Annotated in this window: 51 protein-coding genes and 2 pseudogenes (1 of these 53 running past the window's edge); 11 read left to right on the top strand and 42 right to left on the bottom strand. The window is 60.4% G+C overall.

Annotation, left to right across the window (positions count from 1 at the left end; genetic code table 11):
* The 4 genes and pseudogenes from ACTHUY_RS00265 to ACTHUY_RS00250 form a co-directional block, all read right to left on the bottom strand.
* Nucleotides 1-374, bottom strand: a pseudogene (locus tag ACTHUY_RS00265) (ribulokinase); its annotated part reaches 1,219 nt to the left of the window's first position; the annotation flags it as partial.
* A gap of 328 nt (nucleotides 375-702) precedes the next feature.
* On the bottom strand, nucleotides 703-1,347 hold the full coding sequence (gene deoC, locus ACTHUY_RS00260; protein WP_126703994.1) for a deoxyribose-phosphate aldolase: 645 nt from the start codon (nucleotides 1,345-1,347) through the stop codon (nucleotides 703-705).
* Between the two features lie 100 nt (nucleotides 1,348-1,447).
* Nucleotides 1,448-2,407, bottom strand: coding sequence for a sugar-binding transcriptional regulator (locus tag ACTHUY_RS00255; protein WP_441655230.1), 960 nt, complete (start codon nucleotides 2,405-2,407; stop codon nucleotides 1,448-1,450).
* Between the two features lie 14 nt (nucleotides 2,408-2,421).
* On the bottom strand, nucleotides 2,422-3,483 hold the full coding sequence (locus ACTHUY_RS00250) for a galactitol-1-phosphate 5-dehydrogenase (RefSeq protein WP_126703996.1): 1,062 nt from the start codon (nucleotides 3,481-3,483) through the stop codon (nucleotides 2,422-2,424).
* Nucleotides 3,484-3,653: 170 nt separating this feature from the next.
* Between ACTHUY_RS00250 and ACTHUY_RS00245 the strand changes: the two genes are divergently transcribed.
* Nucleotides 3,654-4,499, top strand: a complete 846-nt coding sequence (locus ACTHUY_RS00245) for an HAD family hydrolase (protein WP_126703997.1) — start codon at nucleotides 3,654-3,656, stop codon at nucleotides 4,497-4,499.
* 105 nt (nucleotides 4,500-4,604) lie between these two features.
* On the opposite strand, the gene ACTHUY_RS00240 is transcribed toward ACTHUY_RS00245, so the two are convergent.
* Nucleotides 4,605-5,189, bottom strand: a complete 585-nt coding sequence (locus tag ACTHUY_RS00240) for a GntR family transcriptional regulator (protein ID WP_441677338.1) — start codon at nucleotides 5,187-5,189, stop codon at nucleotides 4,605-4,607.
* A gap of 38 nt (nucleotides 5,190-5,227) precedes the next feature.
* Here ACTHUY_RS00240 and ACTHUY_RS00235 point away from each other — a divergent pair, with 38 nt between their 5' ends.
* The gene (locus ACTHUY_RS00235; RefSeq protein WP_441677185.1) at nucleotides 5,228-5,443 is read left to right on the top strand and encodes a dihydroxyacetone kinase subunit DhaK; all 216 of its coding nucleotides are present in this window, start codon (nucleotides 5,228-5,230) and stop codon (nucleotides 5,441-5,443) included.
* A 213-nt stretch (nucleotides 5,444-5,656) separates the two neighbouring features.
* On the opposite strand, the gene ACTHUY_RS00230 is transcribed toward ACTHUY_RS00235, so the two are convergent.
* The 19 genes from ACTHUY_RS00230 to ACTHUY_RS00140 form a co-directional block, all read right to left on the bottom strand.
* On the bottom strand, nucleotides 5,657-6,436 hold the full coding sequence (locus ACTHUY_RS00230; RefSeq protein ID WP_441677183.1) for a DeoR/GlpR family DNA-binding transcription regulator: 780 nt from the start codon (nucleotides 6,434-6,436) through the stop codon (nucleotides 5,657-5,659).
* 133 nt (nucleotides 6,437-6,569) lie between these two features.
* Nucleotides 6,570-7,604: a zinc-dependent alcohol dehydrogenase gene (locus tag ACTHUY_RS00225; RefSeq protein ID WP_441677181.1), complete on the bottom strand. Its 1,035-nt coding sequence runs from the start codon at nucleotides 7,602-7,604 to the stop codon at nucleotides 6,570-6,572.
* A 21-nt stretch (nucleotides 7,605-7,625) separates the two neighbouring features.
* The gene (locus ACTHUY_RS00220) at nucleotides 7,626-8,672 is read right to left on the bottom strand and encodes an NAD(P)H-dependent glycerol-3-phosphate dehydrogenase (RefSeq protein WP_441677179.1); all 1,047 of its coding nucleotides are present in this window, start codon (nucleotides 8,670-8,672) and stop codon (nucleotides 7,626-7,628) included.
* 17 nt (nucleotides 8,673-8,689) lie between these two features.
* Entirely contained in the window at nucleotides 8,690-10,255 is a 1,566-nt protein-coding gene (locus ACTHUY_RS00215) for a xylulokinase (protein ID WP_441677177.1), read from the bottom strand.
* 427 nt (nucleotides 10,256-10,682) lie between these two features.
* Entirely contained in the window at nucleotides 10,683-11,336 is a 654-nt protein-coding gene (locus ACTHUY_RS00210) for a class II aldolase/adducin family protein (RefSeq protein WP_441677175.1), read from the bottom strand.
* Nucleotides 11,337-11,342: 6 nt separating this feature from the next.
* Nucleotides 11,343-12,368, bottom strand: a complete 1,026-nt coding sequence (locus tag ACTHUY_RS00205) for a 2-hydroxyacid dehydrogenase (RefSeq protein WP_441677173.1) — start codon at nucleotides 12,366-12,368, stop codon at nucleotides 11,343-11,345.
* 40 nt (nucleotides 12,369-12,408) lie between these two features.
* Nucleotides 12,409-13,914: an FGGY family carbohydrate kinase gene (locus tag ACTHUY_RS00200; protein WP_441677171.1), complete on the bottom strand. Its 1,506-nt coding sequence runs from the start codon at nucleotides 13,912-13,914 to the stop codon at nucleotides 12,409-12,411.
* Nucleotides 13,915-14,006: 92 nt separating this feature from the next.
* Complete coding sequence (locus ACTHUY_RS00195) at nucleotides 14,007-15,047, bottom strand: zinc-binding dehydrogenase (protein WP_441677169.1); 1,041 nt, start codon at nucleotides 15,045-15,047, stop codon at nucleotides 14,007-14,009.
* Nucleotides 15,048-15,161: 114 nt separating this feature from the next.
* Entirely contained in the window at nucleotides 15,162-16,640 is a 1,479-nt protein-coding gene (locus tag ACTHUY_RS00190; RefSeq protein ID WP_441655462.1) for an FGGY-family carbohydrate kinase, read from the bottom strand.
* 659 nt (nucleotides 16,641-17,299) lie between these two features.
* A complete protein-coding gene (locus tag ACTHUY_RS00185) occupies nucleotides 17,300-17,566 on the bottom strand; it encodes a hypothetical protein (RefSeq protein ID WP_441655463.1) in 267 nt (88 codons plus the stop codon).
* A gap of 326 nt (nucleotides 17,567-17,892) precedes the next feature.
* Entirely contained in the window at nucleotides 17,893-18,957 is a 1,065-nt protein-coding gene (locus ACTHUY_RS00180; RefSeq protein ID WP_126704008.1) for an NAD(P)H-dependent glycerol-3-phosphate dehydrogenase, read from the bottom strand.
* A gap of 9 nt (nucleotides 18,958-18,966) precedes the next feature.
* Complete coding sequence (locus ACTHUY_RS00175; protein WP_441677167.1) at nucleotides 18,967-20,478, bottom strand: xylulokinase; 1,512 nt, start codon at nucleotides 20,476-20,478, stop codon at nucleotides 18,967-18,969.
* A 42-nt stretch (nucleotides 20,479-20,520) separates the two neighbouring features.
* Entirely contained in the window at nucleotides 20,521-21,222 is a 702-nt protein-coding gene (locus ACTHUY_RS00170; protein WP_441655466.1) for an L-ribulose-5-phosphate 4-epimerase, read from the bottom strand.
* Nucleotides 21,219-22,889 (bottom strand): ribulokinase, encoded by a 1,671-nt coding sequence (locus ACTHUY_RS00165; protein ID WP_441655467.1) that lies wholly within the window; start codon nucleotides 22,887-22,889, stop codon nucleotides 21,219-21,221. Before ACTHUY_RS00165 ends, ACTHUY_RS00170 begins: the two co-directional genes overlap by 4 nt.
* 33 nt (nucleotides 22,890-22,922) lie before the next feature.
* On the bottom strand, nucleotides 22,923-24,290 hold the full coding sequence (locus tag ACTHUY_RS00160) for an iron-containing alcohol dehydrogenase (protein ID WP_441655468.1): 1,368 nt from the start codon (nucleotides 24,288-24,290) through the stop codon (nucleotides 22,923-22,925).
* Nucleotides 24,291-24,381: 91 nt separating this feature from the next.
* Nucleotides 24,382-25,173 (bottom strand): DeoR/GlpR family DNA-binding transcription regulator, encoded by a 792-nt coding sequence (locus ACTHUY_RS00155; RefSeq protein ID WP_441655469.1) that lies wholly within the window; start codon nucleotides 25,171-25,173, stop codon nucleotides 24,382-24,384.
* A gap of 10 nt (nucleotides 25,174-25,183) precedes the next feature.
* A complete protein-coding gene (locus ACTHUY_RS00150) occupies nucleotides 25,184-26,731 on the bottom strand; it encodes an FGGY-family carbohydrate kinase (protein WP_441655477.1) in 1,548 nt (515 codons plus the stop codon).
* 80 nt (nucleotides 26,732-26,811) lie between these two features.
* Entirely contained in the window at nucleotides 26,812-27,657 is an 846-nt protein-coding gene (locus ACTHUY_RS00145) for an HAD-IIA family hydrolase (RefSeq protein WP_441655470.1), read from the bottom strand.
* Nucleotides 27,658-27,717: 60 nt separating this feature from the next.
* The gene (locus tag ACTHUY_RS00140; RefSeq protein WP_441655471.1) at nucleotides 27,718-28,737 is read right to left on the bottom strand and encodes a hypothetical protein; all 1,020 of its coding nucleotides are present in this window, start codon (nucleotides 28,735-28,737) and stop codon (nucleotides 27,718-27,720) included.
* A 585-nt stretch (nucleotides 28,738-29,322) separates the two neighbouring features.
* Here ACTHUY_RS00140 and ACTHUY_RS00135 point away from each other — a divergent pair.
* Genes ACTHUY_RS00135 through ACTHUY_RS00125 form a run of 3 tightly spaced genes read left to right on the top strand, consistent with a single transcriptional unit; the run spans nucleotide 29,323 to nucleotide 31,691 of the window.
* Nucleotides 29,323-30,183, top strand: a complete 861-nt coding sequence (locus ACTHUY_RS00135; RefSeq protein ID WP_441655478.1) for an HAD-IIB family hydrolase — start codon at nucleotides 29,323-29,325, stop codon at nucleotides 30,181-30,183.
* Nucleotides 30,180-31,019 carry an SMP-30/gluconolactonase/LRE family protein gene (locus ACTHUY_RS00130; protein ID WP_441677164.1) on the top strand — a complete coding sequence of 280 codons (840 nt, stop codon included), beginning with the start codon at nucleotides 30,180-30,182 and terminating at the stop codon, nucleotides 31,017-31,019. Before ACTHUY_RS00135 ends, ACTHUY_RS00130 begins: the two co-directional genes overlap by 4 nt.
* A gap of 18 nt (nucleotides 31,020-31,037) precedes the next feature.
* A complete protein-coding gene (locus ACTHUY_RS00125) occupies nucleotides 31,038-31,691 on the top strand; it encodes an ATP-binding protein (protein ID WP_441655473.1) in 654 nt (217 codons plus the stop codon).
* Nucleotides 31,692-32,116: 425 nt separating this feature from the next.
* On the opposite strand, the gene ACTHUY_RS00120 is transcribed toward ACTHUY_RS00125, so the two are convergent.
* Nucleotides 32,117-33,157: a zinc-binding dehydrogenase gene (locus ACTHUY_RS00120; protein ID WP_441655474.1), complete on the bottom strand. Its 1,041-nt coding sequence runs from the start codon at nucleotides 33,155-33,157 to the stop codon at nucleotides 32,117-32,119.
* A gap of 219 nt (nucleotides 33,158-33,376) precedes the next feature.
* On the opposite strand from ACTHUY_RS00120, the pseudogene ACTHUY_RS00115 reads away from it, so the two are divergent.
* Nucleotides 33,377-33,646, top strand: a pseudogene (locus ACTHUY_RS00115) (KUP/HAK/KT family potassium transporter); the annotation flags it as partial.
* A 29-nt stretch (nucleotides 33,647-33,675) separates the two neighbouring features.
* On the top strand, nucleotides 33,676-35,244 hold the full coding sequence (locus tag ACTHUY_RS00110; protein WP_441677336.1) for a KUP/HAK/KT family potassium transporter: 1,569 nt from the start codon (nucleotides 33,676-33,678) through the stop codon (nucleotides 35,242-35,244).
* A 305-nt stretch (nucleotides 35,245-35,549) separates the two neighbouring features.
* On the opposite strand, the gene lysS is transcribed toward ACTHUY_RS00110, so the two are convergent.
* Nucleotides 35,550-37,070, bottom strand: a complete 1,521-nt coding sequence (lysS, locus tag ACTHUY_RS00105) for a lysine--tRNA ligase (protein WP_441677162.1) — start codon at nucleotides 37,068-37,070, stop codon at nucleotides 35,550-35,552.
* An 833-nt stretch (nucleotides 37,071-37,903) separates the two neighbouring features.
* Here lysS and glpA point away from each other — a divergent pair.
* The 3 genes from glpA to ACTHUY_RS00090 are packed head-to-tail and all read left to right on the top strand — an operon-like array spanning nucleotide 37,904 to nucleotide 42,014.
* Nucleotides 37,904-39,478, top strand: a complete 1,575-nt coding sequence (glpA, locus tag ACTHUY_RS00100; RefSeq protein WP_441677160.1) for an anaerobic glycerol-3-phosphate dehydrogenase subunit GlpA — start codon at nucleotides 37,904-37,906, stop codon at nucleotides 39,476-39,478.
* Nucleotides 39,475-40,725, top strand: a complete 1,251-nt coding sequence (glpB, locus tag ACTHUY_RS00095; RefSeq protein ID WP_441677158.1) for a glycerol-3-phosphate dehydrogenase subunit GlpB — start codon at nucleotides 39,475-39,477, stop codon at nucleotides 40,723-40,725. The genes glpA and glpB overlap by 4 nt, the downstream gene beginning before the upstream one ends.
* Nucleotides 40,722-42,014, top strand: a complete 1,293-nt coding sequence (locus ACTHUY_RS00090) for an anaerobic glycerol-3-phosphate dehydrogenase subunit C (protein WP_441677156.1) — start codon at nucleotides 40,722-40,724, stop codon at nucleotides 42,012-42,014. The genes glpB and ACTHUY_RS00090 overlap by 4 nt, the downstream gene beginning before the upstream one ends.
* A 206-nt stretch (nucleotides 42,015-42,220) precedes the next feature.
* On the opposite strand, the gene ACTHUY_RS00085 is transcribed toward ACTHUY_RS00090, so the two are convergent.
* From ACTHUY_RS00085 to dacB, 16 genes are all read right to left on the bottom strand, one after another.
* Complete coding sequence (locus tag ACTHUY_RS00085; RefSeq protein WP_441677155.1) at nucleotides 42,221-42,448, bottom strand: hypothetical protein; 228 nt, start codon at nucleotides 42,446-42,448, stop codon at nucleotides 42,221-42,223.
* A gap of 158 nt (nucleotides 42,449-42,606) precedes the next feature.
* Complete coding sequence (locus ACTHUY_RS00080) at nucleotides 42,607-42,840, bottom strand: hypothetical protein (RefSeq protein WP_441677153.1); 234 nt, start codon at nucleotides 42,838-42,840, stop codon at nucleotides 42,607-42,609.
* Between the two features lie 626 nt (nucleotides 42,841-43,466).
* Complete coding sequence (gene panD / locus ACTHUY_RS00075) at nucleotides 43,467-43,940, bottom strand: aspartate 1-decarboxylase (protein WP_441655691.1); 474 nt, start codon at nucleotides 43,938-43,940, stop codon at nucleotides 43,467-43,469.
* The gene (gene panC / locus ACTHUY_RS00070; protein ID WP_441677151.1) at nucleotides 43,933-44,763 is read right to left on the bottom strand and encodes a pantoate--beta-alanine ligase; all 831 of its coding nucleotides are present in this window, start codon (nucleotides 44,761-44,763) and stop codon (nucleotides 43,933-43,935) included. The genes panD and panC overlap by 8 nt, the downstream gene beginning before the upstream one ends.
* Before the next feature lie 82 nt (nucleotides 44,764-44,845).
* A complete protein-coding gene (locus ACTHUY_RS00065) occupies nucleotides 44,846-45,703 on the bottom strand; it encodes a Rossmann-like and DUF2520 domain-containing protein (RefSeq protein ID WP_441677149.1) in 858 nt (285 codons plus the stop codon).
* The gene (locus ACTHUY_RS00060; protein WP_441677147.1) at nucleotides 45,700-47,253 is read right to left on the bottom strand and encodes a PH domain-containing protein; all 1,554 of its coding nucleotides are present in this window, start codon (nucleotides 47,251-47,253) and stop codon (nucleotides 45,700-45,702) included. The genes ACTHUY_RS00065 and ACTHUY_RS00060 overlap by 4 nt, the downstream gene beginning before the upstream one ends.
* Nucleotides 47,254-47,255: 2 nt before the next feature.
* Entirely contained in the window at nucleotides 47,256-47,741 is a 486-nt protein-coding gene (locus ACTHUY_RS00055) for a PH domain-containing protein (RefSeq protein WP_441655688.1), read from the bottom strand.
* A 186-nt stretch (nucleotides 47,742-47,927) separates the two neighbouring features.
* Nucleotides 47,928-48,389 (bottom strand): DUF3180 domain-containing protein, encoded by a 462-nt coding sequence (locus tag ACTHUY_RS00050; RefSeq protein ID WP_441655687.1) that lies wholly within the window; start codon nucleotides 48,387-48,389, stop codon nucleotides 47,928-47,930.
* Entirely contained in the window at nucleotides 48,386-49,243 is an 858-nt protein-coding gene (folK, locus tag ACTHUY_RS00045; RefSeq protein ID WP_164719879.1) for a 2-amino-4-hydroxy-6-hydroxymethyldihydropteridine diphosphokinase, read from the bottom strand. The genes ACTHUY_RS00050 and folK overlap by 4 nt, the downstream gene beginning before the upstream one ends.
* Entirely contained in the window at nucleotides 49,236-50,006 is a 771-nt protein-coding gene (gene folP, locus ACTHUY_RS00040; protein ID WP_441677145.1) for a dihydropteroate synthase, read from the bottom strand. The genes folK and folP overlap by 8 nt, the downstream gene beginning before the upstream one ends.
* 8 nt (nucleotides 50,007-50,014) lie before the next feature.
* On the bottom strand, nucleotides 50,015-50,581 hold the full coding sequence (gene folE, locus ACTHUY_RS00035; RefSeq protein WP_441677144.1) for a GTP cyclohydrolase I FolE: 567 nt from the start codon (nucleotides 50,579-50,581) through the stop codon (nucleotides 50,015-50,017).
* On the bottom strand, nucleotides 50,578-52,893 hold the full coding sequence (ftsH, locus tag ACTHUY_RS00030; protein WP_441677143.1) for an ATP-dependent zinc metalloprotease FtsH: 2,316 nt from the start codon (nucleotides 52,891-52,893) through the stop codon (nucleotides 50,578-50,580). The genes folE and ftsH overlap by 4 nt, the downstream gene beginning before the upstream one ends.
* Complete coding sequence (hpt, locus tag ACTHUY_RS00025; protein WP_228201426.1) at nucleotides 52,877-53,431, bottom strand: hypoxanthine phosphoribosyltransferase; 555 nt, start codon at nucleotides 53,429-53,431, stop codon at nucleotides 52,877-52,879. The genes ftsH and hpt overlap by 17 nt, the downstream gene beginning before the upstream one ends.
* Nucleotides 53,432-53,467: 36 nt before the next feature.
* Nucleotides 53,468-54,487 carry a tRNA lysidine(34) synthetase TilS gene (gene tilS / locus ACTHUY_RS00020; RefSeq protein ID WP_441677142.1) on the bottom strand — a complete coding sequence of 340 codons (1,020 nt, stop codon included), beginning with the start codon at nucleotides 54,485-54,487 and terminating at the stop codon, nucleotides 53,468-53,470.
* Entirely contained in the window at nucleotides 54,463-55,398 is a 936-nt protein-coding gene (locus ACTHUY_RS00015; protein ID WP_441655681.1) for a zinc-dependent metalloprotease, read from the bottom strand. The genes tilS and ACTHUY_RS00015 overlap by 25 nt, the downstream gene beginning before the upstream one ends.
* On the bottom strand, nucleotides 55,388-56,767 hold the full coding sequence (gene dacB, locus ACTHUY_RS00010; protein ID WP_441655680.1) for a D-alanyl-D-alanine carboxypeptidase/D-alanyl-D-alanine endopeptidase: 1,380 nt from the start codon (nucleotides 56,765-56,767) through the stop codon (nucleotides 55,388-55,390). The genes ACTHUY_RS00015 and dacB overlap by 11 nt, the downstream gene beginning before the upstream one ends.
* Nucleotides 56,768-56,835: 68 nt before the next feature.
* Here dacB and ACTHUY_RS00005 point away from each other — a divergent pair, with 68 nt between their 5' ends.
* A complete protein-coding gene (locus ACTHUY_RS00005) occupies nucleotides 56,836-57,336 on the top strand; it encodes an inorganic diphosphatase (protein ID WP_126705000.1) in 501 nt (166 codons plus the stop codon).
* Nucleotides 57,337-57,671: the final 335 nt, after the last annotated feature.

The following is a 57,671-nucleotide window of genomic DNA, read 5'->3' as shown; positions in this document are numbered from 1 at the left end:
CCGAGCCACATCTCGCCACGTGCCTCGGCGATCGCGATCGCGCGCTCAGCCTGCTCGGTGCCGCCGTGGTGCTTCCACATCTTCACGTAGGCATGCGGGTTGTTCTTGAATTCCTCCGACTCGCACAGCGGAACGCCGTTCTCGTCGGTGGGGAGAACCGAGGCCGACGTGAAGTCGGTTCCGATACCGATGATGTCGTCAGCATTCACCGCAGCATCGCGGATCGCTTCGGGAACAACCGCTTTAAGGACCTCGACGTAGTCGGCCGGAACTTGGAGTGCGTAGTCGGGAGGTAGTGTCTGACCATCACCTGCGGTGAGGGTACGGTCCATGACACCGTGCGGGTACTCCATGACGGACGAGCCAAGCTCGCGTCCGTCCGAAACTCACACGACCGTGGCGCGGCCGGACAGCGTGCCAAAATCGACACCAATAACGTATTTTTCGCTCATAAGATCACCTTTGATCGTTGGATAGTAATGCCGCGCGTTTACGCGGCAACGGATCGGTATTCCGCAAGAATCTACGGTTGTTCGGTTGGGATGTCGCACGTGGTCTGCGACAGTTCTTGGATGTTATGCCGAGGGAATTTCGGGGTCTAAAAGGGGTAGAAATTGCCGCGGCGCACCGCGGCAATGACTGGGTGTACTTGCTGAGGTATGCCGCGCCAAAGTTTGTTGACGCGGAATACCTCAGAACGGTTTAGAGGGTGTCAAGAACCTTCTGGGTACCCGACAGGCCAAGGCGGCTTGCGCCGGCTTCGATCAGTTCGGTCGCAAACTTGCCGTCACGAATACCGCCGGAGGCCTTGACGCCAATGTTCGGACCAACGGTCTCGCGCATGAGCTTGATGGCAGAGACGGATGCTCCGCCAGCCTTGTGGTAGCCGGTCGACGTCTTCACGTAGTCGGCCTTCGCATCAACGGAAGCCTGGCAGGCGGCAACAATCTCGTCGTCGGTCAGGGCGGCCGACTCGATGATGACCTTGAGGAGAACATTCGGGGCTGCCTCGCGGACTGCGGCGATCTCGTTCTTGATGTAGTCGAAGTCGCCCTCCTTGGCCTTGCCGACGTTGATGACCATGTCGATCTCGTCAACCCCAGCATCAGCCAGTTCCTTCGCTTCGGCGGCCTTAACGGTCGCGGAGTGGGCGCCCGAGGGGAAACCGCAGACCGCGGCAACCTTCACGCTTGTCTCCCGCGGGAGCGGGATCTGGGTGGGTGAGACGCAGACCGAGAAGGTGCCCAGCGCCTCGGCATCGTCAAGGAGCTTAAGAACGTCTTCCTTCGTGGCCTCCGGGGCCAGCAGCGTGTGGTCAACAATGGATACAACATCCTGAGGATTCATATTTTCTCCGGTTCTGGCGGCACGGTAGCCGCGGATCTTGTGGTGGTGTGGGCCGAAGCCATTACGTTAAAACTACAGTGGGTTAGCGTCGAGCACCTTCTCAGCGGTCCTCGACACCGAGGACATTCTCAGCAATCTTGGATTCGGTGACGAGAACCGAGCAGATCCCGGCATAGAGAACAGCGCGGGTAATTCCGCTCTTCTCCTCCCCCACCGCAACTGCGATCGACTTCGGGATCTTAGCGAGGGAATCGATATCCAAGCCAATCGTCCGCTGGTCGAGCTCGAAGTCAACAACCCGACCAAAGCGGTCAATGTAGTGCCCGAGAATATCCCCGATAGCACCGGCCTCTTGAAGACCCACGACCTCGTCGGCGGTGATGCAGTTGGTCTTCCGCAGCACCGAATGCGGTGAGAGGACACCAATCGAGAAGAGGCCAACTTCGGCCCTGGCGGCAAGCTCGAGTGCTTTCCCCACCTGAGGATCAGCCATGAGCCGCCGAGCAAGCTCCCGGTCCTGGACGATCGCGGATGCTGGAAGCAGCGCGGTCCGCGGATCGCGGGACTTTCTCGCAATCATCCGGATGATGCTTCCAGCATCCACCGTGTCCGTGAGGGAGTTGGCCCCACCATTCAGCTGCACAATCGTGGGTTCCCTGAGAATACCTTCGGGGAGCCGTTCCGCAATGGCGGCCACGGTGTGCCCCCAGGAAACCCCAACGATCCCCGGCTGCGGCCGGAGCTCGACCAGATAGTCAGCGGCGGCCTGCGCCGCCAACGCCATCGTCCCCGCGTTCGTCGGTTGAGATTCGACGACAACGGCTTCGCCGCAGTCGAAGCGCTCCATGAGCTTCCGCTCGAGGTCGCGCCTCCTCGACTGAGGGTGATGGATCTTAATTTCGACAAGGCCCGAGGACCGGGCCTCCTCAAGGAGCCTTCCCACCTTCCAGCGGGACAGGCGAAGCTTGTCCGCAACCTCGGACTGGAGCAGTCCGTCGTTGTAGTACAGCTCCGCCGCTCTCACCATGGCGTGCTCGTGCTCGGTACTTCCGCTTTTCATAGTTGCCTGCCGGGCTAGTTGGTCGGCAGGTCCGTTCCGTTCGGAAGGAAAAGAACCTTCGAGGAATGGATCGTGCGCTCAGACATGTTGCGAATCGTCTCCGCTACCTTCTCGAGCGGCTCCTCGTGGGTGATCATGAACTCCCACAGCAGGTTGCCGTTGGCCATGTGCTCGAGGGTGGTCGTCCACTCGGCACCCGGGAAGGGCGCACCGAAGGAGTTCCACGAACCGCAAATGTTGATCTCCAGGCGCATGAGGCGAGCCCAGTTCCCTGCCGAGATCTCCACCGGGGCGTTCGGAATGCCGATAAGGGTAACTTCGCCGTGGCGAGCAGCAATGCCAACCGACTGGTCAGCAACCGCCGGAACACCCGTCGTTTCAACAACAACATCGAAACCGGATCCAACAATCTTCTCGAGTTCTTCGGTCGAGGAAACCGCCGTGGTTGCCCCTGCCTCGAGTGCCAGCTTGGCCTTCTCCTCAGACACATCGACGGCAACGATGTCGGTGGCACCCATGATCCGCGCCCACTGAACGGCAAACAGGCCGATCGGGCCGCCGCCACCCATGACGGCAACGCGGGAACCGGCGGTCAGCTTCGTCCGCCAAATCGCGTGCAAAGCAATAGCGGCCGGGTCGACCATCGCGGCGGCGCGAGCATCAAGACCGGCGGGAACCTTGAGAAGAAGGTTGGCGGGGCCGGCAACATACTCGGCGTAGGCGCCGTTACGACGGGAACCGTAGTAGTCGTAGTTCTCGCACAGCGAGAACTCGCCCTGAACACAGGGAGCGCACTCGAAGCAGGGAAGCATTGGGGGGACAGTGACAAGGTCGCCGACCTCAAAGCCCTCAACGCCCTCACCGAGCTCCTCAATGTAGCCGGAGAACTCGTGGCCCGTGACGAGCGGAAGCTTGTGGGGGCCCTTCTTGTACATGCGGTCGAGGTCGGAACCGCACACGCCGCAGGCCGCAATCTTCATGACGACCTCACCCGGACCAGCAACCGGCTTATCGATTTCTTCGAGACGAATATCGCCGACCGCATGCATGACAACGGCCTTCATTTTCTCTGACATTTTTCCTCCTCCGGGCTGGCCCATTCCAGCCCACGACCTCCCCCAGAGTAGGCCCGAACGCACCACAAAATCAACGTAAATTGGTAACTCCGACATATGAGCGACCAAGTTCAACTTTTGTTGATTTTCCGCGCTTTGTCGAGCATTGGCTTGTCCTATAAGGTCTTGGTATGGCCGAACTCTTAGACGACTCCTTGCCCCCGAACATCGACGACATCGACGTCGCAGTCTTCGATGTTGACGGCACCCTGTCCCGCGATGATGCAAGCGTTTCTGACCGAACAATCGACGCACTTCGGGACCTTACCGACACCGGTGTTCATGTCGTCCTAGCCTCGGGACGCATGGCTCCCGCGCTACGCAAGCTCTTCACCCGCATGGAACGCTCCGGCTACGTGATCGCCTGCAATGGCGCGATCACTGTCCATACCGACCACGACGAGATCATTGGTCTCGGCCCGCTGAACGACAACTATTACCGGGAAGTTCTAGAGTTTGGTCGCGAGAACGATCTCGAGACCGTGATTTTTGGAACCGATTTCTTCTACACGGAAGTCGATGGCTCCGGTCGCCAACTCCTCAAGGCACCCAATGAGGGTCTTGCCCCCGAACTTGTCGACCTTGACGAGCTCGATCGCAACAACAGACTCAAGGTGATGTACTACATCGACCCTGAGCGGACGGACGAGATGGTGGAACGTCTCCGCGAGCGCTTCCCCGAAACCGTGAAGACTCTCCCGGAGTTCTACGAACTCACGGAGGAAAACGTCAGCAAGTGGAGTGGTCTCACTCCGGTTCTTAATGACCTTGGGGCCACTCCCGAGAGGACGCTCGGAATTGGGGACTCGGAGAATGACCTCTCCTGGCTACCAAACGTCGGGATCGCGGTCGCCATGGGCAATGCCTACCCTCACGTCAAGGAATCGTGCCACTACGAGATCGGATTAAACGAGGACGATGCGGTCGCAGATTTCCTCACCCGGTGGGCGGATCACCGGCGCAGTAGCGCCGCATAGCGGAGGATCCTCCCCGCCGGGAGAAAACTGTTCATGAATATAGTGGGGCCGGTCTTGATCGACCGGCCCCCTATTTGCGTCCACTTCGACCGCACACCAGCGGATTCAGGATTCGAAATGGAACTCGAGCTTCATGCGATCTGAGCGCATCAGAAGGTTGGTGTATTCGTATCGTCGCCCGCGTTCATCACGCAATTGGTCAACCAGTTTCAGAAGTGGAGCCCCCGGTTCGGCGCCAAGTAGCCCGGCTTCTTTTTCCGACGCGAGGATCACCTCGAGACTCTCGTCGGTGTTCTTGACGTTCAGTGCAAATTCGGTGCTGAGGACTTCACAAAGCTGCCGTTCAACAACATCAAACCGATCGAGGCTCGGCGCCAGGTCGGCACTCACCCAGGAACGGTGGATCGTCACTGGCTTTCCTTCGAGGAAGCGCCTGCGAGAGATCTGATAGACGGGCGATTTCTTCGGAATGCCGAAGAAATCCGCAAATGTATCGGGTGCCGCCACAAGATCAAAGGAAAGCAATTCGGTCTGGGTTGTGTAACCGCGATCCTCAAGTTGCTGCCTAATTCCCTGGTACGCAGGTGACTTTGTTGCAATCTTCGGTTCAGAAACGAACGTCCCCGTGCCGGGGATCCGGTGAAAGAGCCCTTCGTCGGCAAGTACGTTGAGTACTCCCCGCACAGTCATGCGGGACACGCCGAAACTGTCCTGAAGGACGGATTCCGATGGAATCCTCTGCCCCGATTTCCGAGCAGTACCTCCTCTACGGCATCGCGCACCGCAAGCTCGAAGAGCGTGGCATCAAGGTGTGGCGTAGCTACGTCGGCGAATACTGTACTTCGCTGGAGATGGCGGGCGTCTCCCTCACCCTCTGCAAGGTTGATGCCGAGCTTAAAGAGCTCTTCCTTGCACCGGCGGAGATCGCAATCCGTACCTTCTAACAAGTAGGTGCGGGGGCTGGCAGAACATGTTCTGCCAGCCCCCTCACCTCTCTCCCTACATCAAGCTAAAGCGCCCCATGTCGCACAATTTCTCTCGTCCACGACTAAATTTACGCGGTTACCTCAGCGTCGGAAGGCACCCGGCAATCGCGGAGGAAGCAACGTCGCACAGACAGATCCTTTTCCCTGCGCGTTGATCCCCTTCCCGAATTCCTAGGAAACAGGCGTGCCAATCTTAACGTTCGCACTTCGGTTGCGCAGGGTTTCGACAATCTCATTGCACGTGCCAGCGTCAACAACCACCGAGTCAAAGTCTGCCGTGTCAGCCACTCGGTAGAGTGCCTTACGCTCAAACTTCGAGTGCGTCACCGCGAGATGGGAATGGCTGGCTGCCTGGAGCATGAGCGCCTTGTAGTCGGCCACCGCAGCATATGGGTGGTACACGACCCCGTCGCTGATTGCGGCAGCCGAAATGATAGCATGGTCGGCCCGGATCTCCCGGAGCATCTTCACTCCGGCAGGGCCATAGTTCGCGTCTAGGTGGCGATCATAGAATCCGCCGAGCGTAATGAGCTCCCAGTCTGGCACCGAGCCAGCAAGCTGAATAATCGACCAGTTGTTCGTGATGATCGTGAGCCCACCAACGGACGTATATTCCTTGAGAATCGAGAATACGGTTGATGAGTCGTCGCAGATGATCGAGGATCCCCGGGTAAAGAGCGGGGCGAACACGGAAACCAGTGAGTTCTTGGCGTCTTCCTCCTGCGTGAGCCGATACTTCATCGACGTTTCGCTGAGCGATGTCGCAACGGCCGTGACCTCACCGCGGGAACGCACGATAACTCGATCGTTCTCAAGTTCTGACAGGTCCCGATAGATCGTCATCGGGGACGCGTCGACGAGCTTAAGCAGGTCCTCGACGCGCACCGTCCCAAGGTTTAGGACATGCTCGGCGAGCATTTGCTGCCGATCGTTCTTGCTGAGCTGAGCCACAGTGTTCACTTCCTCCCTACATCAAACTCTACTGCCACCCATCGAAGAAGAACGAAATGGGTGAAAGAAATAAGCAGCACAGATCGTCGAGATAGGTGTGTCGGGGCCAGAGCCCCGACACACCACTCACGTGCTAGGGGCGCAGGATGTACTTCGATCCGTTGCCCTGAGACATGTCCTCAAGAGACTCAACAAGAGCCTCCAAGGGCCTGACCTCGGTGCAGAGGCTCATGCCATCAAACTTGCCGGTTGAGAGCAGTTCGACAGCTACCTTCACGTACCTGGGCTGATGGTGGTACACGCCCTTAAGCGTGTACTCCTTGTAGTGCATGTCGGAGGAATTCACCGAGAACGGGGCGTTCTTCGGGGTTCCACCAAACAGCACCGCAGTTCCGCCGGGGCGGAGGCAGTGAACTGTCTGCTCCCATACCTGGGGCAGTCCCACAGCCTCCACGGCAACATCGGCGCCGCGTCCGCCCGGGGTGAGCTCGTTAATCTGTGCCGCACACTCCTCGGGGCCCTCGAGTCCCGTCAGGTCGACGGTACGTGCACCGGCTTCCGCGGCCTGCGCAAGGCGGGATGCGGAACGGTCGGCGGCGATGACACTGGCCCCGCGCAGTTGCGCAAGCTTGATGAACATCTGGCCAATCGGACCGGCACCGTTCACGGTCACCGTATCGCCAAGCTTGATGCCGGACTCGTAGATTCCGTGGACCACTGTCGACAGGGGCTCGAGCGGGGCTGCCGCTTCGAAGGAGAGCGTGTCTGGAATATGGTACGTATTCCTTTCCACGATTGCCTTCGGGATGACAATCTGCTCCGCGAATGCCCCGTTGAGGTACTCGAGGTTCTCGCACAGCGATTCGCGCCCGATGGTGCAGGCCCAGCAGTGCCCGCATGGTGCAGTGTTGGCAGCGACGACGCGGTCCCCGACCTTGAAGTCAGTTACCCCGTCACCCACCTCCGTAACAATGCCAGCGAACTCGTGACCAAACCTTGCTGGGAGGGTCGGAAACAGCGTGGGATGCCCGCGCCGATACGACTTGAGGTCGGTTCCGCAGGTTGCTGCGGCCTTGACCTCAACGGCTATCTCTCCGGGGCCGGGGACACCCGGCTCGACGTCTTCCAGGCGAAGATCGCCCGGACCATAGAACATATACGCGCGCATATGCGTCGCACCTACTTTCTGTTAGGGACGGGGCGGCAGAACCGCCTGCGCCAAAACATCTGCGTAGTTGGGATCGTCTTCGTGGACGATCTGCTGAGCCGCGAACAGCAGCGGCATGCGCTCCTTAAGGGAAGCGTCGGTCTGCTCAACGAGGTTGACGGCGAGCGGGATAGCCGGAACGCCCTCAACGGTCTGCTCAAGCTCCTTCATCGTTTCGAGAGCAGTCTTGGCTCCCTCACCGCGTCCGATCCTCGAGCCGTAGACCTTGTTGCGGCCGGACAGGCCGGTGACTTCGAGGTCACCAACGCCGGGCAGGCCGTAGGCCGTGGCTTCCTTGGCGCCGAGGGCAACCGAAAGGATCGACATCTCCCGCACAGCCTGGGCGAACGTGGCTGCCTTGAGGTTGTGGTGGGGATGTCCGGTCTTGTCCTGGAGGCCGTCGGCGATGCCGAGCATGATGGCGTAGACGTTCTTCATCGGGGCGCAGACTTCCACGCCTACCTCGTCATCCGAGGGTTCGATGGCGTAGTTATCGGAGCGTGCCTCGCGGGCGTACTTCACCGCTACGTCCTTGTCCTTGCATCCGAAGATCGTTGCGGTCGGCTCGTCGGCAGCGCACTCGTTCGCCTTGACCGGGCCCGCGATTGCGACGATCGGGGGAAGTTCGACGCCGGCCTCTTCTGCGATGGCGCGAACACCGGCGGGCAGGAGCTGAATGGTGCCGTCTTCCGCAGGAAGGAAGCCCTTCGTGGTCATCCACAGGGCCTGGGCCTTGGAGATACCGGGGAGTGCAAGTTCAACAACCTTTGGGACACCGGCGGAGGCAACCGAGAGTGCTACAACATCGACGCCGTCCATGGCCTTCGCCAGGTCATCGGAACGGAAGGTCGTGACCTTGCCGGAGATGACAACGTCGATGCGAGGGTGCGGTGAGCCTGCCTCGATGGCATCGATCAGGTGATCGTCCAGCCAGGTACCCCAAAGGTTCACCTCCCAGCCTGCGCGGACGAGAGCATTTGCGAGGCCAGAGCCCATGGCTCCGGCACCAAGAATGGCAATTGATGGCATTGTTCGGCCCTTTCGACCTAGTCGTCTTCGTTTGATACTTCGGCGTCCGGGTAGCGGCGCGCGAACTCGTGAAGCTGATCGTTGGTTTCCTTGAGATCAGAGTAGAGACGGCCCTGGATAGCACCGAGCTCCTGGTAGATCTTGTGGTTTTCCTCGTTGGGTTCGGTCGAGTCGGTGAACTGAGCCATGTTCTTGGCTGCGGTTGCGATCTCGGTGTCACCAAAGACGCCGGTCGAGGCCATGGCGACAACACCTGCACCCAGTGCGGAAATCTCGTCTTCCTTGCAGGCGGCGATCGGCAAGCCGATCGCATCGGTCATGATCTGACGCCAGAGCTTCGAGCGGACACCGCCACCCATGGCACGAACCGTCTGAAGCTTCACTCCCGTTGCTTCTTCCATGCCGCGTAGCGAACGAGCCATCTCCATCGAGATCGCTTCAAGAAGCGAGCGGTACATGGAGCCGGGTCCGTGCGTTCCGCGCCAGCCGACAATTCCGCCGCGGGCAATCGGCTCCCAGTAGGGGCTCTGTACGGCGTTCCAGTAGGGCAGGGTGACAAGGCCACCCGAGCCGGGGGTACGTGCTGCCGCGAGCGCCTCAAGCTCCGGATCCGGGCCACCCTGCAGTGCCGGGTTGCCGAAGACACGACGGAACCACGTGGTAAGGAATGCTCCCGAGGACTGAAGGATCTCGAGAACGTAGGTGTTGGGGACACCACCGGCGAGGGTGCGGAACACCTGGCCGTACTGGTAGTCGAGGGAGGTCACGCCCGCGTTAACGGCGGTTCCCATGTTGAGGTAGGCAACCTCGGGGTCAACGGCAGCGGCACCAATGCCGGCAGCCTGACCGTCGCCGAGGCCTGCGATAACCGGGATCTCCTTCGAGATGTTCCAGGCTTCGCGAACTTCCTTCTTGACGTAGCCAAGGACCTCACCGGGCTGGTACAGGTCAGCCATCTGACCGCGGTCAACACCCGCAATCTCCATGAGTGACTCGTCATAGTCGAGCTTCTCGATATCGAACAGTCCGAGCGAGTCAGCGGCTGCAACAGAGTCGCTCCACTTACCGGTCAGGCAGTAAACGAGATAGGCGTGGACATCGACGATCTTGTCGGCCTTGGACCAGATCTCCGGCTCGTGTTCCTTCACCCATGCCATCTTGTAAATGGCCGGGGTCACGTCAGCGGGCTTGCCCGACAGCTTGTGAATCTCGGGGGTGCCGTACTTCTTGATCTGATCCGCGGCGCGAATGTCGAGCCAGAGAATACCGTTGCGCAGCGGGGTGCCATCCTCCGTGAACGGAGCGAAGGTCTCGCGCTGGTGCGTCATACCGATAGCTTCGATGCGACCCCGGTCCTCCATCTTCAGCCGCGAGATTGCCTCAGCAATTGCGGCGTTCGTCGAGGTCCACCAGTGTGCGGGGTTGTGTTCGCCAAAGCCCTGCTGCGGGGTGCGGAGCGGGATCTCCCGCTTGCCGAGCGCAAGCACATTGCCCAGAGCATCGACAATGATCGCCTTCGACGAGGTCGTCGACGAGTCAACCGCAATAACGAGCGGACCATCAGCCGCATTGATCTTGTTCATTTGTGTCTCCTGAATTCTTCTTTGAATCAGACTGGCCGAGTGAGAGCCAGCGTTATTAACAGTATTAACAGTTAGAACTGATAAATCCACCAGAATTTCATGATGGGAATACGTTCAACTACATTGAGTCATTCTCTCAGTGTTGAGGTGGGTGACTTTCGACCGATACGAGAAAGCGTCGGGCGTGGAATGCGAATGTCGGTGACCCGGCTTCTCTCCCCCAACCCGGCGTTCCTGCTCGGGCGGGAAGCGCGGGACGGTATGGAAAAGCTCGGGCGCCGGACACGTGACCGGCCCATTGGAGGAGCCCGCGACGGGTGATGACGATTAGCCCAGTTTCAAACCGGACCAGACCAGTAAGTGCCGCGCGGGGCAGAGAAGCTTTCAACTCCCCCACCCCGCGCTCGTTGGACTCTTGCCGAAAGGCTTAGTCCTCGTCCCTTCCCGGCTGCTTGCCGTAAGTCGACATACCAACGACGGCACTGTCGATCTGTTCCTGACTGAGGAGGGAAATCGGGGCTCCGGTTGCCATGGCCCTGAGCTGGATCTCGCAAATGTATTCGAGGATGGGCAGGAGGTTCACGGCCTTCTTGAGGTTCGGGCCCAGGGTGATCGCGCCATGGTTCTTCATGAGTGCACCGCTACGACTTTCGAGTGCCTTGGCGACATTGATGGCGAGCTGATCCGTGCCGAACTCGGCATAGGGGGCCACGCGGATAATGCCACCAAGCATGCCCGAGTAGTAGTGCGAGGGCGGGATCTCATCAACAACGAGGCCAAGGGCCGTCGAAGCGTACGCGTGGTTGTGGGTCACTGCCTGGGCATCCGTCGATTTGTAGACGGCAATGTGGAGGGGCAGTTCGGAGGACGGCTTCAGCTTGCCCTCCACATGGTTCCCATCCATGTCGTATACGACAACGTCCTCGGCGACCATCGTGTCGTAGTCGACCCCCGACGGGGAGATAACAACGTGGTCGCCAATTCGGACGGATACGTTACCCGCAGTTCCGACAACGAGGTTTTCCTTCACCATGAACTGGCAGGTTTCAACAACCTCTTGGCGTTCCTTCTCGTACAGCATTGATATTCACTTTCTCTTGACATCGGGATTGGCGAGATGGGTGGGTAGTTCCCCTCGCGCATACGCAGCAATATCGGCGGAGCCGATACGAGCAGCCACGCGCGAGGCTTCCTGGGAGGCTCCCGCAAGGTGAGGGGTGAAGGTAATGCGCGGGGTGCGTAGCAGGCGGTGGTCCGCCGGTAGCGGCTCCTCGGGCAGGCAGTCGAACGCAGCGGCGTGGAGATGACCGGAGTCAATGGAATCACAAACAGCGTCGTAGTCGACAAGTGGGCCGCGAGCGCAGTTGACGAGGATCGAACCCTTCTTCATCTTCGCGAGGCTATCGGCGTTAATCATGTGCCGATTCTCGTCGGTGACGCGTGCGTGGAGCGTCACGAAGTCGGACTCTGCGAGCAGCTGGTCGAGTCCAACGAACTCGATACTGCCGTCGCTACCGGGCTCCTTGAACGGATCAAAGACGAGGACGCGTGCGCCGAATGCGGACATGATTGCCGCAACGCGGGCTCCGATAGCTCCGTAGCCGATGACGCCGACGGTGGAGGCTCCGACTTCCTGGCCGGTTTTCTCGAACAGGTAGTAATCGGTTGCCCACTCCCCGTTCACCACTTCCATGTGCCGCTGGGCGATCTGCCTGGCTGCGGCGAGCAGCATGGCGACGGAGTGTTCAGCCGTGGCCCGAGCATTGCGTCCGGGCGCATAGGAGACCATGACGCCGTGCTTGGTGGCAGCGTCGATATTGACGTTGACGGGTCCGCCGCGACAGATCGTGATGAGCTTCAGGTCGGGACTTGCCGCAATAACCTTCTCGGTGAACGGGAAGGTGTGGGAGATGACAACCTCGTTGCCCTGGAGGGCTTCGATCAGGGCGTCCTCGTCACCGAGTGCCTCCTGCACATCCCCAACATCACCAAATGCTGGTGTGGGCCACGTCGAGGCAATGCGGGAGAGCTCAGCATCCGGGAGCTCGTTTTGGATAGCGGTGGTGAGGACATCATCGGTGAGGAATCCGTCCGATGCGATGAGTATTTTCATTTCTCTTCCTAGTTCGTCCTAGTTCGTCTGCTTCTTCGTCCTAGTTCGTTTGCTTGCGGAGGTTCCTCATATCCGGCCACACCGGGCGCAGGGCCGCCCTGGTCTCCAGGAACAGGTCGTAGGCGGCGCGGTAGATGTCCCGGTTCTCGGCGTTCGGTTCAAACGTCTCGGTGGTGGCTCCGAGTGCCCTCGCTGCTTCTTCCACCGTGTCGTAGCGGCCCGCGGATACAAGGCCGAGCACGGCAGCACCGCGTGCGCCTGCCTCGGGAGCATCCTGACGCACAACGGTCAGGCCCGTCGCATCGGCAAGTATTTCGCAAAGCAGGTCGGAGCGGAAGCCGCCGCCGGATACCAGCAGGTCGTCCTGAACTTCCAGGGTTTCGATGCATTCGACCAGGGAGAAGGCCACACCTTCGTACACCGACCGGAGGATGTCTTCCCGCTCCGTCGTGAGCGACATGCCCTGCCAGGAAGCGGAGGCGTGCGGGTCGAGGAACGGTGCCCGTTCGCCGCCCGGGGACGCGTACGGCAGGTAGACAACGCCGTGGGATCCGGGGCCGGCCTTGCGGGCAACAGTTTCGATGTCACCCCAGTTGGCTACTTCAAGCCCGAGCATCTTCTTGATCCAGTCAAGGTTCGGGGTTCCCGTCATGGGAGCCATGAACTCAAGCACCTGCGCGTCGTTGCCGGTTGCAAGAACCATCGACAGGTCGGACTTGCGTTCGGACACGGACGGGAGAAGCGTTCCCACAAAACCGGTAGTGCCGAGGATGAGCCAGGTGTTGCCGTTCTCAACCATGCCCAGGCCCGCACCGGTGACGGCGACGTCGATCTGGCCCACACCAACGGGGGTACCTTCGGGGATACCGGTGATTTCGGAAGCCTCGGCGGACAACGGGCTGGCCTTACCGGCGGGGTGGCGCACCTCGGGAAGAAGTGCCAGCGCATCGGTCATATTAAGCGAAGCTGCGAGTTGCTCGGAGTATCCCGAAGCATCGCGAACATCAAGGAAGGTACGGGAGGCTTCCGAATAGTCGGTGGCGCGCTCACCGGTGAGCCTAAAGCGGAGCCAGTCCTTGCAGTACAGCTGGGTAGCCGCGCGCGCAATGACGTCAGGTTCGTTCTCCCTGAGCTCCTCAAGGAGGACCGGAAAGAGACCGGAGAACAGGGACGTTCCGGTGACCTCTAGGACCTTCGCGTCCTTACCGTCAGCGGTCCAGGCGGCCACGCGGTCACCCGCACGACCATCCATCCAGTTCGCGGCGGGACGGACCGGCTCACCGACCTCGTCGACGAGCCACACGCCATCACCTTGTCCGGTGAGGCCAATGCCAACAATGTCGTGACCATCGAGCTGCTTCACAACCGAGCTCAGGCAGTCCGCGACTGCCTGCCAGATCAGATTCATGTCCTGCTCGGCCTCCCCACTGGGGCCGTAGTTAACGGGAACAGATTCGTGATGAGTTGCGTAAATCTCCCCGTCGAGCGTGAACGCAACAGCCTTAACCGCGGTGGTGCCGCCGTCAACTCCAATAATGACTTCCATGGTTGCTCCTCCTTGAGCATTCCCCGGGGAAACTAAAGAGTCTAAGAACCGGCGCGAGATCCGGGCACCTCCCGCGCCGACTCAGCTACGTCCTAGTTGGGGACGATCGCAACCTTGATACCTTCGCCCGTTTGGGCAAACTCAATCCCTTCGACAACGTCATCGAGAGGGAACGTGTGGGTGTGGAGCGCCTTCACATCAATGAGTCCTGCACCGATAAGGGCGAGGGCCTTTTCGTGGGAGGCACGACCAGCGTTCGATGCGCCCGTGACAATGAGCTCGCCGTAGTGGATGAGGTTCGGGTCGATCTCCGCGAGCGCTTCCTTCGAGAACCCAGCAAAGGCATTAACCCTGGCGCCCTTGCGTGCGGCCTGGAATGCCTGGTTGATGAGCTCGCCGCGGCCAATGCAGATGACCACGACATCGGCACCGCGCCCATCCGTCAGGTCCTTCACGAACTCTGTGAGATCCTGCTCAAGCGGATTAATCGTGTGGGTGGCTCCCATCGATTCCGCGATCTCCCGACGCGAGTCAGATGGATCGGAAACGATGACCTTCTCAGCGCCGAGCAACCTGTTGAGCTGGGTGTGGAGCAGACCGATCGGGCCAGCGCCCTGGATCAGGACGGTGTCACCGACCTCGGTCTTGTAGTTATCGGCTCCGTTTAGAACGCAGCCGAGGGGTTCCGCGAGAGCAACCTCCGCTGGTGTGAGGTGCGGGGCGGCCTTGAAGACTCCCCCGCGCATCATTGCCGATTCCGGGATCAGCACGTACTCGGCAAGACCGCCATTCACCCGGTACCCGAAGATGTCGGAGTCGATGCACAGGTGCTCGGCACCGCGAGCGCAGTAGTAGCACTCGAGGCACGGGATCGTGGGAAGAATCCCAACGAGGTCGCCGATCTCAACGCCCTCAACGCCCGCACCAATTTCTTCAACGTAGCCGGAGATCTCATGGCCGAGGACAACCCCGACGTCGATTCCAGCGGACTTCTCTCCGCGAAGGATACGACCGTCGGTCCCGCATACGGTGTTGGCACCGACCTTGAGGACAAGCTCTCCCCTGTTCGCCGTCGGCTTCTCAATATCTCGTAGTTCAAGCTTTCCCGGTCCTGCGAAAATTGCCGCTTTCATGCGTTCTCCCTCGTGAACATTCAATAGGCGGAGGAGCATTCGCCCCTCCGTTGGTTTAACGGGCAACGATGTGCGGAAGGCCAGGGTTCCCTGTCCTCCCGCACACAGCTACTTCTAACGTGCCTGGATGTCTGCCAGCCTGTGGCTGACATCAGCCGTGGCCGGATAGAGATCCAGATAGATCTTGTACATCTCGCCGTAGATATCCAGGTTGTCCGGGTTGGGCTCAACCTCGCGCTCTGCAGAGTTCCATGTCGTGTTGACGTCAACAACGCCCGCAGCCATCGACGCTAGGAGAGCGTCGCCGTACGAGGCACCGATCGTAACCTTCGGGATGTACTGCTTAATGCCGATGATGTCGGACATGATCTGGGGCCACAGGCCACCTGTCGTGCCGCCGCCAACAGCCCAGTACTCGGATGCTGCACCACCTGAATCCTTGATCGAATCGAGGAGGTGGCGCGAGCCGTAGCCCGTTGCCTCCAGCGCAGAACGGTAAATATCTCCGTACGAGTGGGTCAGGTTCAGGCCGGCAAGCACGCCGCGAGCATTCGGGTCGGCAATCGGCGAACGCTCACCGGAGAAGTACGGAAGCATAAGCAGGCCGCGTGCGCCCGGCGAGGACTCGCCAGCAAGCTGGGTGAGCTCGTCGTAGTTGCGTCCCGACAGTTCAGCAACCCACGTGGTCAGCGAGCCCGTGGTCGACATACCACCCGAAACATTCGACGTTCCCTCGAAGAGGCCAGCGTTCGACCACAGCGACGGAGCAATAAGTGGCTTGTCGGAGATTTGCACGGCAACCATGGTCGAGCCGTACATGAGCATGACCTGGCCCGGCTGGCTCACGCCCACCGAGAGCGCTTCCGAGAAAGCGTCAATGGTGCCAACAGCAACCGGGGTACCCGGGCGCAGACCGGTTATTCGAGCAGCGTTGTCGGTGATGCGACCGGCAACCTCGTTCGACCACATAAGCCTCGGCATCGGCAGGTCACCACAGATATCTTCAACCCACTCGTCAACCCAGTCGTTCGTGAACGGCGAGTACAGGGGCTCGCACATCGAAGCGGACAGGTGATCGAGCACGTATTCACCGGTCAGGTGGAAAATGCAGTAGGTGTGCGCCATCAAGAAACGCTTCGTACGCGCCCAAACATCGGGCTCGTTGCGGGTCAGCCACTCAATCTTCGGTCCCACCGACTGCGACGTCATGTGGTTACCGCAGACCTCGAGGATCTTATCCGAGCCGTAACGCTCCGTCAGCTCGTCAATTTCTTTAGCCGAACGAGTATCAACGCCATAAAGAATTGCGGGACGCAGGCCCTGCCCGCGTTCATCAGCAGCCAGGAAAACGGGGCCGATACCGGAGATGCAGAGACCTGCAACATCGCCCTTGGCGCGGGCCGTCAGCCTGCGACAGATCTCGACAACATCCTTCCACCACGTGTCGTCCGGATCGTGCTCCGCCCATCCTGGACGGGGGAACGAAGTTTCGTGGCGGACCACCTCACTATGGATTACATTTCCGTCGGTGTCCGACAGAACACCCTTCGTCGAGCCTGTGCCGATATCGATACCGATAACAAGATCTGACATCTCTCAATCTCCTTTGATTTGAGGTTTTGCCGGCCGCACTCACCCCGCGCGCACCAACATTTTCGACGTGACAGCAGTCACGTGCGCCTTTAATCATGCTTGACCCATCCCTCAGTGTCAATGGAGTTTTCACTCTTGAACGTGCACCTTTTCTCAATTGAACACGGTAAATTCATCATGCTTTTATTAACTCGAACGATAAATGAATAACTCATAGAATATGAAAGCACGAGAAAAACGAGCGATGCCTCTGCTCATTCGAGCAGGTTCTTTATGTACCCAGGCTTCCTCTAGCTGGAACACATCATCCAGTTAAAGGAAGAGTGCCGCACAAACGCCACGTCAAGAACATGGAGCACCTCATGCGGTACACGTACCCCAGAGAGAATGTCTTACCTAGCTGGGCAGACACATGGTCTTGAATGCGAGCGCCTACGGACATCCCTTTAACCACTTAAACTAGGACAATAAAGGTTGACCAGTATCCAGGATCAATCGCGCACATACACCGTACAGACAGCAACGGTAGCCGAGGCCGCAACTATGGCATTCTGAACATCTTTTGCGGTTGCCGACTGGCGGTCATCACTAGGTTACTCGGTCGCGTTACGCATTTGCCGCATCCAATCAAACTCCAAGAGTGCGGAACCATCAACAAACTATGCTGCCGCAATTTGCGTATTACGGTGCGCCCCTCCAACAGGACGCGCTCGCAATCCTTCAACTGCTAAGACGGCAGCCAGGGCTTTACGAGCCGCATCGTCAGCCGCGGTGAACGCCATGGTCCGGTCATCCATGCCAGCAAGAACTTGAGCCGTTTGCACATGCTTCTCGGCCATTTCAATAACCGTCAAAGCATGCGCACGATTCACACTTACCCGTGCCAGCCTGCGGTTCAGCAACATCTGCGCGATAACATCAGACATGAATATCCCCGGTCATGACGTTGACTTGTAGGAAGGATCAACAGTCGGCGTGCACTAAGTGGATAAATTGGCTAACAACGTACCTGCCGACTTCGAAGGTCCTTCATTAGTTGCGTCCCAGTCTGAAAAAATGGGGTCGCGCTTACCTCGACCTGAAGATCCACTACGCCAAAGCGTGAATGCGGCTTCGGATTCGAGATACACCAAGGATTATCTTGCCGATTCGCAACTCATCGGGCTCGTTTCTTATTGGGTTAACTTCCGTAGCAACTTATGATTCTGGGGCTCCCCTTTCGGAGAGCCCCAGAGTCGTTAGTCGCGATGTACTAGGTCAGGTCCTGGAAGAACTTGTCCCACGGAATGTCGAGGGGAGCGTCTTCGGCGACAACGGAGTAGAGGAACCGGCACAGCGGGTACTCTTCGGGCTTGATGACGCCGCGTTCGGTGAGCGGGCCAAGTGCCTTACCGACGACCTTGATAGCTGCGACGCCTTCGAGCGTCACGCCCTTCATGTGCTGGTCGCGGACTTCGGAGAAGGGAATGCCCTGTCCGACGAGCGTGCCGGCCTTGACATTGCGTCCACCCATGGAGGTCACGAACATGTCGCCGACGCCGCCCAGACCGTCTGCGGTGTCCGGGTTGCCACCCATGAGCTTGACGAAGGAGCGGAGCTCCCGCTGGCCCTGCGCGAAGATCGCGGCACCGAAGTTGTACATGACGTACTTGTCATTTTCCTTACCCTGCTTGCGAAGAAGGCCCTCGGCAAAGCCGGCTGCGAAGGCGTAGATGTTCTTCGTGGCAGCACCGGTCTCGTGACCAATGAAGTCGGTCGAGGTCCACACATGGTAGTAGTCGGTGCGGAACAGGTCGGCCAGGTACTCGAGGTCGTCCTTGTCGTGACCGCAGAAAACCACGGCGGTGTCGTGGTGGACGGCAAGCTCGCCAGCGATCGACGGGCCGGTAATGGCATTCCAGGAGATCTGTTCAGCCAGCTCGGGATCCAGGTATTCCTTGATCTTGTCCGGGAGGAGCTGCAGGTCGCCAGTCCCCTCATCGGCCCTCATGCCCTTCGTGATGCAGAGGAACTTCTGTCCCGGCTGAAGGAGGTCAGCCAGCTGTTCACCGATCCACTCAACCCCGAAGGAGTTGACGCCCGACATGACGACATCGGCACCCTCGAAGGCTTCCTTCGCCTGCTCGAGCTGGTAGGCGGTCACGCCGTCATTGACCTTGAGGCCAAGGTCGGGGTGAACACCGGTGGTCTGGATCGACTCGACGATCTCCCGGTCAAGGAACGTTCCGACGAGGCGTACCTCGTGGCCGTTTTCCGAGGCCGGGAACGACAGTGCCGTCCCCATGATTCCGGATCCGAGGATAACGATTGTTGCCATTGCTTATTCCTACTTCCGTTTCGTAACAGAGTTGATTCGAGTAAAGATATCGGCGAGTGCCGGGTAAATATCCTGCTGGATTGCGGCCCATTCGCCGTAAATCTCGTGCGCCTCGGGATCCGGGTCGGTGCGGTCAACGAAGCTAGCCATACCCTCGGAGGCCGACTGCACATCGGGGTACGCACCGATCGCTGCCATCGCCATCATTGCCGCGCCCTGGGCGCTGACTTCGTCAACGCCGGAGACAACGAGGGGGAGGCCGGTCGCGTCGGCGAAAATTCTGCGGTAGAGGGGATTGCGGGAACCGCCGCCCGTGCACCGCAGTTCGCGGAGCTTCCTGCCGGTCGATTCCTGGACGCGTTCCAGGTTGCCTCGTAGTTCGATTGCCATGCCCTCGATGATCGAGCGGTACATGTGGGCACGAGTGTGGGCGGACCCGAAGCCGAGCACAATGCCCTTTGCAAACGGATCCCAGTGCGGGGACTGCACGGCATTCCAGTACGGCACGGTCAGCAGGCCGTCGGTACCGGGTTCAAGTGCTTCGGCCGCAGCATCCAGCTCGGGGTCGAGCCCGCCATCGAGCGCGGGGTCGCCAAGTTCCTTGCGGAACCAGTTCGCGAGAACAGAACCTGAGTTCTGGACGATCTCAAGAACGTACGAGTCGGGGATACCACCAAGGAGAGTGCGGTAGGCCGGAGAGTACGCGTACTCGAAGGCGTGCACACCGGCGACCACCGAGGTTCCAATGTTGACGTAGGCGACGTCCTCATCGATAGCGGAGGTGCCAAGGCCGGCGGCCTGACCATCCCCGACGCCAGCAACAAGAACAACGTCACCGGGAATACCCCACGAGTCCGTGAGTTCCTTCTTGATGGTGTCGATGATCGAGGCCGACTGGGCCAGCTCCGCCATCTGCTCCCTCGTGACGCCCGCGATGTCGAGAAGCTCATCCGAGTAGTCGACGTTCGCGATATCAAGAAGGTTGAGGGTATCGGCGGAGCCAACGGCCGAAACCCAGCGGCCCACCAGGTGGTGGGCGAGGTAGGCGTGGACATCAACAAGCTTGTGAGCCGAGGTGAGAACCTCGGGCTCGTGCTTTTTCAGCCACGCAATCTTGTAGAGCGCGGGGGTCGTGTCGGCGGGCTTGCCGGACAGCTCGTGGATGTGGTCGGAGCCGTGTTCCTTGATCTCGTCACCCGCGCGGGAGTCGAGCCAGAGGATAGCGGGGCGAAGCGCCCCACCATCCTCGTCGACGAGCGCGAAAGATTCGCGCTGGTGAGTAATGCAGAGAGCCTTGATCCGCTGCCGATCAGCATCGCTGAGCGCCGCGCACGCCTGCGAGATTGCCGTTTCGGTCGACTCCCACCACTGGACGGGGTCGTGCTCGTACATGTCCATTCCCGGCGTCAGCAGATCAATGTCTGCCTTACCGGTGGAAAGGACCTGGCCTGACTTGTCGACGACAACGGCTTTGGTGGCTGACGTTGACGAGTCAACGGCTATAACTAACGGATCGGACATGGCTACTCCTCTTACTTCTCTACTGCTGCAGACGCTACTGACCTATTTCTGTCCGTAAACGTTCTGGTATCGATCGTAGAGGGAGTCGATATGTTCCTGCGCAACAGGAACCGGTTCGCCGAGGGTCCTAGCGGCCGCGACGGTCCGCGCAACTTCCTCTACCATGACGGCCGCCTTAACGGCCGCGGTTGCATCCGTACCGATCGTGAACGGGCCGTGGTTAGCCATCAGAACGGCGGGGGAACGCGAGTCCTTAAGCGTCTCAACGATTCCCCGCCCAATCGAGTCGTCACCAATGATGGCGAAGGGGCCGACGGGAACTTCCCCGCCGAACTCGTCGCCCATCATGGTCAGGACGCAAGGAATGGGCTGATGAACGGCAGCGAATGCCGTTGCGTAGGTGGAGTGGGTATGAACCACTCCACCAACCTCCGGCATGTGTCGATACACGTAGGCGTGGGCCGCCGTGTCCGAGGAGGGGGAAAGTCGCGCCGGTGTACCGTCCTCGATCTTCTCCCCATCCATCGTGCACACGACCATGACCTCGGCGCTCAGTTCGTCGTACCGGACCCCGGAGGGCTTGATGACGAACAGGTCTGCGCCGGGAACGCGTTCAGACACGTTCCCCGCTGTCCACACGACGAGGTTGTTGGCCTGAAGCTCCGCATGGAGCTTCGCGACCTTCTCCCTCGTTGCAGCTACCGCATCTTGGATATCTTGCGAAAGCTCAGTCAGCTTGATCATTTGCTGCTCTCGTAGGCCTTTGCCTTGATGTCCTTCAGGCGATACATGGGCGAGTTCGGGTTACGGCCGAACTGGTCATGCAGCTCCTTGTAGATCTCAAACAGAGCATCGTACTTGGCTGCGCGATCCTCGTTCGGAAGGTAGGCGTCCTTGCGAACGTTCGCCATGGCCTCTGCGGCCTGGAAGACGTCCTCGTAAACACCGGCGGCGACGGCGGCGAACACGGCGGAGCCGAGTGCACCGGTCTGCTCCGCTTCGGAGACTGCGATCGGGCGACGCGTAATGTCAGCCATGAGCTGCATGTAGAACGAGTTCTTGAGAAGACCTCCGGCTGCGACGATTTCCTCAACCTGGACGCCGTGCTCCTCGAAGTTCTCGATGATGACACGGGTGCCGAACAGCGTGGCCTCGAGCAGTGCCCGGTACGTGTCCTCGGGCGTCGTCGTCAGGGTCTGGCCGATGACCAGGCCGGACAGGCGTGCGTCAGCCAGGATCGAACGGTTGCCGTTGTGCCAGTCGAGCGCGATCAGGCCGTGCTCGCCAACTTCCTGGTCGGCTGCCTTCGCCACGAGGAAGTCGTGGAGCGAAATGCCCTTGCGGGCGGCCTTCTGCGCGTACTCCGCGGGAACGCAGTTGTCCGTGAACCAAGCGAAGATGTCGCCAACAGCGGTCTGTCCGCCCTCGAAGCCCCAGTAGCCGTCAACGGCGCCGCCATCGACGATACCGAAGGTACCGGGAACGTTCTTGTAATCCTCGCCGTTAATGACGTAGCAGGAGGACGTTCCGAGGATTGCGGTGAGCTGACCGGGGCGAACAGCGTTCGCGCCCGCAACGACGACGTGGGCGTCGATGTTGCCTGAGGCAACGGCGGTGCCGGCCTTGAGGCCGGTCAGTTCGGCCATTTCCTGGGTCAGTCCGCCAACCTTGGCGCCGAGCGGGAGGACTTCCTTGTTCATGCGGGTCTCGAAGACATCCTCGAAGCCCGGTGCAACGGACTTCAGGTAGTCCTTCGACGGGTATTCGCCGTCCTGCAGCATGCGCTTGTAGCCGGAGTCGCCTGCGGCGTAGCTGAGCGTGCCGGTTAGCTTCCAGGTCACCCAGTCGAGAAGGTTGACGATTTCGGCCGTCTCTTCGTAGACCTCGGGTGCCTTCTCGAAGACCTCGAGGGCCTTCGGGAGGAGAAGCTCGGAGGAGAGGACTCCGCCGTAGCGCTCGAGCCACTCTTCGCCACGCTCTTCGGCGGCGGCGACAAGACGGTCGGCCTGGTCCTGTGCACCGTGGTGCTTCCACAGCTTGATGTAGGCGTGCGGGTTGTTCTTGAACTTCTCCTGCTCGCAGAGCACGTTGCCCTCGGCGTCGGTGAAGAACACGGTTGCGGATGTGGCATCAATGCCGATGCCGACGATGTCGGCGGGGTCCACACCAGCATCCTTCACCGCGTTAGGAACGGCAGTTCCAAGAACTTCGATGTAGTCGGCGGGAACCTGGAGAGCAAACTCCGGGGGCAGCTTCTGACCGTCACCGGCATCAAGCGTCCGGTCCATGACCGCGTGGCGGTACTCGGTTACGGCAGTTCCGAGCTGCTCGCCATTGGATGCTCGGACTACAACGGCACGGCCCGAAAGCGTTCCGAAGTCAATACCGACGATGTACTTGTCGTTCGACATGTGGTTTTACTCCTTCGTATGGATTCTGTGTGGTTACGCCTCGGGATGCTGGTGCTGGCCCCAGAAACCCTCGGGAGAGAACAGCTTTTCGACAACCTCGTCGAGGATGCCGAGGTCGGTCAGAATATCCAGCACCGTGTAACGGGGGCGGATCATCTGAGCCTTGAAGTGGGTCTCGCGGAAACGATCCCAATCAACCTTGATGAGCTCAGGGTGGTGGGGGGCGCCCGCCGCCTTGAGCATGTCCATGGCCTCCTGCGCGGAGATCAGCTGCTCGGTGCAACGCTCCTTGATGGTCGGCCACTTTTCCTTGAGAAGCTCAATGCGCTCCACGAGGGCATCGCCTTCCATGCGCTTACCGAGCGAATGCTTGACTGCTTCGTCCTGGATACGGGGGTCGAGGATCGCGCGAACGTCGGCCTCAACCTGCTCGGCGGACTTCACCTTCGACAGCGCCTTCTCAACATCGAAATCCTCGACATCCATGGAGAGGAAAACTTCCCACATGGCGCACGATGCGACGGTTCCAACGCCAACCTTGAATCCGTGGCTGAGCGGCGGCTCCCAGTCGAGGCCGTGCCCCTCCATCTCCCACGTGTGGGAGAACTGGTGGCCGGCACCCGAAGCAGGACGGGACGAAGAGTATGCCTGCATGGCAAGACCCGACATGATCTGGCCTTCGCCGAGCTTAGCGATCGCGTCCTCGTCGCCGTTTGCGGTACCTTCCGGGTTGGCAAGGGATTCGCGCAGCGGGCCCTGGACGAGGCTCCACGTGTAGGGGTCAATGGATTCGATGCCGAGCTCGTCGGAGAGAATCCAGTCCGCGCCGGCGGGGATCTTCTCGATGAGGTCGCCGTAGCCGGTGGCGGTCAGGCGTGCCGGTGCGTTCACCATCGTGTCAACGTCGGCGACAAGGCCGACTGGGGCCGGGCAGGAACGAGTGATCTTAAAACCGTCCTTGGCGATCGAAGCACCGAACGCCGCAAAGCCATCTACCGAGGCTGCGGTGCAGACGTTGATATAGGGACGTTCCAGTTCGCCGGAGGCGAGCTTAGCAATGTCGTTAAGCGTGCCCGCACCAAGGGAAACAACAACGGTGTTTTCGTAGGGACGGATGGCCTCGCGGAGAATTTCAACGTTCTCATATCCGCCGTACAGGGTGGGGGTGCCCGGGAAGATGTACGGTTCGTCAGCAAACTCAACGTTCGCGGCTTTCAGCGATGCAACAACATCGTCGCCGACGGCAGCGTACGTGTTTTCGTCGGCGACAACGAGGACCTTCGAACCCGGGAACTGCTCGGCAAACATCGGTCCGGTGTCTTTGTTAACGTCCTTGCCAAACGAGATAGCCTTCGTCTCCTCGGCAGTTTCAAGTGCCTTATTGATAAGTTCGGTCGACATTATCTATTCCTCTCTAGACCTAACGATCATGAAGGACGATTCGATAGCCTCGATGATCGTCCGGTTTCTAAACGACAAGTGGTCACCCAGTTTAGCGGGCAACTATGACGTGTGTCTCCCCTCTCAGTTCGGCCAGAGTTTCCTCATCGATACCATCATCAGTGATGACGCAGTCAAAATCAGAGATTTCGGCCATTTTGTGGAGAGACGTGCGTTTAAACTTCGGTGCCGCAACAACGAGGACCGAGAATTCTGCCTGTGACATGGCAAGAGACTTGAACGACCCCACCTCCGCGTACGGGTGGTAGACAGCGAAATTCTGAACCGAAGCGGCTCCGACGACAACGGCGGACGGGTTAAGGTTCGTTATCTCTTTGGTAGCTGTCGGGCCGAAAAAGGCGTCAAGCTGAGGATTATAGGTGCCGCCGAGCGAAATGAGTTTGCCCTGAACGGATTGCGAGAGGGCCCGCGACACTGCGAGCGAATTCGTGATGTACGTCTTTTGCTGCACATCGGGCAACAGGTCGACTATCGCTAGTGCGGTCGTCGAATCATCAAGGAAGATTGTGGAATAATCGGCCAGGATCTCGGCCGCAGCCTTAGCAATTTTGGCCTTGGCCGAGACATCCTGCACGAGACGGAAAGAGATAGGTGTTTCCGAGGTGGAGTTGGTGACCGCCGCAACCTCGCCACGGGAGCGGCGCACAAGGCGCTTCGACTCCAGCGTGGCGAGATCGCGGTAAAGGGTCATGGGAGACACGTCGAAGAGCTCGATGAGTTCATCAGTTCTGATGGAACCGCGCTCGTAGATCAGCCGAGCCAGTTCATCCTGGCGCTGCTGCTTCGAGACGCTTACCGTCGCCCCCCGACTGGCCTCCGACACGTCTGCTCCGTTACGCGTTCTTGCGGAGGTTATCGACGTAGTCGACGGTCGTGTGGACGTGCTCCTGGACAAGCGGGTACTGAGCAACGTACTGGTCCGCGAAGAACTTGTACTGCTCGTGCTTGGCCATGTCGGGCTCGATGTGCTCGCGCTCGTGCACCATGTTGTCGGCAGCGTCCTGCACCGAGTCGTACAGGCCGGCACCGGCGGCTGCGAGAATGCAGGAGCCGAGGGTCACAGCATCGCCGACCTCCGTGAGTGTGATCGGAATACCGGTAACGTCGGAGTGCATCTGCATCCAGCTGCGCGACTTCGTGGAGCCACCGCAGGCAACGAACTGCTTGACCTCGAAGCCAGCGTCAGCAAGCTTGCGCATGTTGGCTTCGACGCCGTAGCAGACGGCTTCCTGGATGGCCTTGTACATGTGCTCACGGCTGTGCGAAAGCGACAGGCCGGTGATGACACCGCGGGCCTTCGAGTCGGAGTACGGGGTGCGGTTGCCCTGGAAGTACTCGTTGATGAGCAGACCGTCGCAACCGATCGGGATATCGGCGGAACGCTGGTTCATGATGTCGTAGGTGTTGAGACCCGTCGACTGCGCGGCCGCCTCGATATCGGGGCAGAAGTTGTCCTTGAACCACTTGAGGACCGAACCGGAGGACACGAGCGAGGTCTCGACCGTGTACTGACCGGGAACAACACCGTCCGTGTAGCCGCCGAAGAAACCGGGGCCAGAAACGGGTTCCGGAGACTGGCCGGACATGACGTGCGAGGAGCCCGTCACGAGGGTCATCTTGCCCGGGCGCAGTACATTGAGGCCGATCTGACCGTGCCAGGCGTCGCCGCCACCCTGCGCAACGGGGGTGCCGGGGATCAGGCCGAGCTGCTCGGCGGCGCGGTTAGCGAGGCCACCGACGGGAACACCGAGGTCGTTCACGGTCTCTGGAAGCTTCTCGAAAACGTCGCCCGCGCCGGCCTCCTCGTAGAGGTCGGTCGGCCAGCCACCGTTGTCACGGTCGTAGTACATGCGGTGAGCGGCGGTGTTGATGTTGAGTGTCCACTCGCCGGTCAGCTGGTAGGTGAGCCAGTCCGGAGCATCAACAATGCGGTAGGCGTTCCTGTAGGTGTCCGGCTCATTCTCGCGCAGCCAGGCAGCCTTGAAGGGGAACCATTCGGCGGTGGGAGGAAGGGTGCCGTTGCCGGTGTAGCGACGGGCCGTCGACTTCGTCTCGGCAACGCGTGCGGCCTGCTCGGTTGCACGGACGTCCATCCACATGATTGCTGGGCGCAGAGCCTCACCGGTCTTGTCGAGCGCCACGACGGTCATCGTCGTCGCATCGTAGGAAATGCCGGCAATCTGGTGCGGCTGGAGGCCAGCGCGCTCCATGACGCGGTGCGTCGAGGCGACGAGAGCGCCCCACCAGTCGATCGGGGACTGCTCGGCCCAGCCCGGCGCCGGGTGGTTCGTCTTGTAGGTCGTCGCAGCAAACGCAACGGGCGACCCGACAAGGTCGAAAATGCCGACACGGCACGACTCGGTGCCGAAGTCGATGCCCATGACGAAGGGTCCGTCAGGACGAGTATTCGTGTTGTGAGTTGTCACAGTTATCTCCACCTAGATTCGTTCGTTAATCTCGTTTAGTCTTCGTCGATCCAGCCCCAGTCGGAGCGAATGGACTCCGGAATGAGGTGGTCAACGCGTTCCAGGACATACGTCGGCTGGTGCTCTTCATCGAGCCCCTGCGCTTCGGCGTAGGTCGAGTCGCCGGTGAGGACCAGCGTTGACGCCATGCCCGTGTTCACTGCCATGCCGATGTCGGTTCCGAGGCGGTCGCCCACCATCATGCAGTTCTTCGGGTCAACATCGAGGTCGCCCAGTGCCGCCTCGAGCATGGCAGCCTCGGGCTTGCCCATGTTGGCCTTCAGTTTCGTTCCGGTTGTCGCCTCGATCGCGGCAACAATGCCTGCGGCGTCCGGTTCCCCTCTTCCCCCGGGGAACGGGCAGTACTTGTCCGGATTCGTCGTAATAAGGAATGCCCGCTTGTGGAACCAGATGGCGTCAAAAGCGATCTGGAGCTTGCGGTATTCAAAAGTTCTGTCGTAGGAGGCGATGACAATGTCGATCTCCTCCGGGTTTTCGCTCATCTTGATCCCGGCTTCAGCCAGTGCCTTCTTGAGCGGTTCTTCCGAGATGGGGAACACGGTCGCGTCCGGGTGGTGCATCTTTAGCCAGCGCGTGGTGGTGACCACCGTGTTGGCGATCTCGGAGACGGGGGTCGGGATCCCGAGCCGTTCGAGCTTTTCTACGTACAGCTCGGGGTCCTTCGTTGGGTTGTTCGAAAGGAAACGAACAGGTTTACCCAAGGAGCGCAGTCCCTCGATGAGACGCTTAGCTCCGGGGAGCAGATCCTCACCGAGATAAATGGTTCCGTCCATGTCGAATACATATGCATCAAATAGCTTGTCCGGCGAAGAGAGAATCAAGACTGCGCTCCTTGGGTGTTTTGTTATGGGTGTTGAGTTGTTTCTGTAAGCCGTACTTGACTATGCGAGGATCGCGGTCAGGACGTACAGAACCGAGGTACCGATCCAGATGGCGAATGCCGGGGGATCAATGTGGGTGTCGCCGTTGGCGTTGGTCATACGCGAGAGCGCCTCACCAAGGACACCGGCAAGGGCACCGAAGATACCGCCGATGATGACTGCAACGACGATCATGACGTCGCCATCCCATGCGGTGACATCGGACGTGCCAGCGAGGATTGGAGCGAACTTAAGTGCTGCAATCGAAGCGACGATCGTCATGTGGTGAGTGACCGGGGTCTTCATGCCGAGCGACAGGAAGATCAGGGTGATAGCCGAGATGGCCCAGCCAACGAGCTGCGCGTGGTTAACAATGCCGGGGGCTGTCGGGAAGATGAAGACAACCAGCCAGATGGTGGCGAATGCCGACATGATGCCCGAGGTGAGACCGTGCATCGCGGAGATGCCCCAGCCTTCCTGGTGCTCGACCCAGTGCTTGCCTTCGCCGACGGCAAGAAGAGCGTGATCCTTGGTCGAGAAGAGGCCGGTGGAGCCCCAGATGAAGCGGACTGCGATGGAGACGATAACAATTGTCAGAGCGACGGTATCCGTCCAGCCGATGACTTCCGCACCGTAGTGCAGATCTGGGTCGCTGACCGAGAGGGCCGGGACCTCGGCGAGGAGGTTGTTGACAAGGTAGCCAACCATACCGAAGACACCACCGACGACGAGAACGTCGGAGCGCCCAATGCCGGCCAGCGGTGTGACAATGTCACGGCCGTTGGCCCCGCCTGCCATCACGCCCTTCTTAGCGGCGTAAGCAGCTGCTGCCGCGCCACCAAGGAAGGCGATGTGCGGGCCGAAGACCGGGCCGAACACGATCGAACCCATGAACCAACCCATGTCGACGCCACCGAGGTAACCGCCGAGGCCGATCATGTAGAGAATGCCGGTAAAGATAAAGGCGGTCTGTCCGCCGATTGCTGCGCCAAAGGCGCCGCCGCCGAAGGAGGCGACGAGCCATAAGAGATCAAATTCCACGTTGAAATCCTCTTTTAGTTTGTGGGGCTGAGTTCGCCGTGCATCTCTGACAGGGAGATGCAGTCCCTTCCCCCAACGGTGGAGGAGGGGCGCTGCGGCGATTTTGTTTGGACAAACGTCCCAGATTCTGGGCCGCTTACTCCTGTTATATGACGGTGTCCCAGCTCACTGGCGCCGACGCTCCGTAAGGCAGGTACCTTGAAATCGAGATAGTTGGGCTTGTGAGCCCTCCCGATCGCTGTCTCCGCGCGGCCTTGAATCTCTTCAGGACTGCCGCAGACGTGTCGAGGGACGTCCAATCGACACGTCAAGCCGGCACTCAGATCATGAGTTTGATGGCTCGTTCCGCGCATTTGAACCTCCCTTCCTGACATCTTTGCCAGGTGCTGGACCGTAACACCGATGTTCCCGGTCACACCGTCATCGTAGACAGTAACACTATTCGTGTTAATTTCCCCATTGCTTTGGTTGATGTGCACCAATTCCCAAGGTGATTCTTACTTTGCGCAATCGATTGCACGCATGCGTTTCCCTGTGAGTCACGTTATTCTCCCCATCACGCCTGTCTACTAGAGTGAGGGCGTGATGAAGAGCGAAACTCCTGTCCTGGATCTTGATAATCTGCCCTGGCCCGCCGACCAGCCGAAACACTTCGTTTTCGACGTTGACGGCACCCTCACGGACGAGCATTCGATTACTCACCAGCCCACGGTTGATGCCCTTCAAGCCGCACACGCCGCTGGTTACCCCATCACCGTTGCCACGGGACGCCTCCTCCAAGCAGGCGTCCGACTGCTTGAACGTGCAGGTATCGAAGGCTGGGTGATCGCAAACTGCGGCAGTATCGTCTGGGACGGACAGTCCATTGTTCACGAATACCCGATGCCAACGGAGCAGCTGGAGCGCTTCATCGAACTTGGTCGTAGCATCGGCGTCGTTCCCGCTGTCTACTTTGTCGACGACATTGTCATGGACATGGGCGACTTCGACATCGATGCCGGCGACATGAACCTGCTCAACGTGGCGCTTAACGCGAATGAGGGGCGCCCGATCCGCCAGCTCGACCTTGAAACCGCCGACCTCAGGCACGCGACAAAGGTCCAGTTCGGTGGCGATTCAAGAATCCTCGACCAGCATCAGGAACGGATCCTGGAGGAGTTCCCGGAAGCCGTCCGCGGCCATGCCTTCGCTCTGGAGCTCACCCCCGATGGCATCACGAAGTGGACCGGGATCGAAGCTGCCCTGAAGGATCGCAGCCTGACCGCGGAGGGCGCACTCGGCGTTGGCGACTCCGGTAACGACGTTCCCTGGCTTCCCAAGGTCGGGATTTCTGTGGCAGCTCCGCATTCCACACCCGACGTCATCGACGTATGCGACGTCGTTCTACCCAACATTGACTTCCCCGTAGCTCAGCTCATCAACGCGATCGTGAGGAGAACATCATGACACCCGAGCAGATCACCGATCCCGTCGCCTACCACGGCGAAGGCCCCTGCTGGCATCCCTCCTGGGGTGGCCTGCGCTGGGTCGACATGCTTGCTGGCGACCTCCTCACCCTGAACGGCGACGGCGACGTCGATCGCCTCCACGTCGGCAAGATTGCAGCCTTCGTTCGGCCCCGCTCCCGGGGCGGCTACGTTGTCGGCCTCGAAAACACGATTGCCCTTGCCTCTTCGCCCTTCGGCGATCCGGTTGCCGAACCTGCCTTCTGGGACGACTCGAACCTTCGCTTCAACGAGGGCGGCTGCGATCCCTGGGGCAACCTCTACTGCGGGTCCATGGCATACGACCGTACGGAAGGGGCCGGCCAGCTCTTCCGGGTCAGCCCGAGCGGCGAAAAGACTGTCGTCCTCCCGCACGTCTCCACCTCGAACGGTATTGCATTCTCCCCCGACGGCAGTCTCGCCTACTACAACGATACGAAGCTTCGTCAGACCGATGTCTTTGACGTCATCGATAAGCGCCTCATCAACCGTAGGCCGTTCGCCTCGTCGGACGGCGCCAGCAACGATGGTCTGACGGTCGACTCAGAAGGCAATATCTGGGTGGCAATGAACCGTCACGGCAAGGTGCGTCTCTACTCCCCCGACGCCGAGATTCTCACGGAGATCCAGCTTCCTGTTCAGCTGGTCACGGCGTGCACACTGGGAGGACCGGACATGCGCACCCTGTTCATCACAACATCGCGCGAAAACCTTGAGGATCCGGAGCCGGAAGCAGGAGCGGTGTTCGCGGTCGAGGTAGACGTGCCGGGCATGCCCGTTGCCGAGTACGGCGGCTGACGGACTATCATCGGTCAGGTGACGACGAACCTCACCGGTGACGGTGCACTCTTTGATCTCCCGCCCGAGGAACGTGAGCCTCAGGCCCGGGTAATCCTCGTGACCGGCCCCTCCGGGTCCGGCAAGACGAGGTTCACGGGCCGCACCGGCCTGCCCGTCGTCGCCCTTGACGATTTTTACTACGACGACACCCACCCGGGTCTCCCTCGTAAGCACGGGATCATCGACTGGGACTCTCCCGCATGTTGGGACAGGCAGGGCGCCCTGGACGCACTGATTAAGCTCGCCACGACTGGCGAAGCCACTCTTCCCATCTACGACATCCCCACCAACTCGAAGGTGGCAGAACGTAGCCTCGACCTCGAGGGCTCGCCACTTTTTCTTGCCGAAGGGATCTTTGCGGCCGAGCTTGTTCACCTGTGCCGGAGGGAAGGCATCCTCGCGGACGCCTTCTGCATTTCCCGTCCCCGTCTCCAAACCTTCTGGTTCCGGCTCATGAGGGACCTTGACGAAGGCCGCAAGCCACCCATCCCCCTTATCCGCCGCGGCATCTCTCACATGATTCACGAGCCCGAAATGTACCGGGATCTGGAACGCAAGGGAGCCCGCCGGGTCTCCATCGTCGAAGCCCACGAAGCCCTCACCCAAATGTTGGCGAAGGTCCGCCGATAAGGGCGCACTCCAGGCAAACCATAAGCAACTTAGCCGGCAAACAACTTAGCCGGCACAGTACCCGCCACCGATCCGCACGAGGGTAGCAAGCCACTCCTCTTATATATAAGGACGGCCCCGCAACCTGCAGTCTTTTGGGAACCGATACCCTATAGGGAACGCTAAGGCGCCTGAGGTGCCCTTGCCAACGGCTCCCGACGCGGCAGGGCAACTGGCTACCCCCACGTCAGCGCATCTGGCCACCAACAGGTTGGTCCAACCGCAGAACTAACACCGACTACACGTTGGCATGTGCGAAGAAGGGGATCGGTTGCAATCTACCGATCCTCTTCTTCACGCTATGACCGCAGGCGATTTCTGGATTCGTGACTGAATCGAGCACCGTCTAATAGATACGGCCGTCCAGTGTCGACGTCCTGCTCCACCTAGCTGGGCACAACTGCTGTCTTGATGCCCTTGCCTGCGCTGACGTGTTCGATAGCTGCGGCAGCATCCTCAAGCTTGAACGGCTCGGTGAGCAAAGCACCAACGTTGATTGTGCCGTCGCCGATAAGCTGGACGGCCTTGCGGTAGTTGTTCCGCCCCATGTTCGAGCCACCGGTGACGGTGAGCTCGTTGTAGTGGATGAGGTTCGGATCGATGCTCGCCATCTGCCCCTTCGGGAAGCCAGCAAACGCGTTGACGCGTCCGCCATTGCGGACGGACAGGAGGGCGGTCTGGAAGAGGTCGAGGGCGCCGATACATTGAACCGCAACATTGGCGCCGAGGCCGCCGGTGAGGTCCTTGACGAACTCCGGCACATTCACATCACCGGTGAGTGCGGTGTGGGTGGCGCCAACCTGCTTGGCGATCTCGAGGCGCTCCGGTGAACGGTTGACAACAATGATCTGCGAGGCACCCTTCTGCTTCGCCACCATCGTGTGCAACAGACCAATCGGTCCCGCGCCAACGATAAGGACGGAGTCACCAATGTGCACCTGGTAGTTATCCACACCGTTCAGCACACATCCGAGGGGCTCCGCGAGCGCAATCTCGGCCGGGTTGCTACCGGGGAGTGCGGGGACGATGGCACCGCGCTGGATTGCAGCTTCGTTGACGAGGACGTATTCGGCTAGGCCACCGTCGATCCAGTAGCCGAAGAGCTTAGCGTCGACGCACATGTGCTCAAGGTGGTTTTCGCAGTAGTAGCAGCGCAGGCAGGGCACGGTTGGCATGACGCCAACGAGCTGTCCCTCGTCGAAGCCTTCGACGCCGGCGCCGATCTCGTGGACGTAGCCGGAGAATTCGTGGCCCATGATGACACCGGGGCGTACGCCCGCGGTCTTTTCTCCGCGGAGGATCCTTCCGTCGGTTCCGCAGACGGTGTTGGCTCCGACCTTGAGGACCAGTTCACCGGGTCCCGCCTTTGGCGTGGGAACGTCCCTCATCTCGAGCTGACCGGGCCCGACAAGTACTGCAGCGCGCATGGAATCTCCTTGTAATCCGCGTCGATTAAGTACCTTAACCGTACCCGGTTACGCGCGATTCCTCGCCTCACGTTTTCGACGTAGTGCCGCGGCGGCGGGTGATCGAGGGCGCCCGCAAGGTCTCGTCCAGGTAAGCGCTGAGATTGGACCGCGTACGTGCTGTCGGGGCGAGCCCTTAGACACTGTTGCGATGACCCCGACAGGCGTATATTTCCGTTCATGAAAAATGTATTGCGGGTGGATTCACTCCTCGCAATCAGTGCTCTCGGTGTTGTCTTTGGGGATATCGGGACATCCCCGCTTTACGCCATGCATGCGCTGTTTTCGCATGCCGTTATCCCTCGCTCTGCGGAGGCGATTACGGGGATTATCTCCCTCGTCCTATGGGCTCTCTTAACGGTCGTCTCGATCAAGTACATCATTGTTCTCCTATCGGTCGACAATGATGGTGACGGCGGAATCATGGCGCTATCTGCTCTTGTCATGAGGTCGGTTAAGCAGGGGTTCCCAAATTTGCGATCGTTGCGGGGATTGTCGGTGCGGGCCTGTTCTACGGCGATGGCCTTATTACCCCAGCTATTTCAGTCATGTCAGCAACCGAGGGTCTCGCTGGGCTCAGCCCGTCCCTTGAGTCCTGGGCCGTTCCGTTTTCCATCCTTATCGTTCTTGGCCTCTTCTCCGTCCAGCATTTTGGGACCGGGAAGGTTGGGGCGCTATTTGGCCCGACGATGCTTGTCTGGTTCCTTGTTCTGGCACTCCTGGGTCTGCCCCAGATAGCTACCCACCCCGGTATTCTTTTAGCGCTTCTCCCCCATACCGGCCTGCTGTTCATCATCAACTATCCGCTCGCTGCTTTCATTGCTCTCGGCACCATCGTGCTTGTTGTTACCGGAGCCGAGGCCCTTTACGCAGACATAGGGCACTTTGGCCCTAACCCAATCAGGGTTGCATGGTTCGCGATCGCATTCCCCTGCCTCGCGATTAACTACCTGGGGCAGGGAGCTTTCCTTTTGGCCAACCCCACAGTGAGCGACAATCCGTTCTTTGCGATGGGGCCGTCGTGGTCAACGCTCCCACTTGGCCTGCTTGCTGCGTGCGCTGCTATTGTAGCCTCCCAGTCGGTCATCTCCGGCGTATTCTCCCTCACCCGTCAGGCAGAACGTCTGGGCTGTCTGCCTTACGTCCGTGCCGTCCAAACGTCCGCACGTGCGCGCGGGCAGATCTACCTTCCACCAGTTAATGCTCTGCTCTGCATTGGCGTCATTGCCCTGATCGTGTTCTTCCAGTCGTCGACCGCCCTCGCGGGCGCCTACGGATTAGCGGTCACATCAACATTTCTTCTCACTTCGGTCCTTCTTGTCGCCTACATGAGAGCAGTAGGGCGCTGGAACCGGGTCCAAGTCGTCTCTTTCATCATGACGGTTGGCGCCGCGGAGACCATCTTTTTCGTCTCTGGCCTCACCAAGATCGTGTCGGGCGGATGGATCCCTCTGACAATCTCGGTTGCTATGTGTGCCGTCATGGTGACGTGGCGCAAGGGCCGGTCTCTGCTCAGCACCCAACATCAACAGTTCATTGATGATCGGGACCATTTCCTCAGGACTCCGGGCCTGACGGTCGTCCCGGGCACCGCCATCTACCAGCATGTCGATCACCGCACGACACCGTCGGCACTTCTGACATCAGCAATGGCATTCAGTGCCATCCACGACAGGATTATCGCGGTTTCGATAGTGACGATGCCGGTGCCTCACGTCCATGTCATGAAGAGGTACACGGTACATTCAACCTTCCGAACCATGTACCCGTTGCGCTACGAGAACGTGACGATCAGGTTCGGGTTCAAGGACGACATCAACATTCCGGCCGCCCTCGAGGAAGCCGTCGCCCAGGGTCTCATGCCGCAGATCAAGAATCCCTTGTACATCACGACCGAAGCGCACTTCCCACCGGAAAATCCAGGGGTCCTGCCAAGATGGCAGAGAGCCCTTTTCTTGACCCTTTACCGGATCTCGTCCCGCCCAACTAGCCGATTCAGGCTCCCGGCAGACCGTTCACTCGTCATCGGCCTCAATGCCAGGATGTAAGTCCAACGAGGCAGGCCTCGACGACACAGCAGTCGTGTTATCGCCCAGCAAATCCGAAGCTCCCGGAGGGCTTACCAAACTGGCACTGCATGCGCCCTGTCGATAAAGACCCACTATCGGCAGTATCAGCATCCAAAAGAGAAGCCCCGGGGACCGGCCGAGTCATCGACGTAGCCCCCGGGCGCGTTCCACCACTGAGTTAGGCAATTGTTACTGCACGTGTTACCACACGCGATTGGAGTACGCGGTACACCGTTGCCACCACAGCAGCATCCGTTCCCTCGTCATCCCTACCGGTTGAAAGCTTAGCGGCGCCTGACGTACGGGAAGGCGATTGTCTCACGGATTCCGAGGCCGGTGATGGCCTGGAGGAGACGGTCGATTCCCATGCCCATGCCGCCCGCGGGCGGGAAGCCCTGTTCCATGGCCTGGATGAAGTCTTCATCGAGTTGCATGGCCTCCGGGTCGCCATCAGCTGCGGCCAGCGACTGGGCAACGAGGCGCTCGCGCTGAATAACCGGGTCGGCAAGCTCGGAGTAGGCGGTTCCCGTCTCGACGCCACGGATGTAGAGATCCCACTTTTCCGTCACGCCGGGCTTGGTGCGGTGCGGGCGGGTGAGCGGGGAGGTGTCTTCCGGGAAGTCCCGGACAAACGTGGGCGCCCACAGCTTGTCGCCAACAAGCTCCTCCCACAGGTCCTCGGCAATCTTCCCCGCAACGGCGTAGGGAGCAACACCAATGTCGTGCTGATCAGCGATCTTCTCAAGCTCATCGCGTGAGGTCTGGACGGTGACTTCCTGGCCGAGCGCCTCGGAGAGCGACTCGTAGAGGTCGAGCTCAGTCCATTCGCCACCGAGGTCATACTCGGTGCCGTCGGCAAGGGTGACGAGGGTCGTTCCAAGGGAATCCATAGCCGCGTTCTGGATAAGGGCGCGGGTCAGTTCGGCCATCGTGTCGTACGTGCCGTAGGACTGGTAGACCTCGAGGGCCGTAAACTCGGGCGAGTGCGTTGAATCTGCACCCTCGTTGCGGAAGTTCTTGCCGATCTCAAAGACCTTGTCGATGCCGCCGACGACGGCACGCTTGAGGTAGAGCTCGGTTGCGATCCTCAGGTACAGGTCTTCGTCGTACGCGTTAATGTGGGTGGTGAATGGACGAGCGGCCGCACCGCCATGGATCGGCTGCAGAGTCGGGGTTTCGATCTCGACGTAACCGCGATTATCGAAGGTCGAACGGAGCGATTTCATGACATTGGCGCGCACCCGGATCATCTCGCGGGCAGCCGGACGCATGATGAGGTCAAGGTGCCTCATGCGGACGCGGTTCTCCTCGGAGAGGCCAGCTTCTTCGCCGTCTTCCTTCGTGTATGTCTTCGGAAGGGGGCGGAGTGCCTTCGATGCCATCTTCCACTCGTGAGCAAAGATCGAGAGCTCACCGCGGCGGGATGTGCCAACGTGGCCCTGAATGAAGATGTGGTCACCCATATCAACATCGGCCTTGAAGCGGGCCATCTCGTCCTCGCCAACGATCTTCTGCGACAGCATGACCTGGATCCGGTTGCCGGGCCCGTCCTGAAGGGTCGCAAAGAACAGCTTGCCGGAGGTACGCATCAGCATGACACGGCCCGCAATGCCGACAACCGTGTCCTCAAGCTCGGTGCCGGGTTCCAGACCCTCGTGCTCCTCGCGGACACCGGCGATTGTGGCGGTCACGGGAAGTTCGGCCGGGTACGGCTCAATGCCCGCGGCGATCATCTTCTCGCGCTTGGCTGCACGGATCGCCACCTGCTCCGACGATGTTGATTCAATCTGCTCGTTCTCAGTCACCACGCCATTCTACAAGCGGAGTCGCAGGAATGAACCGCAAGAAGGTGTGCGACTGCTCGCCATCAGCCCCATTCCACGCCCAATGCATCCGGTTATCTATGGCCGCCACCACCAAGCCACACCTCCACCTGCACGCGGACTTCTCATCAGGAGAACATCCGCAAGCGCCCCAGAAGAACGTCAGTTCCGTAAAGCAACGCGGTCCCCACCGTCAAGAACCTGCCACTCACGCATAGGCAATAGGTCAATTCTCTACAAGGACTCCGCTATTTCCCGATAGCATTCAACGATTTTCCGCGCCTGGCCAATCCGCCCATACTGGGCAGTCACCGCTCCCGTCATCGGCGCAATTGGTATTTACGCAAGCCCAGCCGCGCTCCCCGGTGCGTCCTACAATGCCAGCATCAACCCGCTCAATTTCAGCCGCCTCTACCGAGAAAGTCTCCGTCCCCTCCTCCACGCACTTGCTTGCCTTTACCTCCTCGATCAGTCCAAACATCTTTCACCCTGGCCTAACGGCAGATGCTTCCAATGTTTACTTCCAGCCGACCCCATGCACTTCTGAGCCCTAAGTCGTTGCCCCACCCAAGCATAAGAATCGTCGAATTTCGAACCATTAGACTTGCGTAAATCGGCGGAATGGCGCGGTTTACTGCACCTCGTTGCGAATGCTCAGAAATTTCTTGCACGTCGGAATCGTGGAACCCATAAGTCCCATTTTTCTGTGTTCCGATCGGTACTCTGGAAACGTCACCAATGAGGATGTTCACCATTGGCACCCAATGTTGTTGTTCACCATTGGCACTCTGAATTTTCGTTGAGGGAGCCCACACATGAAAAAGATGGAAACGGATGTCGTCGTTATCGGCGGCGGCGCTACGGGAGCGGGTGTTGTCCGTGACGTAGCGATGCGCGGGTACCGCACGATCCTCGTGGATCGCGCGGACCTGGGACAGGGCACCACGGGCCGCTACCACGGCCTCCTCCACTCGGGCGGACGCTACGTCGTGTCCGACCCGCACTCGGCGACCGAGTGCGCGGAAGAGAACGCAATCGTCACTCGCATCAATGCTGATGCGGTGGAGACCACCGGCGGACTCTTCGTTATCGGCCCGGATGATCCGCTCGACTTTGGCGATGCTTGGCTGAAGGGAGCGCAGGAGACCGGAGTTCCTCACGAGGAGATCTCCGTTGCCGAGGCCCTGCGCCGCGAGCCACGACTCAACCCCGGAATCAAGCGGGCTTTTGCCGTTGAAGACGGCACGGTCGACGGCTGGCAAATGGTGTGGGGAGCCGCAAAGTCCGCCGAGGAGTATGGCGCACAGATCTTCACCTACCACGAGGTCACCGACATCGTTCGCGAGGGCGATCAGGTACGTGCCGTTCGGGCCATCGACCACAAGACCGGCGAAGACATCGAGATCACCTGCAACTTCGTCATTAACGCGGGCGGCCCCTGGGCTGGCCAGATTGCGGACATGGCGGAATGCCCCGAGGTCAACGTTGTTCCGGGCCGCGGCATCATGATCGCCATGAACCACCGCCTCGTCAATCAGGTTGTGAACCGCTGCATCTACCCCTCGGACGGCGACATCCTTGTTCCCGTTCACACGGTCTGCATTATCGGCACAACCGACGTTAAGGTCAAGGATCCCGACAACCTGGCGATCCCCCGCAACGAGGTGCAGCAGATGCTGGACGCCGGCGAAGTTCTTATCCCGGGCTTCCGCAAGTCCCGTGCCCTGCACGCCTGGTCGGGTGCTCGCCCGCTCGTCAAGGACAACCGCGTCTCCGCCGACGACACGCGCCACATGTCCCGCGGCATGTCGATCATCGACCACCAGCATCGCGACGGCCTCAACGGCATGCTCACCATTGCTGGCGGTAAGCTCACGACCTACCGTCTCATGGCGAAGAACATCGTTGACGTCATGGTTGACCAGCTCGGCGATGATCGTCCGTGCACAACCGAGACCGAGGCGGTACCGGGATCGAAGGATCTCAAGACCTACCACGTCACCCACCGGCTCGAGGAGGCCGAGAAGAACCTCCGGAAGGAGCAGATCGTCTGCGAATGCGAGCTCATGAGCCGCAGGCAGCTTGAGGACCTCATCGAGGAGCAGCCCACCGCTTCCTTCGACGACCTGCGCCGCCAGCTCCGACTCGGCATGGGACCCTGCCAGGGCGGATTCTGCTCGATCCGCGCGGCGGGAATCATGCAGGAGACCGGCAAGGCCGACACCGAGCGCGTCACCGCGCTCCTCCGCAAGTTCCTGAAGAACAGGTGGATTGGCCTGTGGCCAATCCTCTACGGGGACCAGGTCCGCCAGACCGCTCTTGATAATTGGATTTTCCAGGGCACGCTCGACATGGATCACCTGCCCGAGGCCGAGGAGGCTCACGTATGAAAACCGTCGTCATCGGTGCCGGTGTCACCGGACTTGTCACCGCAATCCGCCTTCGGCAGGCGGGACAGGACGTCACGCTCGTAACCAAGGGCATTGGCGGCCTCCAGCTCGGCCAGGGAACCCTCGACGTCTTCGGGTACAGCCCGGACCGCGTCGACAACCCCATCGCCGAAGTCGATAAGGTAGCGGCCTCCGACCCCACTCACCCCTACGCCGCCATCGGCTCGGACAACGTCCGCAAGGGCCTCGAGTACACGGCAGGCCTGCTAGACGGCCTGGTTGAGGGCGATCCGGAGAAGAACGTCCTGCTGCCCACCGCGGTCGGCGCCATGCGCCCCACCGCCTACATTCAGCCGTCGATGGCGAACGGCGTCATCACCGCCGACTCGAAGTTCCTAATCGCGGGCCCCCGCCAGCTTAAGGACTTCTATCCGCAGCTCATTGCCGGCAACCTGGCCCGCACGGATCTTCCGGGTGGCGGCAGGATCCAAGCCCGCCCCGGCTCGTTCTCGATCCCGGCGCGCGGCACCGAGGCGGATTCCTCTGGCCTCAACTACGCACGGGCCCTTGACCGTCCCGAGTACCGCAAGGAATTCGCGGCCCAGATCAAGCCCCTCGTGAAGGAAGGCGAGACGGTTGGCTTGCCCGCAATGCTGGGCCTGCGTGACCGGAACGCGTGGAGGGACCTGCAGGACCTGATCGGCGCACCGATTTTTGAGATCCCGCTTCCACCCCCGGGTGTTCCCGGCATGAGGCTCAACGAGCACCTGACCGACCTGGCCAAGGAGCTACGCGTCAAGATCATCCTTGGCTCCCCCGTCGTTTCCGGCACGGAAGAGAACGGTCGGGTCGTTTCCGTCACCGTTGCCTCGACCGGCCACGACATGGTCATCAAGGCCGACAACGTTGTACTGTGCACAGGCGGCTTCGAATCCGGTTCTCTCGAACTGGACTCCTACGGCATCATGTCCGAGACGATCTTCGGTCTTCCGCTCGTTGGCACCGAAATTCCCGAACCCACCCACGGTCAGTACTGGGGTGACCCGCAGCCGATGTTCCGCGTGGGCGTCAAGGTTGGGGAAGATATGAGGGTGCTGGACGCGTCCGGTCAGCCCGTTTACGACAACCTGTACGCTGCCGGTGGCATTCTCGCCGGTTCGATCCGCTGGACCGAAAAGAACGGTGAAGGCGTCGCGGTTGGTTCCGCATATGCCGCTACCGAAGCAATCCTTGGAGGTAATTCATGAGCATCGACGCATTGGCAAGCACCCACGACAGCCCGCTGCAGTTCGCCGCCGATCAGGTTGCCAGAGCTTCCCTCGACCACTGTGTGAAGTGCACAATCTGTGAAACCCAGTGCCCCGTGGCTCGGGTGACCGATCTGTTCCCCGGACCGAAGTACGTGGGCCCACAGGCGGAGCGCTACCGTCACGGCAGTCCCGTCGACAATTCGCTCGACTACTGTTCCTCCTGCGGCATCTGCACCTACGTGTGCCCGCAGGGCGTGGACATTGCCGAGCTGAACAGTCAGGCACGCGCCCTCATGAAGGCCGAGCCGGGCAAGATGCCGCTGAGGGACAAGCTCATCACCCAGACGAACCTCATGGGCACGGTCATGACCCCCTTCGCTCCGATTGCCAACTGGGCTCTCGGACAGAAGCCCATCCGCGTCGCCGTTGAGAAGACGATCAAAATTCACCGCGAGGCCCCGATGCCGGTGGCTACCTCGCAGTCCTTCATGGGCTGGTGGAAGAAGCGCCCGAAGAACACAAACAGCCCGCTGGGACCCGTTGTCTTCTTCCACGGTTGCGCCGGCGGCTACTTCGAGGTTGAGACCTCGAAGCGCACCGTTGAGGTCTTGGAGAAGATCGGTTACGAAGTTATCGTTCCCAAGCAGGGGTGCTGCGGCCTTGCCCAGCAGTCCAACGGTCTGTTCGACCAGGCGAAGAAGGCCGTCGTGAAGCTGTCGAACCAGCTCCGGTCTGCCGGCCGCGACCTGCAGATCATCTCCTCCTCCGGTTCCTGTGCGGGCATGCTCAAGCACGAGGCACACGAGATCATGGGCGTGGAGGACCCTGCCCTTCTCGACGTCGCCACCCGCATGCGCGAAACCTCCGAGTTCCTCCTCGAACAGGTTGAGCTCGGTCACCTCGACCCGAAGGACTTCCGCGACATCAACGACACGGTCACCTACCACCAGCCGTGCCAGGTGAAGTCGCAGGGTATGGGCACCCCGTCGGTCACTCTTCTCGAGCTGATCCCGGGACTCACAATTAAGGAATCGGGCGAGAACTGCTGCGGCATTGCAGGCACCTACGGCCTCAAGGCCGAGAAGTACGACATCGCTCAGCTCGTTGGCCAGCCCCTGTTCGACAAGATCAAGGACTGGAGCCCTCGACTTGCTGTCTGCGAGACGGAGACCTGCCGCTGGCAGATCCGCAAGGGCTCCGGCGCGAAGGTTGTCCACCCGGTCAACCTCATCCACCACGCCCTTGGCCTGTCCAGCGATCTCTACGATCCGAACACCAAGCACTGAGCAGATCATGAGCAGAGCATCCGCTCACCAATCAATGCTGATGATCTGATACCGCAAACTAAATAGTTATCTCTTGCGGCGCTTTCTACGGGAGGCGCCGCAAGACTATCTCGACCGTGGAGGCCCAAAAGAGCGAGGGCCCTCGTGGGGCCCTCGCTAACGTTTATGGGGAGGCTGTAGCCGTCGCTCTTGGCCTCGGGTACGGGCTATTCGCTCTCGTACGGAAGTGTGAAGACTGCGATAAAGACTGTCAGCACGGTGCATAGACCGGCAAGGCTTGTCAGAAGCGGATTCGACAGTGCGACGCCGACAAAAGCGACCACGAGCATAAGAACCACGGTGGCGATGAGTGCAGGCAGCGCTGCGATGCGGCGAACGGGCTTCCGGTACGCGGACTCAGTCGGCGCGTATCCGTTCAGGGTCAGGGTCGACATGGCGTACTCCTTCACATGGACAGGCGGTTTTCGTGTTTTTGTCGATAGGCTCGACGGACCTTTTTATTCCGCACACCATTCCCTCTTATCGAGGAGGCCCTACGCTCTGCGAAATTCGCTGTGCGCTAGTGTGCCTCGTGGGCCGTAGCAACTACTGCTTAGTTGTCGCTATCGATCGCGGAGAGTGCGATAGCGGGGACTGCAACAGCGGTGATGAGGCCGGCGGCGATCGTCACGATCGGAGCGGTGAAAACAACACCTGCGAGAGCAGCGATGGTCATGACAACCAGGAAAGCAACCAGGGCCGAGAACTGGGCCGAGGAGTTGGTGACGGTGGCGTCAGATGCTTCGAAAGACTGGGCGTAGGCGTTTGCTTCGATGATGCTCGACATAATTTTTGATCCTTTTCAATTTCGGTGCAGAGCTACGGATGGTTGCTCTGCACATCCGTGTGCTCGGCCCGTTTGGACCGGTTCCTTGTTGGAACACTTCAAGCATAAGACACATTTGTAAGGAGTGCAAGAGTCCTTTCAGTGTCTTGCATCAATTTTTCATATCTCGATATCGACTTATCCGCAGAATTCAGCGCTAAATAGACTCTGCTATTTGTCCTAACAAATATACTTCATGAATATCTTACAGAATCTTTACGTTTCGAATTAGTGACCGCTTATCCGGTTTTGTTGACCTCAAGCCAAAAGACTCCCACTGGCAAGCTTTGCAAGATATTCACCCTCGCTTTTGTCAAAGAAATGGTCAACGCAAGGCCGGGCATTTCCCTAAAACAGCATGCCTCCTTCCACGCACCTTCCAAGGGCTTGAAGGTTCCCCGATCTGCCGCTCAGTGGCAAGGATCGACCGATTGCGGGTTCTCGTCTTAAGGCTCAAGGATTTCGTCGCTGCTCGAGAGTTCTTAATTTCCGGCGCATGGTGCGGACTCGCCTTTGCAGCTTGCAGGCGCTGTGCCCGCACCGGATCGGTGCGGGCACAGGAGCATTCTTAAAGCTTGCCGGGGCGGTTACTTGGTAGTTTCGCTCTCGGAGCTGTTGGAACCCGAGCGGTATTCCGCAAATGGCTGGCCGGAAGAGACGAGGCCGGTCGCGTTGTCCGGGACCTGGCCGGGCTCGTCCGAGGTCTCGATAATGGCGTTATTTTCGTCGACGAAGACGACGTGCGGCGTGTAGGTGCGGGCATGAACATCATCCAGCTCGCCGTAGGCAATGAGGATGACGATGTCGCCCTTGTGGACGAGGTGGGCGGCGGCACCGTTGATCTGCAGCTCGCCGCTCCCCCGCTCAGCGGGGATGGTGTAGGTTGTGAGACGAGCACCGTTAGTGACGTCCACAATGTCGACGGCCTCGCCGGGCAGGATGTCGGCCGCGTCCAAGAGGTCCGCGTCGACCGTCACCGATCCGACGTAGTGGAGATCCGCACCCGTGATCGTGGCGCGGTGAATCTTACCGGTCATCATCCGGCGCATCCGCTTAGCCAAAGGTTACCTCCATGTTGTCGATGAGCCTGGTTGGTCCTACTCGCGCCGCGACGATACCCAGGCCCTGCTTCGCGTTAGAGGATACTCGTTGGAAGGTGTCCGGATTGACAATCGTGGCGTAGTCAACGGCAACACCTTCGGCGGCCTCCAGCGCTTCGGAGAGGACCTTCTCGGTCTCCTCGGGGCTGGCTCCTGCCGCGGCCGCTTCGCGTGCCGCGCGTAGTGATCCTACGAGGGCAAGGGCAAGGTTGCGCTCCTCAGTGCTCAAATAGGCATTGCGAGATGATAGTGCGAGGCCCGATTCTTCGCGGACGATCGGGACGGCGACGATGTTGGTACGCATATCCAGGTCCGCCACCATCGTGCGAACGAGGGCAAGTTGCTGAGCATCCTTCTGACCAAAGTAGGCCCGGTCCGGGCGAACAAGGTTAAGCACCTTCGCAACGACCTGAAGAACTCCGGCAAAATGCGTCGGGCGGGTCTTGCCTTCAAAGCGGGTGGCAACCTCACCCGGGTTCACGCGAACGAGCGGTTCACGCGGGTACATTTCCTCATCTGTGGGAGCAAAAACAATATCGACGTCTCCGAGAAGTTCGAGGTCCTGCGCCAGGTTCCTCGGGTACGTATCGAAATCCTCGCCGGGTGCGAACTGGAGCGGGTTCACGTAGATCGAGACCACAACGGTCTCGTTTTCCTTCCGGGCAGCATCAACGAGTTGTCGGTGTCCCACATGCAACGCCCCCATGGTCATGACCAGGCCAATGCTTCCCGTGATGGGAAGAGCCTCGATCAGTTCCTTTTTTGTAGAAACAACATTAGTCACGGGCTTAAGCCTACGCCCCTCGACCACGCAGTCTCATCCCCCATGATCCAACGGGTCCACGTTTCAGGGGTATCACGGATATTCAGTCGCCGAGGATCTTGCGGAGTTCTGCTGCCTTTGTTTCGCTGATTTTCATGCGGGCCAGGGCGCGCTCGGTGGTGGCTAGCGCGAGCGCGCGGTATGACTCTTGGGTTTGCGGATGGTCGGCAAGGACCTCGAGGTGCTTCTCAAGAGTAACGCCGTCCCCGCGTACGATTGGGCCGGTCAGGAGGGCTTCGCCCGACCGCAGTGCCCCATCGAGGCTGGCCGTTGCGAGCGGTGCGAGGAAGGCACCGGGATCGGTGATCCCCACGTCCTCGAGGAGCCGCATCGCCTGAGTGACAACGGTGACGAGGTGGTTGCCGCCATGAGCAAGTGCCGCGTGGTAGAGGCCCCTCTTGTCGTTATCGACCTCAACGGGAACCCCCTCCATCTCGCTCACGAGGGCATGCGCAATGGGGAGGATCGTTGCCGGCCCGGATACCCCAAACGGACATCCCACCAGCCGTGCCAGATCAAGGGAGGTTCCGGTGAAGGTCATGGCGGGGTGGATGGCAAGGCCCAGTGCTCCGAGCGAGGTGGCGGGCTCGAGGACCTCGGTTCCGACGCTACCTGCGGTGTGAACGAGCAGCTGCCCGCTTTGCCATGCCTTCATCTTCGCCAGCCCGGAAACAATGCCGGGGAGCTCGCTGTCGGGCACCGCAAGGAGAACCAGTTCGCAGGTGCGGACGATCTCTTCCACGTCTTGGAGGGGAACTCCCGGGAGAAGCATCTCGGCCCGGTCGATCGACTCTTCGGAACGCGCGTGGGCCGCGACCAGCGTGTGTCCGGCTCTGCCGAGCGCGGCCCCAAGGACAGCGCCGACTTTACCTGCGGAGATAATGCCGATTCCGAGTTTCACGAAACTCCCACTCTTTCCGCCCACTGGTCGATAGATTCCCTGTCGTTGCGGGCGCGGGCTTCCAAGCCAATGTTGCGTTCTTCTTCAAGGAGGCCATGCACCTGCGTCAAACCAAAGTTCTTACCCTCCCAGTGGATCGTGCCGGACACGAGCGACAGCCGGCACGTCGCCAGGCCCAGCTTTCGCTGGATGGGGCCCTGGGTGGCTTTCAGTCCCTGCCAGTGGCCGTGGAACGCCACGGTCATGCTCCGGCTAGCCCAGCCGTCGCGAAGGACCGCCACGGTTCTCGTGAGGGCAATACCGTTCCGCTTGCGACGAAGCGGATCTAGCCACCTCGATTTCCTGGGCGGCGCCACGAAGAAAGCAGACGGGCCCTTGCCGACGAGAGCATCGTCGAAAAACTCTTGCAGGTTGTCCACACCGATATCGGGAACGATCGTCCACAGCAGGTCAAGGGCCTCGGCCCGTGTACCCACGGGCATGATCACGCTCCGCATGAGCATCGTACTTGCATTGTCGGCATCCTTGGAGATCGAGCCGGCGACCAGTACCTCCACCTGCCACCAGTCTTTCCCGCGCCACAGCAGGAACTGACTGATCTTAACGGCGTGGATCCGCCTGGGCGGGATTGTCTGCGTCGTTGTTGTGGTCAGGCCGCGTCTCACCCGGATCCCATCGGCTGTGAGGAACAGCTGGAGGCCGTGGTTGAGGTTGAACTGCCCCCATCCCACCGCCACGGCACCACCGAGGGCAACAAAGATGCCGATGGAGAAGGACTCATCAAAGAGGAAAACGGGAATGAGGATGATGGCAATACCGCCGATGATGCCCAGAACTGTCCCGGACCGGAGCATCGAGCCGAGGAGCACCTTGGTGGGGAGCCGATAGAACGGCTTCTCTCCCTGGTAAGCGTCGTCAGGGTCGTACAGGTTCGGCAGGTCGCGGTCCTCAACCTGGAACTCTTGCCCGGTTCGAGCTGCCGTGGCAATCCGCAGAATCTCCCCGCGTAGCCGCTGTATCTCGTTCATCTTCAGCAAGCCAAGGGAAAGATCGTCTCCGCTGGTGGAGGCGGAGTCGATAACGATTGCTCCGAGTCCAACAATCCGGGGAATGATTCCCTGCTTGATCTCCACGGACTGGATGCGATCCCACCGCACGTGGCGATGCGTGCCGGAGATAATGCCCGAACGATAGTGAATTCCCGAAGGGGCAAGAACGTAGCGCTGTTTGCGCCAGAAAACCCAGGCCACCAGAACAACAAGAAGCGACAGGCCAACGAGGACCGCAATAATGATGAGAACCGTTGTCCTGCTAATTCCCGTCAGGGTCTCCAGGATTTCCGAGACCCCAGCATCAAGGGCCTGGACCAAGATCGACAGCGCGAAGGCAACGAGGGCGGCCCACACCTTCCACAGTGAGAACAGGGGCGTAGCCCAGTGGAAGCGCTTCCACTGGTCCTCCGGGATCAGATCGGCCGCCTGCTCAGGATTCGCCGCCGTAGCCGCTTCGAAATGTGCGGAGTCAGGTTCGTCGAAGGGGACCGTTCCCATGGCTACAGCCCTTCCATCTTGGTGGAGCCCAGCTCCGTGAGGCGCCTGCGCAGGCGGTCCGCCTCATCCCGTCGCACACCCGGGATCGACGTGTCAGTCGTCGAGGATGCTGTTTCCATCGTGATCTTCGCAAGGCCGTAGTGCCTCATGAGAGGACCGTCCTCGACCGTCACCTCCTGCATGCGGCCGTATGGCACGACGTCGAGCTTCCGGAAAAGAATCCCCCGGCACACGAGCAGTTCCTCATCGGTTTCATGGTAGCCGGTGTAGAAGACCGCACGGACCTGGACAAACATGATGAAGAGCCCGATGACGAGCGCAACGGCCACGACAATGGTGACCCAGAGGAGATCCCACAGGGCAATGGAAACAATGAGGAGCGCGAGTAGCGGAAGGAGGCAGATAACTGCAATAAGTCCGCGTATTTTCGCTTGATCCCGCGAGATCCCAACGAATGAAATTCCGGGGGCTAGCGGCGACATGATCATAAATAAAGCGTACTCGAGCACCGGGTAGGTACGCAGACTGGGCGGCCGTGGGATCAATAACTGACCGAGATCGCTAACCCGGTAGGGAACCTGCCCGGCTGGATTCTCGCACCGGCTTGAATCAGTGGCTTGGATCACCGGACAGGAGTTGCGCTGACGGAGATATCGGGCGTTGCGGCAGACGAACTAGGCGCCCTGCGCCGCCGCGGGAGCGTCGTCGTCATCGTCGTCGATCGAGCACCACCATTCGCCGAGCCAGCCCGCTCCCGCAAGAACCAACGAAGCCACCCCCGCCCAGAGGGCAGCGGAGGCCTGCTCGTTCAGGAACACGGCGTTTTCGCCGCTAAACGCGAACCAGGCACCGAGGCAGATTCCGGCGAGGATCATGCCGCCGCGGGAGCACGCCTGGCAGAAGACCGCGATTCGCGCGGCCGTTAGCGGATTCATTGTCCGCTTCTTACCGTCCGCCATGGCCTTCACTGGCCACGCCGACACCAGGACACCGACCGCCAAAACAAGCGGAATTGTCCACGTGAAATCGGGGATGGCAACAAGTGGAACGGTCGAGCGGATCCAGGCGGCGGCGCCAACGAAGCCAATGAGAAGGCTGAGCACAAGCCATCCCACCATCTGCTTCGCTGACGTCATCTCCGGACCGGCTTCCCGCTCAGCATCCCCCACGGATCAACCTCTGCCCAGGGTTCCAGAACGAAACTTCGTTCGTGGGCGCGGGGGTGAGGTAGCGTCAGGTTCGGGTCATCCGAGGTGATCTCCTTGCCAGCAACCTTGTAGGAGACGAGGTCGAGGTCGAGTGTGCGCGGGCCCCAGCGTTCTTCGCGGACCCTGCCCTGCTCGTCCTCAATCCGCTGGAGCTCTCTCAACAGTGCCAGCGGCGACAGCGTCGTATAGCCCACCATGACCGCGTTGATGTAATTCGGTTGCGAGGGTTGCCCCGGCATAACCTCAGCCGCGGTGACGCGCCTGCGGGACATCCGCTCATACTCGAGGACCTTGGCGAGCTTGCCTGCCCCAATCTCCACCTGGGTGACCGGATCATCCATATTCGATCCGATGCCGACAACGACTTCGGCGGCGGGCTTGGGCGGCTGCAGGAGCTTCGAGAGCCTGCGGACCGTCACATCCACATCCGCAAAAGAATGCTCGATTGGCGCCTGGGGCTTGTGCACGGTGACGTCGGCTGCGAGGGCACCGAACTGCAGGGCAGCATCCGCGATTCGTTCGGCGAGCGTTTCGATGAGGTTGAGGGGCTCCCCCGAAACGATCTCCACAACCTTGTCGGCGACCTCAGCATAGTTAATGGTCTGCGCAAGATCATCGCCGTAGGGGGTGCGGTGCATGGAGGTGTGGAGGACGACATCTATGATGAAGTCCTGACCGTTCTCCCGCTCGTGCTCAAAGACGCCGTGGAATCCCCTGACCTTCAGTCCGGTGAGGGCGATACGGTCGGACAGTTCCCCTCCGGGAAGATATAGCTCAGCCATGGAATCTCCTCGCGACAGTAAGAGCTGCGGCATTGGACTTGGCGTCGTGCACCCGCACGCCCCAGACCCTGCCGACAAGATGAGACGTAACAAGCGCGGTGGCGAAATCCCGATCGTCACTCACCGAGCTCAGGAAGCGCTTGCGGGAGTGCCCGATAAGCCAGCGTCCCGGTAACATCGCCATGAGCCTGTCGAGCCCCGCAAGAACATCCCAGTCCTGCTCTCCGACCTTGGAGAATCCGAGTCCCGGATCGAGGATCAGTCTCGACTCATCGATTCCAGTTGCAACGGCTTTCTCAATGGCGACGGACATTTCCCGCGCGACGTCATCGATGATGCTGTCATAAACGGCCGTGTCGTTGGTTGTGACCGCTCCACCGCGGGAATGTTGCAGAACGTACTGGGCTTCCGAGCCCGCAACAACAGTGTGGATCTCCGGTTCGATCCGGCCACCCGTCACGTCGTTGATGATGGGGACGCCCGCGGCAATCGCCCGGCGTGCTGTCTCCGCGTGGTAGGTATCGACCGACACCGTCAGACCATCGGCGATCAGCCCCTCGACAACGGGACCAATCCGGTCCCATTCTTCATCGGAGGTGATGGGAGTGGCACCTGGCCGGGTCGATTCTCCGCCAACGTCAATAATTGTTGCGCCGTCGACCGCCAGCTGTCGGCCCCGGGCCAGGGCCTCCTCGGCGCTGGCCCACCGCCCGCCGTCCGAGAAGGAGTCGGGCGTGACGTTGAGGATTCCGAGGATTTCCACGGGCCCTCCTAGCGGCTCATGATGAGGCTCATGGCCTCGGCCCTGGTTGCGGCGTTCCTCATCGCGCCTCGCACCGCGGACGTGACCGTGTGGGAGCCGGGTTTGCGGGCGCCGCGTAGCGACATGCACATGTGCTCGGCCTCGACGACAACGATTGCTCCGCTGGCGCCCAGCGGGTCCATGAGAGCATCCGCCACCTCGGAGGTGAGACGCTCTTGGATCTGGGGGCGCTTCGCATAACCGTCAACGAGGCGAGCAAGCTTGGACAGCCCGGTCACCTTGCCGTCGGCTCCCGGAATGTAGCCAATGTGGGCCTTGCCGTAGAAGGGCAGCAGGTGATGTTCGCACACCGAGTAGACGGTGATGTCCTTGACGAGGATCATCTCCTGGTAGTCGAGATCGAACGAGGCCGACAGCACCTCGGTCGGGTCCGAGTGCAGGCCGGAGAACATTTCCTCGTAGGCACGAGCCATCCGTGCGGGGGTCTCCTTCAGTCCGTCGCGACCGGGGTCCTCCCCAATGGCAATAAGAAGGTCGCGGATGGCACGCTCAACGCCGTTCGCATCAAAGGTCACGATTCCTCCGTCTCTTCCGGTGCACCAACACCGGACTCACCCGAGGCCGTATCGCCTTCACCATGTGGCTCGCCCTGTGTTTCTGGAGCGCTAGGCAGACCGGCCCTCACCTCACCGGCATGATCTCCAGAATGGCTCTTCACCGGGTGGTCGATGGGCGGAACATTGTCGGACGGGCGATCGTCAGAGCTCAGCCACAGCTTCCGTTCGGGAGCCTTAATAACCGGCTCGAAAATCTCGGCGAGCTCCTTCTCGAGAAGGGTTTCCTTCTCGAGAAGGCGGGCTGCCAGCTCATCCAGAATGTGCCGATTCTCCGTCATGAGCTTCCAGCATTCGTCATGAGCATCGTCAATGAGGGCCCGGACTTCCTGGTCAACAACGTGGGCCATGCGGTCCGAGTACTCCGTTCCGCCACCACCGGCGGCACGGGTCATAGGATCCGATTCCTCGGAGGCAAGCCGGACGGCACCGACGCGGGAGGACATTCCGTATTCGGTCACCATCTTCCGAGCAATGCTCGTGGCCTTCTGGATGTCATTCGAGGCACCGGTTGTCGGGTCGTGGAAGACAAGCTCCTCCGCGACGCGGCCGCCGAGCGCATAGACCAGCTGGTCGAGGAGCTCGTTGCGGGACGTCGAGTACTTGTCCTCGGTGGGCATAACCATCGTGTAACCGAGTGCCCGTCCGCGCGGCAGGATCGTCACCTTCGTGACCGGATCCGTGTGATTAAGGGCGGCTGCCGCGAGCGCGTGCCCGCCCTCGTGGTACGCCGTCATCCGCTTCTCGTTCGGGTTCATGACCCGGGTGCGTCGCTGAGGTCCCGCAATCACGCGGTCGATTGCCTCGTCGAGGTCGTCGAGGTTGATGCTCTTCTGGCTTTGACGTGCCGCGAGCAGCGCCGCCTCGTTGAGGAGGTTGGCGAGATCGGCACCGGTGAACCCGGGGGTTCGACGCGCGATTGCCTCGAGCTCAACGTCCTTCTCGATCGGCTTTCCTTCGGCGTGGACTTCGAGGATCTTCGTGCGTCCGGGAAGATCCGGGGCATCCACGGAGATCTGTCGGTCGAAACGGCCGGGGCGGAGCAGGGCCGGATCGAGAACGTCGGGACGGTTCGTGGCCGCGATCAGGATGATGTTGGTTGTGGCGTCAAAGCCGTCCATCTCAACCAGGAGCTGGTTGAGGGTCTGCTCGCGTTCATCGTTGCCGCCGCCGATACCGACACCGCGGGAACGACCAACGGCGTCGATTTCGTCGACGAAGATGATGGCGGGGGCTGACTGCTTTGCCTTTGTGAAAAGGTCGCGGACGCGGGAGGCGCCAACGCCGACAAACATTTCGACGAATTCGGAGCCGGAGATGGAGAAGAACGGGACCTTGGCTTCGCCCGCTACGGCCCGTGCAAGAAGGGTCTTGCCGGTTCCGGGAGGTCCGTAGAGCAGAACGCCCTTGGGGATCTTGGCTCCCATGGCGGTGAACTTTTGGGGGTTCTCAAGGAACTCCTTGATTTCACCGAGTTCTTCGACCGCCTCGTCGGCGCCCGCCACATCCGTGAAGGTAACGTCCGGCATTTCCTTGTCGAGGTCGCCTCCGCGGGAGCGGATCTTGCCGAAGCCTCCCATGCCGCCCTGCTGGATCTTGGGTAGGAGGAAGAAGAACAGGCCGATAATGATGATGAACGGGACGAGCATGATGAGCATGCTCGACCAGATCGACTCTTGGGGAACGAGGGAGTTGTAGCCGTTCTCCGGCTCAGCACCCTCGACGAGAGACACCATGTCGTCGGCTTGGGCGTAGAGGTACTGGAAGGCAACCTTGTCGCCAGCTTCCTGTTCGTTGCCCTCCTCATCCATGACCGTGATCTCGTTCGCAAGGTCAACGCGTACGGTTTGGGCGCCTTCGGTGATGACGACGCGTTCAACGTCCTGCTCCTCTAGGATCTCAATGCCCTGGGAGGTGGTGACGGTCGTGTAGTCGCTTCCTCCGAAGAAGAGGAAGTAGGAGGCAGCAAAGAACAGGGCGATGATGACCCACGAGAACCAGGAACGCTTCTTCTCCTGTCCCTTACCGGTCTGACCCTTGCCTGCCTGGGTCTTTCCAGTGCGGCCCTTGCCGTTCTTGCCATCGGAGCGCTTACCCGTGGATTTACGATCACCCGGCTGGGTGCGGCCGGGCTTGTCGCCCGGCTTATTTCCTGGCCGGTTGCCTGTCTGTTCATCCTGGTCGGGGGCAGGCTGGTTTCCGTCCTGCTGCCAGGGCTTGTCTTGATTGCCCGGGAGTCGCCGGTGCTTACGAGGGTTATCCGCCATAGACATGGGGGGCCAGGGTGCCGATGAAAGGCAGGTTCCGGTACTTCTCCGCATAGTCGAGGCCGTATCCGACAACGAATTCGTTGGCGATGTCGAAGCCAACGTATTCAACATGGATGTCGACGGTCGCGGCCTCCGGCTTGCGCAGGAGAGTCGCGATCTGAACGGAGGCGGGGCCGCGGGATTCAAGGTTCGACTTGAGCCACGACAGGGTGAGCCCCGAGTCAATAATGTCTTCCACGATAAGGACGTGACGGCCTTCCAGGTCCGTCTCGAGGTCCTTAAGGATCCGAACTACACCGGAGGACTTTGTGCCGGATCCGTAGGACGACACCGCCATCCAGTCCATTGTGAGCGGGGTGTGGATCTTGCGGACCAGATCAGCCATGACCATGACCGCGCCCTTTAAGACACCGACGACAAGAATGTCCTTGCCTTCGTAGTCCTTATCGATCTGCGCCGCCAACTCCGCCAGTCGGCTATCGATTTGCTCCTCGGTGATGAGGATCTTCTGGAGATCCTCGCCCATATCCGTCTGATCCACAGTTTTCCCTTCGTGTCTTGCCACTAGCTCCTCATGCTACTCCACGGCGCGTTTAAGGGAGTGCCTCGTTCTCGATGCGCGAAGGCCCGGCACATCAATTCCCTTACCGGTCTCCGCCTCAAGCAGACGGGTCACGCCGCGTACGTGCGTGCTGGTCAGCTCACCGGCTCGGGCCCCCTGCTCGAGGAGCCACAGGCGCACCACGCGGGTGCGGACCGGAACCGGCTGACCACGTAACGCTTCCAGAAGTAATTCATCGCCGTCCCGGCAATCCTCCAGTGCCTCCTCCGCTACCTTGTCGAGATAGTCCAGGTCCTCGCGCAGGAGTTCAGCCGTGCGTGCGAGCGGCTCTCTCACGTCTTGACCCAGGGCCGTTGACAGTTCGGGGAGCGCATAGTCCCGGATCGCGGCCCGGCGGAGCGGTTCACCGCTCGCGGTCCGCCACGGACCCTCCGCTCGATTGCTCGGATCATCCCACCACTGCTCACCCCACTGCCTGCAGGCCTGCTGCAGGTCCTCGCGGGTCAGGCCAAGGAGCGGCCGAGCAGCTGGAACGTCCTCGGTGCCGGGAAGAAGACCAACGGGACGCATGCCGGCGATCGAGCGGGGGCCACTTCCCCTGCCGAGTCCCATGAGAACAGTTTCTGCCTGGTCGTCCATCGTGTGCCCCAGCAGAACCAAGGCGGGGCCCCGGGAGGGGTCGCCAAGTCTTCGTGCTTCTTCGGCGAGCGCTCGGTAGCGTGCGGCGCGGGCGCTGCCCTCGGGGCCATCCTCGCCCCCGGCGTCGATTCTGACGGAGCGGGATGGCAGGTACTGCGACATTCTTTCCACGAGCTGTTCAGCTCGCCCGGCGGAGCCGGGCAGGATTCCGTGATCCACGGTGAGGAGTGAGGGAATGATTGCGGCCCGCGGTGCTTCCGCTGCGAGTGCCAGGGCGAGGGCCAGGGAGTCGGATCCTCCAGAGCAGGCAACGATCATGCGTGAGCCTGCGGGGAGGGTGGCGAGGACGGCGCGAACTGCCTGGCGCGCTGCTAGGACAGCACGCGGTCGATCCACGACTGCGGGTCCTTGATCTCGTCGGGGCCGGGCAGGTAGCCGGGGTTGGTCCACAACGTGTTGAATCCCTCGTGACCATGAGAGGAAATAATCGCCTTCACGAAACCTTCGCCCTCGCTGTATTGGTCAAGCTTCAGGTCAAAGCCAAGAAGCTTTTTCAGCGCCTGAGCGAGCTGACCGCCGGAGCCTCGGCGCGCCTTAATGGCGGCGGTGATCCGCTTCCGTGATGGAATGCGTGCGATCGGCACGGTGTTCATGACGTACTCGGCATGACCTTCCAGGATCGACATGATTGCCAGGAGCTCGGAGAGCGCGTCCGCGGAGAACGAATCTTCGATTGAGTCCATGGCGATCCGCACCTTGGCGATCAGAACATCCTTCAGCCAGGGCGCGGCCGTGAACTGGAAGGCGTGAGTGAACTCGTGAACGCAAACAAAAAGCTGGATATCCCTGCTGTCAAGATTCCATTCGCTGGAGAAATCCCAAATATTCGGTGCGACGAGAAGGAGCCTGCCTTCGATGGGAAGCCCCTGCCCGGGCAGGACTGTGAGAGCAAACGGGTCGTACTGGCCAAGGATCCGCGGAGCCATGACAGCGAGAGCCGCGGCCAGTTCTTCGGAAGCTATCCGGGACTGAATCTTCTTCTCCCCAACCAGGGGGTCCAGGAACGGCGAGACGGACAGGGCAGCGGCCTGCGCCCATCCCGGCCGAGCAAGAACGGAGACGGGCTTTGACTCAACGTCCTCGAGAAGATGATGGAGGCCCGTTTGGGTGGCAACAATCCCGGGTGCTACCGCGGCCGCTCTGCGGAGTCCGGTCGCAACTGCCCGTGCACGTGCGGGAGTAATCGTGGGGCCGCTCCCGGAAAGCTGGCGCACTCGGCGGTAGGCAACTGTCGGATCAACCGGCATTCTCTTCCCCTCCCGTCACCAGAAGATCAATAGCTTCGTCCATTGCGGGACGAACAATTCCTGTGGTTCCGGATTCGATGTCGTCAATAAGTATGGAAAAGGCGAGCGTCTCGCCCTCACCTGTCGTGAAGTAACCCGACAGGGAGTTCGCCTTAATCAGGGTACCTGTCTTGGCTCGCACCAGGCCCTCGCTCGTCAGGCCCTCGAACCTGCTGGCAAGCGTTCCGTTGAAACCCGAGATAGGCAGTCCGTGCGGGACGGATGCGATCTCGCAGCCGCTGCAGGAGCCGGCGTGGGTGAGCACCTCCGTGAGCAGCAGGCCGGTCACCCGGTTATCGACCGACAGGCCGGCCGTGTCCGAGATCGTTACCCCGGTGGTGGAGAAGCCCTGCTCAACGAGAGACTCGTAGACTCCGCGGGCCGAGCCGTCGAAGTCGGGAACCAGGCCGCGTTCTGCTGCCACGAGGTGGCCGAGAACCTCTGCTAGAGAGTTATCTGACATGGTCAGCATGTAGTCAACGAGCTCGCGGACGGGAGCCGAGTAGACAACACCGGAAGTGTTGTCGTCGGTGATCTCCGGCGCGGACCCCGTTGTCACGGACGTGACAGTAATACCGCGCTCGGTCAGCAGCTCAGCAAAAACCTCGGCCGCATAGATATCGGGGTTTGCCACGTAGGTGCCGTCAAGGGCACCACCGTCCACCGCGATCGGCCTCATCGGCATGATAAAAACGCGGTCCGTTCCCTGAACATTCTCGTGATAATCGGCCCCGGCAAACGCGCTCGAGTCGACGGTGAGCACAACGGAGGAGGTTCCCCGCTCCGCGAGGTCTTCTGCGGTCTGGTCGGCAAGGTCGGCAAGGCCAGCGTGCCCGACGATCGAGTCAGAATCCCCCTCTTCTGGTGACAGGTAAATATCGCCACCACCGACAAGGAATAGGCGGTCCCCAGAAAGCACGGTTGTTGTGGGAAGAGTTGCGGTGGGGCCCAGCTCGTAGAGGGCTGCGGAGGCAGTGAGAATTTTGATGCTCGATGCTGGGAGACGTCCGGTCGAGCCGGACATGTCGTACACGACATTGCCGTCGAGGTCGCGGACAACGAATGATGTGGAGCCAGTATTTCGGGGATCGCTGGCCAATGCCTGGGCGATTTGTTCGATTCGTTCGGCGGAAAGTTTCTGTCCCGAATCATTTTGGGGAACGTCTGCGTCAATTACCTCATAACTGGCAACTTCAGGGTAGGCTCGTGGTTCTAACGGCTTGTCCGCTGCGGTCAAGACACCCGGTGCGATATCAACTGCATCCGCAATGACGTATCCACCGAGTAGTATCAAGACAGCAACAATACCTGCCTGCGATCGTGCCTTCACGACATTAGTCTGTCACGTTCGTTCACCGTTCACCACACAAGGAACCCGTAGCCGAAGGAGGCGCCATGCTGGAGTTCGATGTCACCATCGAGATTCCGAAGGGCAACCGGAACAAGTACGAAGTCGACCACAAGACGGGACGCATTCGCCTCGACCGCATGCTGTTCACCGCGACCCGCTACCCCGATGACTATGGCTTTATCGATGACACCCTGGGTGAGGACGGCGACCCGCTCGACGCCCTCGTCCTTCTTGAGGAACCGACGTTCCCGGGCTGTGTCATTCGGTGCCGCGCTCTCGGCATGTTCCGCATGAAGGACGAAGCGGGCGGCGACGACAAGGTCCTTTGTGTCCCGGCGGGCGACCAGCGTGCGTCGTGGCGTGTCGACATCGATGATGTGTCCGAGTTCCACCGCCTGGAGATCCAGCACTTCTTCGAGGTTTACAAGGACCTCGAGCCCGGCAAGTCCGTCGAAGGCGCTCACTGGGTTGACCGCGCAGCCGCCGAAGAGGAAATCAGGGCCTCCTACCAGCGCGCCATCGACCAGGGCTACTACGACGAGCACTGATACGGCTACGCGACGGGCACTGCCACAGCTCAGAACTGGCACGCACAAGACTAAGCGTCAGTGCCCATCGCAAGCGGTGGCGTTCGAGCCAAGCAATTCTGCTTGATATTGTCCGAGGGGACGGTCCGATGACGAACCGTCCCCTCAACTTTTGTTTCGATTCTTCGGCACAGTTCTTACCCGTCGCCCACGGCTATCCCTGTCACCCAGTGCATTCGTATCATCCAAAGGTCAATGCGGACCACCTGGTCAACGGCACGGACAAGACCACGACGACTAGCTGTACTTCCTTGGGAGGTTGTGAACGGGGTGTGATTTAGGGAAGGCCTCCGGGC

Source organism: Flaviflexus sp. (assembly GCF_052087705.1).
Taxonomy (GTDB): domain Bacteria; phylum Actinomycetota; class Actinomycetes; order Actinomycetales; family Actinomycetaceae; genus Flaviflexus; species Flaviflexus ciconiae.
The sequence above is the reverse complement of the archived record's forward strand: the minus strand, read 5'-3'. Positions and strand labels throughout refer to the sequence as shown.

Bases quoted from the DNA above. Each gene is read 5' to 3' on its own strand.
- ACTHUY_RS00210 (WP_441677175.1), bottom strand. From the start codon at position 11,336: ATGCTGTACGAGAAGGAACGCCAAGAGGTTGTTGAAACCTGCCAGTTC.
- ACTHUY_RS00220 (WP_441677179.1), bottom strand. From the start codon at position 8,672: ATGCCATCAATTGCCATTCTTGGTGCCGGAGCCATGGGCTCTGGCCTC.
- ACTHUY_RS00015 (WP_441655681.1), bottom strand. From the start codon at position 55,398: ATGCCGGTTGATCCGACAGTTGCCTACCGCCGAGTGCGCCAGCTTTCC.
- ACTHUY_RS00050 (WP_441655687.1), bottom strand. From the start codon at position 48,389: ATGACGTCAGCGAAGCAGATGGTGGGATGGCTTGTGCTCAGCCTTCTC.
- ACTHUY_RS00240 (WP_441677338.1), bottom strand. From the start codon at position 5,189: ATGACTGTGCGGGGAGTACTCAACGTACTTGCCGACGAAGGGCTCTTT.
- ACTHUY_RS00185 (WP_441655463.1), bottom strand. From the start codon at position 17,566: ATGTCTGATGTTATCGCGCAGATGTTGCTGAACCGCAGGCTGGCACGG.
- ACTHUY_RS00170 (WP_441655466.1), bottom strand. From the start codon at position 21,222: ATGATCAAGCTGACTGAGCTTTCGCAAGATATCCAAGATGCGGTAGCT.
- ACTHUY_RS00180 (WP_126704008.1), bottom strand. From the start codon at position 18,957: ATGGCAACAATCGTTATCCTCGGATCCGGAATCATGGGGACGGCACTG.
- ACTHUY_RS00120 (WP_441655474.1), bottom strand. From the start codon at position 33,157: ATGCGCGCTGCAGTACTTGTCGGGCCCGGTCAGCTCGAGATGAGGGAC.
- glpA (WP_441677160.1), top strand. From the start codon at position 37,904: ATGAAAAAGATGGAAACGGATGTCGTCGTTATCGGCGGCGGCGCTACG.
- ACTHUY_RS00255 (WP_441655230.1), bottom strand. From the start codon at position 2,407: ATGAAAAGCGGAAGTACCGAGCACGAGCACGCCATGGTGAGAGCGGCG.
- ACTHUY_RS00215 (WP_441677177.1), bottom strand. From the start codon at position 10,255: ATGAACAAGATCAATGCGGCTGATGGTCCGCTCGTTATTGCGGTTGAC.
- ACTHUY_RS00055 (WP_441655688.1), bottom strand. From the start codon at position 47,741: ATGATCATGTCGCCGCTAGCCCCCGGAATTTCATTCGTTGGGATCTCG.
- ACTHUY_RS00175 (WP_441677167.1), bottom strand. From the start codon at position 20,478: ATGTCCGATCCGTTAGTTATAGCCGTTGACTCGTCAACGTCAGCCACC.
- ACTHUY_RS00150 (WP_441655477.1), bottom strand. From the start codon at position 26,731: ATGGGCATCGACTTCGGCACCGAGTCGTGCCGTGTCGGCATTTTCGAC.
- ACTHUY_RS00160 (WP_441655468.1), bottom strand. From the start codon at position 24,290: ATGTCGACCGAACTTATCAATAAGGCACTTGAAACTGCCGAGGAGACG.
- ACTHUY_RS00245 (WP_126703997.1), top strand. From the start codon at position 3,654: ATGGCCGAACTCTTAGACGACTCCTTGCCCCCGAACATCGACGACATC.
- ACTHUY_RS00085 (WP_441677155.1), bottom strand. From the start codon at position 42,448: ATGTCGACCCTGACCCTGAACGGATACGCGCCGACTGAGTCCGCGTAC.
- ACTHUY_RS00190 (WP_441655462.1), bottom strand. From the start codon at position 16,640: ATGTCAGATCTTGTTATCGGTATCGATATCGGCACAGGCTCGACGAAG.
- ACTHUY_RS00130 (WP_441677164.1), top strand. From the start codon at position 30,180: ATGACACCCGAGCAGATCACCGATCCCGTCGCCTACCACGGCGAAGGC.
- ftsH (WP_441677143.1), bottom strand. From the start codon at position 52,893: ATGTCTATGGCGGATAACCCTCGTAAGCACCGGCGACTCCCGGGCAAT.
- ACTHUY_RS00235 (WP_441677185.1), top strand. From the start codon at position 5,228: ATGGAATCCTCTGCCCCGATTTCCGAGCAGTACCTCCTCTACGGCATC.
- ACTHUY_RS00195 (WP_441677169.1), bottom strand. From the start codon at position 15,047: ATGAAAGCGGCAATTTTCGCAGGACCGGGAAAGCTTGAACTACGAGAT.
- ACTHUY_RS00165 (WP_441655467.1), bottom strand. From the start codon at position 22,889: ATGTCGAACGACAAGTACATCGTCGGTATTGACTTCGGAACGCTTTCG.
- ACTHUY_RS00090 (WP_441677156.1), top strand. From the start codon at position 40,722: ATGAGCATCGACGCATTGGCAAGCACCCACGACAGCCCGCTGCAGTTC.
- ACTHUY_RS00080 (WP_441677153.1), bottom strand. From the start codon at position 42,840: ATGTCGAGCATCATCGAAGCAAACGCCTACGCCCAGTCTTTCGAAGCA.
- glpB (WP_441677158.1), top strand. From the start codon at position 39,475: ATGAAAACCGTCGTCATCGGTGCCGGTGTCACCGGACTTGTCACCGCA.
- deoC (WP_126703994.1), bottom strand. From the start codon at position 1,347: ATGAATCCTCAGGATGTTGTATCCATTGTTGACCACACGCTGCTGGCC.
- folK (WP_164719879.1), bottom strand. From the start codon at position 49,243: ATGGCTGAGCTATATCTTCCCGGAGGGGAACTGTCCGACCGTATCGCC.
- ACTHUY_RS00060 (WP_441677147.1), bottom strand. From the start codon at position 47,253: ATGGGAACGGTCCCCTTCGACGAACCTGACTCCGCACATTTCGAAGCG.
- ACTHUY_RS00250 (WP_126703996.1), bottom strand. From the start codon at position 3,483: ATGTCAGAGAAAATGAAGGCCGTTGTCATGCATGCGGTCGGCGATATT.
- ACTHUY_RS00135 (WP_441655478.1), top strand. From the start codon at position 29,323: ATGAAGAGCGAAACTCCTGTCCTGGATCTTGATAATCTGCCCTGGCCC.
- ACTHUY_RS00225 (WP_441677181.1), bottom strand. From the start codon at position 7,604: ATGCGCGCGTATATGTTCTATGGTCCGGGCGATCTTCGCCTGGAAGAC.
- ACTHUY_RS00200 (WP_441677171.1), bottom strand. From the start codon at position 13,914: ATGGAAGTCATTATTGGAGTTGACGGCGGCACCACCGCGGTTAAGGCT.
- ACTHUY_RS00205 (WP_441677173.1), bottom strand. From the start codon at position 12,368: ATGAAAATACTCATCGCATCGGACGGATTCCTCACCGATGATGTCCTC.